Annotated in this window: 51 protein-coding genes and 4 pseudogenes (2 of these 55 only partly in view); 26 read left to right on the plus strand and 29 right to left on the minus strand. The window is 72.5% G+C overall.

Translation table 11 applies throughout. The annotated features are described in order from the left end of the window. Positions 1–507: the 3' portion of an aldo/keto reductase family oxidoreductase gene (locus KBY47_RS15525; RefSeq protein WP_210921684.1), read on the plus strand. The gene continues 366 nt to the left of window position 1, outside the view; only the last 507 of its 873 coding nucleotides appear in the window; the start codon falls outside the window, past its left edge; the stop codon is at positions 505–507. 19 nt (positions 508–526) lie between these two features. Here the strand turns inward: KBY47_RS15525 and KBY47_RS15530 are convergent, their stop codons facing one another. Next, positions 527–1,627 carry a hypothetical protein gene (locus tag KBY47_RS15530; RefSeq protein WP_210921685.1) on the minus strand — a complete coding sequence of 367 codons (1,101 nt, stop codon included), beginning with the start codon at positions 1,625–1,627 and terminating at the stop codon, positions 527–529. 132 nt (positions 1,628–1,759) lie between these two features. After that, positions 1,760–2,314, minus strand: coding sequence for an AAA family ATPase (locus KBY47_RS15535; RefSeq protein ID WP_210921686.1), 555 nt, complete (start codon positions 2,312–2,314; stop codon positions 1,760–1,762). Between the two features lie 340 nt (positions 2,315–2,654). On the opposite strand from KBY47_RS15535, the gene KBY47_RS15540 reads away from it, so the two are divergent. Beyond that, a complete protein-coding gene (locus KBY47_RS15540; RefSeq protein ID WP_210921687.1) occupies positions 2,655–2,984 on the plus strand; it encodes an ANTAR domain-containing protein in 330 nt (109 codons plus the stop codon). Between the two features lie 16 nt (positions 2,985–3,000). On the opposite strand, the gene KBY47_RS37220 is transcribed toward KBY47_RS15540, so the two are convergent. The 5 genes and pseudogenes from KBY47_RS37220 to KBY47_RS15565 all read right to left on the minus strand — a co-directional run. Then, positions 3,001–3,294, minus strand: coding sequence for a helix-turn-helix transcriptional regulator (locus tag KBY47_RS37220; RefSeq protein WP_308405175.1), 294 nt, complete (start codon positions 3,292–3,294; stop codon positions 3,001–3,003). A gap of 760 nt (positions 3,295–4,054) precedes the next feature. Then, positions 4,055–4,993, minus strand: a complete 939-nt coding sequence (locus KBY47_RS15550) for a penicillin-insensitive murein endopeptidase (protein ID WP_210921688.1) — start codon at positions 4,991–4,993, stop codon at positions 4,055–4,057. A gap of 10 nt (positions 4,994–5,003) precedes the next feature. Next, complete coding sequence (locus tag KBY47_RS15555) at positions 5,004–6,767, minus strand: glycoside hydrolase domain-containing protein (protein WP_247694743.1); 1,764 nt, start codon at positions 6,765–6,767, stop codon at positions 5,004–5,006. 408 nt (positions 6,768–7,175) lie between these two features. Next, the gene (locus KBY47_RS15560; RefSeq protein WP_210921689.1) at positions 7,176–7,625 is read right to left on the minus strand and encodes a hypothetical protein; all 450 of its coding nucleotides are present in this window, start codon (positions 7,623–7,625) and stop codon (positions 7,176–7,178) included. Between the two features lie 44 nt (positions 7,626–7,669). Further along, positions 7,670–8,196: pseudogene (locus KBY47_RS15565) on the minus strand (transcriptional regulator); the annotation flags it as partial. A 44-nt stretch (positions 8,197–8,240) separates the two neighbouring features. Between KBY47_RS15565 and KBY47_RS15570 the strand changes: the two are divergent. After that, complete coding sequence (locus KBY47_RS15570) at positions 8,241–10,163, plus strand: SMI1/KNR4 family protein (RefSeq protein ID WP_210921690.1); 1,923 nt, start codon at positions 8,241–8,243, stop codon at positions 10,161–10,163. Between the two features lie 12 nt (positions 10,164–10,175). On the opposite strand, the gene KBY47_RS15575 is transcribed toward KBY47_RS15570, so the two are convergent. From KBY47_RS15575 to KBY47_RS15605, 7 genes and pseudogenes are all read right to left on the minus strand, one after another. Then, positions 10,176–10,442: a metal-sensitive transcriptional regulator gene (locus KBY47_RS15575; protein ID WP_210921691.1), complete on the minus strand. Its 267-nt coding sequence runs from the start codon at positions 10,440–10,442 to the stop codon at positions 10,176–10,178. Between the two features lie 40 nt (positions 10,443–10,482). Further along, on the minus strand, positions 10,483–10,851 hold the full coding sequence (gene trxA, locus KBY47_RS15580) for a thioredoxin (RefSeq protein ID WP_210921692.1): 369 nt from the start codon (positions 10,849–10,851) through the stop codon (positions 10,483–10,485). A 142-nt stretch (positions 10,852–10,993) separates the two neighbouring features. Further along, a complete protein-coding gene (locus KBY47_RS15585) occupies positions 10,994–11,854 on the minus strand; it encodes a sulfite exporter TauE/SafE family protein (protein WP_247694744.1) in 861 nt (286 codons plus the stop codon). 5 nt (positions 11,855–11,859) lie between these two features. After that, positions 11,860–12,441 (minus strand): rhodanese-like domain-containing protein, encoded by a 582-nt coding sequence (locus KBY47_RS15590; RefSeq protein ID WP_210921694.1) that lies wholly within the window; start codon positions 12,439–12,441, stop codon positions 11,860–11,862. Beyond that, complete coding sequence (locus KBY47_RS15595) at positions 12,438–14,174, minus strand: rhodanese-like domain-containing protein (RefSeq protein ID WP_210921695.1); 1,737 nt, start codon at positions 14,172–14,174, stop codon at positions 12,438–12,440. The genes KBY47_RS15590 and KBY47_RS15595 overlap by 4 nt, the downstream gene beginning before the upstream one ends. A 336-nt stretch (positions 14,175–14,510) precedes the next feature. Then, entirely contained in the window at positions 14,511–14,849 is a 339-nt protein-coding gene (locus KBY47_RS15600) for a helix-turn-helix domain-containing protein (RefSeq protein ID WP_210921696.1), read from the minus strand. Positions 14,850–15,017: 168 nt separating this feature from the next. Then, positions 15,018–16,013 (minus strand): annotated as a pseudogene (locus KBY47_RS15605) (RNA-guided endonuclease InsQ/TnpB family protein); the annotation flags it as partial. 26 nt (positions 16,014–16,039) lie between these two features. Here KBY47_RS15605 and KBY47_RS15610 point away from each other — a divergent pair. Continuing rightward, a complete protein-coding gene (locus tag KBY47_RS15610) occupies positions 16,040–17,089 on the plus strand; it encodes a TerC family protein (RefSeq protein WP_247694745.1) in 1,050 nt (349 codons plus the stop codon). Positions 17,090–17,119: 30 nt separating this feature from the next. Here the strand turns inward: KBY47_RS15610 and KBY47_RS15615 are convergent, their stop codons facing one another. The 4 genes from KBY47_RS15615 to KBY47_RS15630 all read right to left on the minus strand — a co-directional run bounded on the left by KBY47_RS15615 (position 17,120) and on the right by KBY47_RS15630 (position 19,895). After that, a complete protein-coding gene (locus tag KBY47_RS15615) occupies positions 17,120–17,743 on the minus strand; it encodes a TetR/AcrR family transcriptional regulator (protein WP_210921697.1) in 624 nt (207 codons plus the stop codon). Between the two features lie 77 nt (positions 17,744–17,820). Further along, positions 17,821–18,150, minus strand: a complete 330-nt coding sequence (locus tag KBY47_RS15620) for a nuclear transport factor 2 family protein (RefSeq protein WP_210921698.1) — start codon at positions 18,148–18,150, stop codon at positions 17,821–17,823. A gap of 53 nt (positions 18,151–18,203) precedes the next feature. Further along, positions 18,204–19,103 carry an SDR family NAD(P)-dependent oxidoreductase gene (locus KBY47_RS15625; RefSeq protein ID WP_210921699.1) on the minus strand — a complete coding sequence of 300 codons (900 nt, stop codon included), beginning with the start codon at positions 19,101–19,103 and terminating at the stop codon, positions 18,204–18,206. A 42-nt stretch (positions 19,104–19,145) separates the two neighbouring features. Continuing rightward, on the minus strand, positions 19,146–19,895 hold the full coding sequence (locus tag KBY47_RS15630) for an SDR family oxidoreductase (protein WP_210921700.1): 750 nt from the start codon (positions 19,893–19,895) through the stop codon (positions 19,146–19,148). A 110-nt stretch (positions 19,896–20,005) separates the two neighbouring features. Here KBY47_RS15630 and KBY47_RS15635 point away from each other — a divergent pair. Continuing rightward, a pseudogene (locus tag KBY47_RS15635) lies at positions 20,006–20,374 on the plus strand (phosphotransferase); the annotation flags it as partial. A gap of 152 nt (positions 20,375–20,526) precedes the next feature. Then, positions 20,527–21,000, plus strand: a complete 474-nt coding sequence (locus KBY47_RS37060) for an alpha/beta fold hydrolase (RefSeq protein ID WP_308405171.1) — start codon at positions 20,527–20,529, stop codon at positions 20,998–21,000. Here the strand turns inward: KBY47_RS37060 and KBY47_RS15645 are convergent. Beyond that, positions 20,997–22,204: pseudogene (locus tag KBY47_RS15645) on the minus strand (RNA-guided endonuclease InsQ/TnpB family protein). The gene KBY47_RS37060 and the pseudogene KBY47_RS15645 overlap by 4 nt on opposite strands. Before the next feature lie 161 nt (positions 22,205–22,365). Between KBY47_RS15645 and KBY47_RS15650 the strand changes: the two are divergent. The 3 genes from KBY47_RS15650 (at position 22,366) to KBY47_RS15660 (ending at position 24,297) form a co-directional block, all read left to right on the plus strand. Then, entirely contained in the window at positions 22,366–22,605 is a 240-nt protein-coding gene (locus KBY47_RS15650; protein ID WP_210921701.1) for an alpha/beta fold hydrolase, read from the plus strand. A 231-nt stretch (positions 22,606–22,836) separates the two neighbouring features. Beyond that, the gene (locus tag KBY47_RS15655) at positions 22,837–23,847 is read left to right on the plus strand and encodes an aldo/keto reductase (RefSeq protein WP_210921702.1); all 1,011 of its coding nucleotides are present in this window, start codon (positions 22,837–22,839) and stop codon (positions 23,845–23,847) included. A gap of 30 nt (positions 23,848–23,877) precedes the next feature. Then, on the plus strand, positions 23,878–24,297 hold the full coding sequence (locus KBY47_RS15660) for an SRPBCC family protein (RefSeq protein WP_210921703.1): 420 nt from the start codon (positions 23,878–23,880) through the stop codon (positions 24,295–24,297). 215 nt (positions 24,298–24,512) lie between these two features. Here the strand turns inward: KBY47_RS15660 and KBY47_RS15665 are convergent, their stop codons facing one another. After that, positions 24,513–25,847, minus strand: a complete 1,335-nt coding sequence (locus KBY47_RS15665) for an ATP-binding protein (protein WP_210921704.1) — start codon at positions 25,845–25,847, stop codon at positions 24,513–24,515. 78 nt (positions 25,848–25,925) lie between these two features. On the opposite strand from KBY47_RS15665, the gene KBY47_RS15670 reads away from it, so the two are divergent. The 5 genes from KBY47_RS15670 (at position 25,926) to KBY47_RS15690 (ending at position 31,781) form a co-directional block, all read left to right on the plus strand. Continuing rightward, positions 25,926–27,137 (plus strand): NAD(P)/FAD-dependent oxidoreductase, encoded by a 1,212-nt coding sequence (locus KBY47_RS15670; protein ID WP_210921705.1) that lies wholly within the window; start codon positions 25,926–25,928, stop codon positions 27,135–27,137. Between the two features lie 19 nt (positions 27,138–27,156). Continuing rightward, on the plus strand, positions 27,157–28,110 hold the full coding sequence (locus tag KBY47_RS15675; RefSeq protein WP_210921706.1) for a sigma-70 family RNA polymerase sigma factor: 954 nt from the start codon (positions 27,157–27,159) through the stop codon (positions 28,108–28,110). A gap of 427 nt (positions 28,111–28,537) precedes the next feature. Then, positions 28,538–29,419 (plus strand): aromatic prenyltransferase, encoded by an 882-nt coding sequence (locus KBY47_RS15680; protein WP_210921707.1) that lies wholly within the window; start codon positions 28,538–28,540, stop codon positions 29,417–29,419. A 77-nt stretch (positions 29,420–29,496) separates the two neighbouring features. Beyond that, positions 29,497–30,285, plus strand: coding sequence for a nuclear transport factor 2 family protein (locus KBY47_RS15685; RefSeq protein WP_210921708.1), 789 nt, complete (start codon positions 29,497–29,499; stop codon positions 30,283–30,285). Next, positions 30,282–31,781, plus strand: a complete 1,500-nt coding sequence (locus tag KBY47_RS15690; RefSeq protein ID WP_210921709.1) for an MFS transporter — start codon at positions 30,282–30,284, stop codon at positions 31,779–31,781. Before KBY47_RS15685 ends, KBY47_RS15690 begins: the two co-directional genes overlap by 4 nt. A gap of 100 nt (positions 31,782–31,881) precedes the next feature. On the opposite strand, the gene KBY47_RS15695 is transcribed toward KBY47_RS15690, so the two are convergent. Together KBY47_RS15695 and KBY47_RS15700 are read right to left on the minus strand one after the other, a co-directional pair. Next, a complete protein-coding gene (locus tag KBY47_RS15695) occupies positions 31,882–32,727 on the minus strand; it encodes an XRE family transcriptional regulator (protein ID WP_210921710.1) in 846 nt (281 codons plus the stop codon). Next, the gene (locus KBY47_RS15700) at positions 32,724–33,512 is read right to left on the minus strand and encodes a peptidoglycan-binding protein (protein ID WP_210921711.1); all 789 of its coding nucleotides are present in this window, start codon (positions 33,510–33,512) and stop codon (positions 32,724–32,726) included. The genes KBY47_RS15695 and KBY47_RS15700 overlap by 4 nt, the downstream gene beginning before the upstream one ends. 355 nt (positions 33,513–33,867) lie before the next feature. Here KBY47_RS15700 and KBY47_RS15705 point away from each other — a divergent pair, with 355 nt between their 5' ends. Together KBY47_RS15705 and KBY47_RS15710 are read left to right on the plus strand one after the other, a co-directional pair. Next, positions 33,868–36,012 carry a peptidoglycan-binding protein gene (locus KBY47_RS15705; RefSeq protein WP_210921712.1) on the plus strand — a complete coding sequence of 715 codons (2,145 nt, stop codon included), beginning with the start codon at positions 33,868–33,870 and terminating at the stop codon, positions 36,010–36,012. 25 nt (positions 36,013–36,037) lie between these two features. Next, positions 36,038–37,936, plus strand: coding sequence for a PhoX family phosphatase (locus KBY47_RS15710; RefSeq protein WP_210921713.1), 1,899 nt, complete (start codon positions 36,038–36,040; stop codon positions 37,934–37,936). A 159-nt stretch (positions 37,937–38,095) separates the two neighbouring features. Here the strand turns inward: KBY47_RS15710 and KBY47_RS15715 are convergent, their stop codons facing one another. Then, on the minus strand, positions 38,096–38,485 hold the full coding sequence (locus KBY47_RS15715; RefSeq protein WP_210921714.1) for a hypothetical protein: 390 nt from the start codon (positions 38,483–38,485) through the stop codon (positions 38,096–38,098). 266 nt (positions 38,486–38,751) lie between these two features. Here KBY47_RS15715 and KBY47_RS15720 point away from each other — a divergent pair, with 266 nt between their 5' ends. Both KBY47_RS15720 and KBY47_RS15725 read left to right on the plus strand, forming a co-directional pair. Beyond that, a complete protein-coding gene (locus tag KBY47_RS15720) occupies positions 38,752–39,627 on the plus strand; it encodes a helix-turn-helix domain-containing protein (RefSeq protein ID WP_210921715.1) in 876 nt (291 codons plus the stop codon). A gap of 140 nt (positions 39,628–39,767) precedes the next feature. Further along, on the plus strand, positions 39,768–40,412 hold the full coding sequence (locus KBY47_RS15725; RefSeq protein WP_210921716.1) for a dihydrofolate reductase family protein: 645 nt from the start codon (positions 39,768–39,770) through the stop codon (positions 40,410–40,412). A 26-nt stretch (positions 40,413–40,438) separates the two neighbouring features. On the opposite strand, the gene KBY47_RS15730 is transcribed toward KBY47_RS15725, so the two are convergent. From KBY47_RS15730 to KBY47_RS15745, 4 genes are read right to left on the minus strand one after another with little or no spacing between them, the layout of a single operon-like run. Beyond that, complete coding sequence (locus tag KBY47_RS15730) at positions 40,439–41,839, minus strand: NAD(P)/FAD-dependent oxidoreductase (RefSeq protein WP_210921717.1); 1,401 nt, start codon at positions 41,837–41,839, stop codon at positions 40,439–40,441. Beyond that, positions 41,832–43,079, minus strand: coding sequence for an MAB_1171c family putative transporter (locus KBY47_RS15735; protein ID WP_210921718.1), 1,248 nt, complete (start codon positions 43,077–43,079; stop codon positions 41,832–41,834). The genes KBY47_RS15730 and KBY47_RS15735 overlap by 8 nt, the downstream gene beginning before the upstream one ends. After that, complete coding sequence (locus KBY47_RS15740; RefSeq protein WP_210921719.1) at positions 43,076–43,684, minus strand: toxin; 609 nt, start codon at positions 43,682–43,684, stop codon at positions 43,076–43,078. The genes KBY47_RS15735 and KBY47_RS15740 overlap by 4 nt, the downstream gene beginning before the upstream one ends. Then, entirely contained in the window at positions 43,681–44,292 is a 612-nt protein-coding gene (locus tag KBY47_RS15745) for a hypothetical protein (protein ID WP_210921720.1), read from the minus strand. Before KBY47_RS15745 ends, KBY47_RS15740 begins: the two co-directional genes overlap by 4 nt. A gap of 123 nt (positions 44,293–44,415) precedes the next feature. Here KBY47_RS15745 and KBY47_RS15750 point away from each other — a divergent pair, with 123 nt between their 5' ends. Next, positions 44,416–45,210 carry a hypothetical protein gene (locus tag KBY47_RS15750; protein WP_247694747.1) on the plus strand — a complete coding sequence of 265 codons (795 nt, stop codon included), beginning with the start codon at positions 44,416–44,418 and terminating at the stop codon, positions 45,208–45,210. A gap of 31 nt (positions 45,211–45,241) precedes the next feature. On the opposite strand, the gene KBY47_RS15755 is transcribed toward KBY47_RS15750, so the two are convergent. After that, complete coding sequence (locus KBY47_RS15755) at positions 45,242–45,997, minus strand: helix-turn-helix domain-containing protein (RefSeq protein ID WP_210921721.1); 756 nt, start codon at positions 45,995–45,997, stop codon at positions 45,242–45,244. A gap of 245 nt (positions 45,998–46,242) precedes the next feature. Here KBY47_RS15755 and KBY47_RS15760 point away from each other — a divergent pair, with 245 nt between their 5' ends. The 4 genes from KBY47_RS15760 to KBY47_RS15775 all read left to right on the plus strand — a co-directional run bounded on the left by KBY47_RS15760 (position 46,243) and on the right by KBY47_RS15775 (position 52,084). Further along, a complete protein-coding gene (locus KBY47_RS15760) occupies positions 46,243–46,908 on the plus strand; it encodes a DUF4097 family beta strand repeat-containing protein (protein WP_210921722.1) in 666 nt (221 codons plus the stop codon). Positions 46,909–46,938: 30 nt separating this feature from the next. Beyond that, positions 46,939–47,901 (plus strand): ATP-binding cassette domain-containing protein, encoded by a 963-nt coding sequence (locus KBY47_RS15765; RefSeq protein WP_210921723.1) that lies wholly within the window; start codon positions 46,939–46,941, stop codon positions 47,899–47,901. Next, a complete protein-coding gene (locus tag KBY47_RS15770) occupies positions 47,898–48,683 on the plus strand; it encodes an ABC transporter permease (protein ID WP_210921724.1) in 786 nt (261 codons plus the stop codon). The genes KBY47_RS15765 and KBY47_RS15770 overlap by 4 nt, the downstream gene beginning before the upstream one ends. A gap of 359 nt (positions 48,684–49,042) precedes the next feature. After that, positions 49,043–52,084, plus strand: coding sequence for a family 16 glycoside hydrolase (locus tag KBY47_RS15775; RefSeq protein WP_210921725.1), 3,042 nt, complete (start codon positions 49,043–49,045; stop codon positions 52,082–52,084). A 19-nt stretch (positions 52,085–52,103) separates the two neighbouring features. Here KBY47_RS15775 and KBY47_RS15780 read toward each other — a convergent pair whose 3' ends face one another. Continuing rightward, positions 52,104–53,147: a LacI family DNA-binding transcriptional regulator gene (locus KBY47_RS15780; RefSeq protein ID WP_247694748.1), complete on the minus strand. Its 1,044-nt coding sequence runs from the start codon at positions 53,145–53,147 to the stop codon at positions 52,104–52,106. Between the two features lie 228 nt (positions 53,148–53,375). Here KBY47_RS15780 and KBY47_RS15785 point away from each other — a divergent pair, with 228 nt between their 5' ends. The 3 genes in view from KBY47_RS15785 to KBY47_RS15795 are tightly spaced (at most 6 nt apart) and all read left to right on the plus strand, a layout consistent with a single transcriptional unit that may run on beyond the window. Further along, positions 53,376–54,668, plus strand: coding sequence for a sugar ABC transporter substrate-binding protein (locus KBY47_RS15785; protein ID WP_210921726.1), 1,293 nt, complete (start codon positions 53,376–53,378; stop codon positions 54,666–54,668). A gap of 6 nt (positions 54,669–54,674) precedes the next feature. Next, on the plus strand, positions 54,675–55,577 hold the full coding sequence (locus KBY47_RS15790) for a carbohydrate ABC transporter permease (protein ID WP_210921727.1): 903 nt from the start codon (positions 54,675–54,677) through the stop codon (positions 55,575–55,577). Further along, positions 55,574–55,815, plus strand: partial view of a carbohydrate ABC transporter permease gene (locus KBY47_RS15795; protein ID WP_210921728.1) — the 5' end (the start) only. The gene runs 694 nt beyond the window's last position; only the first 242 of its 936 coding nucleotides appear in the window; it begins with the start codon at positions 55,574–55,576; the stop codon falls past the right edge of the window. The genes KBY47_RS15790 and KBY47_RS15795 overlap by 4 nt, the downstream gene beginning before the upstream one ends.

Raw genomic sequence — 55,815 nt, forward strand, 5'->3', positions numbered from 1 at the left:
CGGCTCGACGTACTCGACCTGGTCAACCTCCGCCTCGGCGACGCCGAAGGCCCCCGGCCCGGCTCACTCGCCGAGGCGTTCGGGACGCTCGCCGAACTCCGGCGGCAGGGCCTGATCCGCCACCTCGGCCTCAGCAACGCCACCGAGGAGCAGGTCACCGAGGCACGCGGCATCGCCCCGGTCGTGTGCGTGCAGAACATGTACAACCTCGCCCACCGCCACGACGACAAGCTCATCGACCGGCTCGCCGCCGACGGCATCGCGTACGTGCCCTTCTTCCCGCTCGGCGGCTTCACCCCGCTGCAGTCCTCGGTGCTGTCGGCGGTCGCCGCCCGGCGGGAGACGACCCCGATGTCCGTCGCGCTGGCCTGGCTGCTGCAACGCTCCCCCAACATCCTGCTCATCCCCGGCACGTCGTCGACGGCGCACCTGCGCGAGAACATCGCCGGGGCCCAACTCGACCTGTCGACCGAGGACTTGGCCGAGCTGGACGGCATCGGCCGCTGAAACGACGGGCGCCGGGACGTCAGCGGACCAGGAGCAGCGCGAGCACCACGAGGGCCAGCACCGCCACGGCGACGGCCGCGGCCCTCCCCTTCGCCGCCCGCGTCAGCCGTCCGACGACCCGGAGGCGTCCGCCAGGGCCGGGGAAGACGTAGAACTCCCGGCGGTGGGGGCCGGTGAGTTCGCCCCTGGCGACGGTGATCCGCCGCAGGTCGACCCAGTACGCCCGCTCCCTCTCGTGTGCCCGCAGTTTCGCCGGGCGGCGCAGCACGGGTTCCACGGCCGCCCGCATCTGCGGGGACAGGTCGTCCGGCAGCGGCTCCCCGCCGGCCAGGAGGGTCACCTGCCAGTCGCCGGTGTCCAGTTCGGAGCGCACCGCCCGGGGGCGCTGCTGCGGCGCGGGAAGCGGATCGGAGTCGAGTCTCCAGGTGATCAGGCCGCCGGTCCACGTCGTCAGCGACCCCTGGCCCGCGCAGGTGCCGCACGCCGTGGTGCCGCGTTCCCCGCAGTCCTTGCAGGGGGCGCGCCCCGTCGCCTTGCAGGAGGAGCACCTGGTCCTGCCCCAGCCCCGGCAGCGGGGGCAGGCACTCTCGGCCGTCCCGCACCCCTCGCAGGTGACGCGGGGCGCCTGCGGTGTGGCCGGGCCGGGTTTCGGGGGCCGCGGTGGCGGGCCGGGCGGCTTGCCCCCGTGTCTGAGGTACTGCGTGCAGGCACGGACGCCCTCGCACGCGGAGCAGACCTCGGCGGGTTCGCAGGCCCGGTGTCCCTTGCCCTCGCAGCGGGCGCACTGCCGTCTGCCGTTGTCGCAGCCGCACGCTGCGCGGTGCACGGTCCCACGCCTGACCAGCTCGACCGACTTGGTGACCGGCACTTTGGGGGCGGCGAGGGGATAGCCGTTGATGTCGTCGTAGACGGGCCGGTCCGCGAGGTCCACGTCTCCGGGGGCGTGCCGGATGCCCTCGGTCCGGGACTCGATGCAGCGGATGACCTCCCCTTCGAGCAGGTGCCAGCGGCTGAGGGTGACGTCCTCGGGACGCAGCCCCTGTTTTCCGGTCCGGCCGTGACGCCCGAGATACGCGCTGATCTCCCCGCGTATCCGCTCGTCCGAGAATTCGCCTGCCACAGCGGCACCGCTCCCCCCGGGTCGTGTTCCCGCTCCACACGGCGGGGAGCGGGCGGTGCGGAACGGCCTCAGTGTGGCCGCACCGGGGGCTGCGCGAAAGGGCGCACGCCCCGGGGCGCGGGGGGGTGCCGGTCAGGGCCGGTGGGCACGGTGGGGCCCGGCCCAGCCGGTGAGGGCGACGACCTGCCGTGCGATGTCGACGACGAGCCGTCCGTCCGTCGCCACGCGTACGGCCTGCGCGGGGGCACGCTCGTCCAGGAGCCGCGCCTTGCGGATACTTCCCGCGAGTTCCCGCTCCAGTTCCGAGCCGCGTTCTCGTCCCGTCAGACGCTCGCGGGCGGTGGCGTCGGAGGCGGTGAGCAGGACCCGTACGATCCTCACCCCGGGCCCCATCGCCCGCTCGAACATGCCCGTCGCCTCGGGCAGCACGCTCAGGGTGTTCGTGTAGACCAGGCGCCGGTAGCCGCGCCGGGCGAAGTTCGCCCACACGGCGGTCAGGTTGCACTCGGTGATCTGCACGCGGTCGGGGTCGTTCTCGGGGGCCGGGTGGACGTGCCCCATGAAGTCACCGTCGATGACCGCGTGCGCGACCGCCTCGGAGCGCAGGATCGCGGAGACCTCCCAGCCCACCGTCGTCTTGCCGACGCCGGCGCGTCCTGCGATGAGCAGTACCTGCGGGTGCTCCATACCGTGCAGCGTGCCAGCGGGCGGGCGTCCGGCGCGAGCCGGTTTCGTTGGGGCCGGGGCCGTCCGGTCGCAGTTCGTGGCGTGCCGGGGCCGTGGGTTTCCCGGTGCGGGTCGGATGTGCTGGTGGTACGCCGCTGGTGGCCGGCTGCCCGGCGGGCCGGCGAGGCCCCGGTGAAGACACCGAGGAGACCGGACACCGTGGTGCCGGGTGGGGGGAGGGCGGTTTCGTTTTCTGGACGGGGGCGGGGAGGAGGTCTTCGTTTCCGGAGCCACTGCGGGTTGCGGGCGGGGGCATTGTGAGGTGATGGGATACGGCCTCTCAACTGCGAAGACCACGTGTATGCCAGAGCAGAGCAACCGGATCGGCGAGGTCGCCGCCCTCGAGGAGGAGATCGCGCAGCTGCGGCGCGCCGTCGTTTCGCCCGCTGTCATCGACCAGGCGATCGGTGTCGTGGTCGCCTACGGCGGTGTGCGTCCCGACACCGGCTGGGACGTTCTCAGGGAGATCTCCCAGCACACGAACACCAAGCTGCGCGAAGTGGCTGAGCATCTCGTGCAGTGGCCGCACTGCCAGTGGCTGCCGCCCGGGATACGCCGGTGCCTGGATGCCGCGCTGGAGCGCCGCACGCCCTCTCCCGGCCGGGAAGGAGAGGGCGTGGAGGGGAGATAGGCGGCCGGTGGGGGCCTCAGCTGTGCAGGGTGTGGGAGGGGCTGGTGCCGTAGGCGTCGCGGTAGAGCGCGGCGAAGCGGCCGGGGTGGGCGAAGCCCCAGCGGGCGGCGATGTCGGCGACGGTGGCGCCGCCGAGCGGGTCGGCGGCCTGGAGGTCGCGGTGGGCGTGGGCGAGGCGGGTGCGGCGCAGGTAGGCCAGCGGGGTGGTCCCCAGGTGGCGGCGGAAGGCGTACTGCAGGGCGCGGACGGTGACATGGGCCGCGGCGGCGATCTCGGCGACGGTCAGGGGCTGGTCGGCGTGGTCGTCGATGTGGGCGACTGGCGCGGCGCACGGTGGCGGGGCGGGCGTCGGTGCGGTCCTGGGCGCGGGGGTCGGTGGCGGCGGTGTGCGGGAAGGCGGCCAGCACGCTGGCGGCCAGGAGCTGGCTGCTGGCCGAGGCGACCAGGGGCTGCTGGTAGACGGCCGGGTCGCTGAGCACGTGGTCGCGCAGGTGGATGATGGTGTGCTTCAGGTGGCGGGCGGCGGCCGGGGAGTGCGGGCGGTGCCCGGTCAGCCGTACCGGTTCGGCCTGCGGTCCGGCGTCGGTGGCGGCCACCTGGTCCAGCAGGCCGGGGTCCAGCATGGTGATGTTGTAGCGGGCCGCGTGGACGCGGCCGGCGTAGGAGAGTTCGGGCGGGGCGAACATCACCATGTCGCCGGGGCCGAAGGCGTCCCGGACGCCGTGGAAGACGTGGTCCTGGATGGTTCCCTCGTGGACCATGCACAGGCAGATCTTCCCCAGCGGTGTCACCGCGTAGCTCATGTCGAAGTCGAGGTCGATCTCGTCGACGCTGACGGACGCCATGTCGTCGCGGCGGATGCGGGCCCTGCTGGCCTCGGGGGTGCTGCTGCCGATCCGCATCCGCGCGTAGGCGCGGCTGAGGAAGTCCTCCGTGACGTTGAGGTCGTCGCTGTCGAACAGCAGCGTGCCCATTACCGCATCACCTCTGGCAGAACGGACGACGGCACCCCTTGTGGGGTGCCGTTCCTCGTCTGCCCTGGGTGCGGGGAGACATGCGTGCGGCCGGGACTACCGGTAGCGGATGTGCAGGTGGTTGTCGTGGTTGGGGTAGCTGGTGGTGAGGCCTTCGGCGATCAGCTGGGGGTCGTTGAAGAAGATCAGGTCGATGTGGCCGGGGGCCTTGGCGCGGATCTCCTGGACGAGGCGGCGGGTGGCGGCGCGGTCGTAGGCGGTGGACTGCCAGGTGATGCGGGCGGCGGTGCACTGGGCGGAGTCGGTGCGGATGGGCCATACGTCGATGTCCATGCCGGTCTCGTGGCTGGCGTGGCCGGGGATGTCGCCGCCGTGTTCGAAGCCGGCGTCGCCGACGGGGAGGCGGCCGTTGCCGGTGGTGGCGAAGGCGGTGGCGGCGGCTTCGAGCTGGCCGACGGCGCCCGCTGTCGCCCAGTGGGCGTTCGCGTTGCCGTCGGGGCTCTGCGCGCACATGGTGCCCGCGCCGAAGTTGATGTTCTCGTAGTGCCAGAGCAGGTTCTTCCAGGTGGTCGGTCCGGCGACGCCGTCGACGCCGATCCCGGCGTGGGACTGGAAGGTGCGCACCGCGGTGTGGGTGGCGGGGCCGAAGGCGCCGTCCACCGTGAGGCCGGCTGAGCGTTTGGCGTTGAGGAGGGCTTGGAGGGCCTTCACGGCGGGGCCGTTGTCGCCCTGGCGGACGGTGACGGCGAGCGCGCTCCAGGTGGCGGGGCCGACGATGCCGTCCGCGGTCAGGCCCTTGGACTGCTGGAAGCTGACGGTGGCGCTGCGGGTGCCGGTGCCGAAGACGCCGTCCACGGTCACCGTCCGGCCGTGCGCGGCCAGCAGGTGTTGCAGGGCGACGACGTCGGTGCCCCGGTTGCCGCTGCTGGTGAGGGGGAAGGCGGCCTGCGGGAAGGCGTGCGCGGGCAGGCCCGCGGCAAGGAGCAGGCCGGTCAGGGCGGTGAACAGGGTGATGAGGCGGGCGAGTTGTCTCATGGCGGTCGGGTTACCTTCCTGACTGGAGGGCGCTCCAGGTGGCGGGGCCGACGATGCCGTCGGCGGTCAGGGCGCGGGTGGACTGGTAGTCGCGGACGGCCTGGGTGGTGCCGGAGCCGAAGACGCCGTCGATGGCGACGGTCCGGCCGAGGGCGGCGGTCAGGGCGCGCTGGAGGCGGGTGACGGCTTCGCCGGTGGAGCCGTTCTGGAGGGTGGGGGTGGTGCCGCGGGCCAGCAGCGCGGTCCAGGTGCGGGGGCCGATCACGCCGTCCGCGGTCAGGCCCTTGCCGGTCTGGAAGGCGCGGGTGGCGGTGGTGGTGGCGGGGCCGAAGACGCCGTCCGGGGTGCCGGGGTCGTACCCGGCGGCCTTGAGCAGGCACTGGGCGGCGGTGACGCGGGAGCCGGTCGCGCCGCTCTGGAGGGTGGTGTACGCGGTGAAGTCGAGGTTGGCGGTGGTGCAGGTGGGCGGGGGCGGGGTGCTGCCGGTGGCGACGTCGAGGTAGTCGCGGTCGATGTTGATGGAGTAGCCGCCGTAGGACTCGGTGACCTCTCCGGCGTACTGGTGGATGCGCTGGTGGCCGAACCAGTGGGTGGCGGGGACGTAGGAGCCGGTGTTGGTGTCGGCGGCGCCGTTCCACCAGGCGTAGAAGATGTGGTCGACGCGGGTGTAGGCGCTGTTGTCGTACTCGCTGGCGGCGTCGCGGATGCCGGAGGCGGCGCTGGAGTAGAAGCCGGAGAGGTAGCCGTCGGCGTGCAGGCGTTCGCTCCAGCCGGAGAGGTAGGACAGGACGGCGGTCTTGCAGGCGGTGGTGGAGTTGTAGGCCTCGATGTCGCTGTAGAGGGCGCTGCCCGCGGGGATGCCCAGGTTGGCGGCGGCGGTGACGGCGGCGGCGGCCGCGCTGGCGCCCTGGGACTTGGCGGTGGCCGGGTCGGTGGACATCTTCAGGGAGTAGCTGGTGCAGGGGGCCTGGCGGCCGACGTCGATGGGGATCAGGTGCCAGCCGTTGTTGGTCTGGGTGGTCACCCAGCTGGCGGTCAGGTTGGGCTGGGCGCAGCCGCGGAAGGAGCCGCTGATGTAGACGCCGACGGCGCTGTAGGGGGAGCTGGTCTGCCAGGCGTTCATGGCGGCCGTGGAGGGGGCGGTGCAGGCGTCGAAGCCCTTGCCGAGGTAGGTGCCCGGCTGGGGTGCGGCGGCGGCCAGGGTGGTGGGGGGCTGGGCGGTGCGGGGCAGTTCGGTGCGGCGGGCGGCGGGGGTGAGTTCGGCGGAGGTCAGGACGGTGCGTACGAGGCTTTCGGTGTGGGGGGTGTGGGCGGCGGTGACGAGGACGCCGGCGTCCTCGACCGCGACCTGGATGGTGCCGTTGCTGGAGGGGGCGGCGGGGGCGGTGGCCCTGCCCCGTGGGGTGCGGGCGGTCGCGGGGGTGGTGCGGGCGGCGGAGCGGGTGGTGATCGGTTCGATGACGAGGCCCGCGGTGCGGCCGATGACTTTGGCGGGGCAGTCGTTGTCGTCGGCGGGCTCGCCGAGGTAGATGGTGGGGGTGTCCAGGCGTGGGCAGGCGCGGGGGGTGTCGGCCAGGTCGACGACCCGCCAGTGGGCGGGTGCCTCGATGCGGTAGCCGTGGTAGGTGACGGTCTGCCGGGCCTCGGGGTCCTCGGGGGCGGAGTCCGCCCGGGCGGGCCCGGGGGCGGCCAGCGCGCCGGTTGCCGCGAGCAGCGCCAGCAGGGCCGTGGTGGCGCGGGCACGCCGGCGGGTGGGGGTCGGCATCAGGGCCATCGGGGCGCTCCTACTCGGTGGGGGGCGGGCTGGGTCGCCGGGCCCGGTTCCGTGTATGCCATGTTCACGACAACCGAGAGGGGTGGTCGGGCCGTATGCCGCAGCATCACGTCTCCGCCCCTGGGTCCCGGCTGTCCCGCGCTCCCCCGGCCCGGGGGTCCGAGCCGAGTGTGGCGTCCCGGCCGTGACGCTGTCCACACCGTCACCAGGTGCCACAGGACCAGACCTCCGGCACAACGCCGGTGCTGCGAGGGGGTGTTGGGCGTTCGGGCTGGACGAGCACCCCACTTCCCCGCCCGGGCCACTCCCCCGCCCGGGCCCTTCCCCCCGTCCGAGCCGCTGATCCGCCCGAGCCGCTCACCCTCCCGAGCCGCTCACCCTCCCGAGCCGCTGATACGCCCGAGCCGCTCATCCGCCCGCTTCCCGCGCTCCGGTCGCCCGGCTCAGCGCCGCGGCGAGGCGGACGGCGGTCTTCTCCCCGGCCCGCTGCCTGATCAGGCCCTCCTTGGCCGCCGCGCGCAGCCAGATCTCCGTGCTGTCCTCGTCGACCTTCAGCACCCGCGCGGTCACCACCACCGGGTTCATCCCGGCCGCACCACCGCCCGCGACGACGCGGATCACCTCCTCGTCCTCGAGGGCGGCGACGGGCACGGTCCCGGTCGCCCGGCCTGCCCGCCCCAGCACCCGGGAGACGCGCGCGACCGTGTCGTCGAACGGCAACGGGGCCAGCAGGTCGATCTCGTGGACGTTCTTGGTCATCAGCCGGGCCACCATCCCCACCAGGCGGCCGCTGCCCCCGCTCACCGCGCCGAGAGCGGCAAGCTCGTCGGCCAGGATCCGGTCCTCGCTCTGTTCCACGTCCCCACGCTCCCCACCCGATCGCCTCCGCGGGTCGCAGCAGGCTATCCGCCGGGGGTGCTCACGGTCTCAGCGCGGCGCCAGGCCCGTCGCCCGGCCCGTCGCCCCCCCGTGGGGAACTCCTGGATGCCGATGGCCCGCAGCAGTTCCAGGCGCTCGCGGGTCTCGGCGTCCGCCGGGGTGAGCACCAGCAGCTGTCGGCCCTGGCCGGTCGGGGCCAGGAGGGTCTCGCAGTCCATCACCAGGCGGTGTCGCCGCTGCGGTGCCCGGCCGCCGCGCACAGGTCCGCCACGAGCTGGCGGGCGTGGCGCTCGCGCTCCTCGGGCGGGCTGACGGCCCGGGCGGCGGGGTCGGTGAACCAGCGGTACGCGACACAGCGGCGGTCACCGGTCAGGCCGGTGTGGTCGCCCATGCGCAGGAGGGCGGCCCGGTTCTGGGCGAGGGCCTCGCCCAGGTCGGACAGCACCAGGGCCGGGGGGGCGCCGAGCAGGTCGAGCATGCGGATCAGGCCGGCGCGGGCCAGGCGGGCCACCGCGTCGGCCGTCGGGGGCCGGTGGCCGGCCAGGTGGAACCGAGCCGGTCCTCGATGTCAGTGCCGGATGACACCATCCGGCCATGAGCGGCGAGTCTTTCACCTGGCAGGAGTTCCTGGGACGGTGGCAGCGGGAGTGGGTTCCCCGCGCGGACGACGAGGAAGACGGGGGCAGTTGGGAGAGCGGGGCGGGCGGGGAGGTGGGCGCCGGGCCGGGCAGGCCCGGGGCGGGCGAGGCGGTGATCGTGGCGGCCGAGGAGCGGCTGGGGCGGCGGTTGCCGCCCTCGTACCGGGAGTTCCTCGCCGTGAGCGACGGCTGGCACGTGGACCAGACGGCCGGGGTCTACCGGCTCGGCGGTGCCGCCGACATCGACTGGTTCCGGGACCCGTTCGGCATGACGCCGTTGTACGAGGAGAACCTGGGCGACGACCCGCGCGCGGAGGACGTCCTGCTGGCCGGGATGTGGCGGCGGGCGCTGCGGCTGGAGACGGACTCCGACATGTCCCACGCCCTGCTCGACCCGGGCGACGTCGGCGCGGACGGCGAGTGGGCGCTGTACGTGTACAAGGGCTGGGGCGGTGAACTGCCGGACCGCTACCCGTCGTTCCGCGCCTACATGGAGGCGATGTACCGCGGTTTCCACTGCGACCGGGCGGAGCGGGACGACTTCGTGAACGCGACCACGCGCGCCCAGGACGCCCGGGTGGACCGGGCCCGTCTGCTGGCCCTGCGCGGACGGTACGAGGAGGCGCTGGCGCTGCTGGAGGAGGCGCGGTCCTTCGGACGGCCCCGCAGCGCCGTCCTGCTGAACCAGCTGCGCCAGCTGCTGTCCCCGCACGGCCCGCAGGACTACGGCGACCTGGTGGCCGACCCGCGCTACCTGCCGGAGGTCCTGCCCGTGCAGGCGATGGCACCGGCACGGGGCGAGTGGCGGCTGGGCGGGGACGGCCACTGGCTCGGGATGATGGCCGCACGCGGGGCCGACCGGGACGCCGCCGAGGCCGTCCTGAGCGCGCTGCGGGAGGGCACCCACCGGTACGCGCCTGACGGCCGGTGGGGGCGGGCCGTCGCCGAGGCCCGGGAGTCGGCACGCTGGGGGTCCAGTGACGCCGCGTGGCGGGTGCTGCTCGAGGCGCTGCCGCGGTGGGAGGCGCCCGGGCCCTTGCTGATCGCCCCGGTCGGGCTGCTCGCCGATCCGGTCCTGGGCCCGCTGGTCACCCCGGAGCGCGGCCGGGCCCTCCTCGCCGTCGCGCGGGCCGGGCAGCGGGGGCCCGCTCGTGTGCCGGGGCCCGCTCTCGACCCGCCGGGCCTGGTCTGGCTGACGGAGCCCGCGGCAGACCGGCGGCCCGGGGACGGCTACCGCGGCATCTGGGTGGAGGGGATCGACCCGGCCCGTCTGCCCGCCCTGATCGGTGAGGAGGGCGCCGCACTGAGCGCGCCCACGGAGCCGCGCAGGGCGTCCTGGCAGGCGCCCCGGCCGCACGAGCGGGAGGGCGTGGAGCTGTGGGAGGACCGGGCCGTGGTCGCCGTCGGCCGCACCGCCGAGGGGTGGGCCTTCGCCTTCGACGGCCACGGTCACCGCCGTCTGGGCACGCTGTTCCGCTCCCCCGCCGCTGCCGCCTCCGCGGCCGGGCGTGCGGTGGTGGTGTGGCGCGAGCCGAGCCGCTCGTCGACGGAGGAGCACCGGGCCGCGTTCCACCTGTCGGTGGCCGAACGGGGCCAGGAGCTGTACGCGTTCACCGTGCGCGGGGGTGAGATCGAGCGCTCCGGCGTCATACCGGAGGTGCTGGACCCCGTACGGCTGTTCCGCCCCGAGGACGGTGAGCTGGAGTGCGAGCGGCGGGTGCTGGAGGCGCTGCAGGGCGAACTCGGGCTCTCGCTGCCGCGGTTCGCGCTGACCGTGGGCAGGCTGCACACCTTCACCACCCGGTCGTGGACGCGGGCGCCGGGCGCGGGTGAGGGATTCGCCTACGCCTGCCTCGGGTCCGGGCGGAGCCTGTCGTGACGCCGGGGCGGTTCAGGACAGGGAGAGGAAGAGTTTCTCCATCTTCTGGGTGTCGAGGCTGTCGGCGCCGCCTTCCTGGGTGAGGCACTGCTTGAGGCCGCTGGCGACGATGGCGAAGCCGGCGCGGTCCAGTGCGCGGTTGACGGCGGCGAGCTGGGTGACGACGTCCTCGCAGTCGCGTCCTTCCTCCAGCATGCGCACGACGCCGGCGAGCTGGCCCTGGGCGCGCTTGAGCCGGTTGGCGGCCGACCGCACCTGGTCGGCGGGGAGCTGGACCATGGGGGTTCCTCTCGGCGGGCCGGTCGGGGACCGGCCGCGGTCACTGGCTGGGGCTCTGGGCGGTGAGGGAGGCGCGGACCTCGTCCATGTCGAGTTCACGGACGGCGGTGATCACCTGGTCCAGGGCCTGCGGCGGCAGGGCGCCGGGCTGGGAGAAGACCAGGATGCCCTCGCGGAAGGCCATCAGGGTGGGGATGGAGGTGATGTCGGCGGCGGTGGCCAGGGCCTGTTCGGCCTCGGTGTCGACCTTGCCGAAGACGATGTCGGGGTGGGCCTGGGAGGCCTTGTCGTAGACGGGGGCGAACATCCGGCACGGTCCGCACCAGGCGGCCCAGAAGTCGACGAGGACGATGTCGTTGCCGGTGACGGTCTCCTCGAAATTGGCGGCGGTGAGGGTGACGGTGCTCATGCGGCGGTTCCTTCCGGTCCGGGGAAACGATGACGACAAATACCCCCTGGGGTAGTCAACGCGGGGAGGGGGCGGCGCATTCCGCCGGGCTCTCACGCCGCCCTTCGGGCCGGTGCGGCTCTTGCCGGGCAGTGCGGCGCCCTCAGGTCCCGCGCACGGCGCGGCGCAGGGGGCAGCGGGTGACGAAGCCGTAGCAGATGCCCGCTCCGGCGCCCAGGGAGGCCAGGGCCGCGAGGACCGGGACGGCGAGGTGGGCGGGGGCCTGCTGGAGGAGGACGAAGGTGCCCATGGCCAGGACGAACCAGGCGAAGAGGCGGGACAGGACGTGCGCGGGGACGCGTCCGGCCAGCCGGGCCCCGGCGAGGCTGCCGAGGACCGCGGAGCCGGTGACGGCCAGGGTCAGGGACCAGTTGATGTGGACGGCGGAGAGGTAGCCCGCGAAACCGGCGGCGGACTTCATCGCGATGACCAGCAGGGAGGTGCCCACGGCCACCGGCATGGGCAGGCCGCCCAGCAGGGCGAGCGCCGGGACGACGAGGAAGCCGCCGCCCGCGCCGACCAGACCGGTGGCCAGGCCCACGGCCGCGCCGTCCAGCAGGACGCGCCCCACCGGGAGCTGGGTGTGGGCCCGGCCCGGGCCGGTGCCCCGGCGGCCCCGGAGCATGGCCGCTGCGGTGACGATCATCATCACGGCGAAGGCGACCAGCAGGACGGCGTCGGGGATGTGGCCGCCGATCAGTCCGCCGGTGTAGGCGCCGGCCATGCCCGCGGCCCCGAACAGGACGCCGGTGCGCCAGCGGACCCGGCCGCCACGGGCATGGTTGACCATGCCGACGGCGGAGGTGACACCGACGACGAACAGGGAGGTGGCGATGGCCTCCTTGGCGTCCATGCCCGCGACGTAGACCAGCAGCGGCACGGTCAGGATCGACCCGCCTCCGCCGAGCAGGCCGAGGGAGACGCCGACCAGCAGCGCGAGGACCAGGACGAGCGTCAGCGTCATGGTCCTCACCTGCCGTCGGCGAGCTGGGCGACGGCCTTGCGCGGGTCGAAGGACCGGGTGCGGTTCCACGGCATGCGCGACAGCAGCACGCCCATGGCACAGGTGTTGCTCAGGGCCGCGAAGGCCAGTCCGCCGCCGACGAACGCGGACAGCGCCTGCAGGCCGGGAAGGACGAAGCTGCCGAGGGCGCCCACCAGGACCAGGGTTCCGGCGACCAGGCGGACCTGGCGCTCCATGTCCCAGCGTTCCTGGCCGTAGTTGGTGGGGGCGCCGGACTTCTCCCAGGCGGACATGCCGCCCGCCAGGACCGCCAGGCCCGGCAGACCGGCCTCGGCGAGGGCGCGTTCGGCCTGTCCGGCGCGCTGGCCGGAGCGGCACACCAGCACCACGTCGGTGTCCAGGTGCCGGGTCAGTTCCTCGCGGTGCTCGCGCAGGGTGTCCAGCGGGACGTTGTAGGAGCCGGGGATGTGCGCGCCCTCGAACTCGGCGGGGGAACGGACGTCGAGCAGCCGCGGCGGGCTGTCCGAGTCGAGGCGGGCGCGCAGTTCGTCGATGCTCAGGCCGCGGGGGGTGGTGGGGGTGCTCACGCGTGGGTCTCCTGTCGGGGGGTGGCGGGGGGTGCGGGCAGGGAGGGGAGGGCGCACAGGCCCGCCTCGTGGGCGTTGTCGAAGCTGTCGTCGACGGCGACGACGTCACGGCCGCGGGCGCTCAGCAGTGCGGCGGCGATCCCGGCGCGGTAGCCGCCGGCGCAGTGCACCCAGACGCGGCCCGCGGGAATCTCGTCGAGGCGGCCCGGCAGCTGGTGGAGGGGGATGTGCAGTGAGCCGGGTAGGTGCGCCTCGGCGCGCTCCTGGTCGCGGCGCACGTCGAGGACGACGAGGCCGTCGCCGCCGGGGGCGGCCTTCAGGTCGGCGAACGTGGCGCGTGGGTAGGAGGCCAGCGGCTCGCCTCCGGCCCAGTCCCCGGGTGTGCCGGTGGCCATGGCGGCCGGGCGGTCGATGCCGATGCGGACCAGTTCGCGCTGGGCCTCGGCCACGTCCGCGGCGCTCTCGCCGAGCAGGGTGAGCGGCGTGCCCCACGGGATCAGCCAGCCCAGGTAGGTGACGAACTGGCCGTCCAGGCCGAAGTTGAGGCTGCCCGCCAGGTGCCCGGCGGCGAAGGCGGTGCGCTCGCGCAGGTCGACCACCCACTCACCGGCCTCGATCCGCCGCCGCAGCTCAGCCGGGTCCGCCACGGACGGCGCGGACAGGTCCGCCTTGCCGGGCCCGGCCGCGTTGGCGGGGCCCATGTGGGCGTAGTAGGCCGGGAAGGCGTCCAGGCCCGCGAGGAGCTGCTCGACGTAGGCCTCCTCGCCGGCGGTGAGCGCGGTGTTGGTCCGCTTCTCCTCGCCGATGGTGCTGGACAGGCCGGTGGCCTGGGTGGCGGAGCAGAACGAGCCGAAGCCGTGGGTGGGGTAGACGGCGGTGTCGTCGGGCAGTTCCCGGGCCAGCCGGTGCGCCGAGTGCCACTGGGCCCGTACCAGGGTGTCGGTGTGGTCCGGGCCCAGCAGGTCGGGGCGTCCGGTGGTGCCGTACAGCAGGGAGCCGCCGGTGAACACGGCGATCTGTTCTCCGTCGGCCTCGAGGGCGTAGGACAGGTGGGTGTGGGTGTGGCCGGGGGTGTGGATCACCCGCACCCGCAGGGTGTCGCCGACCTCGACGACCTGGCCGTCGCGGATGGGGGTGCGCTCGTAGGAGACCTCGTCGTCGGCGTTGACCAGGTACTGGGCGCCCGTCTCGCGGGCGAGGGCGAGGCCGCCGGTGACGTAGTCGTTGTGGATGTGCGTCTCGAACACGTGGGTGATGCGCACTCCGGCGGCCTCGGCCAGGGCGGTGACGCGGTCGTGGTCGCGCTGGGGGTCGACCACCAGGGCGACCGAGCCGTCGTGGGCGAGGTAGGTGCGGTCCCCCAGGCCGGGGGTCTCCACGGGCAGGACGGTGATCACCGCGTGTCCTCCGGGGGCGGTGGGGGTGTCGCCGGTGACGGCGGGGCGGCCCGCCTCGATCCAGGCGGCGGTGCCGCCGCTGACGCTGTGGGCGTCGTAGCCCAGGCCGCGCAGCAGCGAGGTGGCCTGGGCGCTGCGGCCGCCGCTCTGGCAGATCACGTAGAGCGGGCGGTCCTTGGGCAGTTCGGCGAGGGCCAGGGGGAGGTTGGGCAGCGGGGCGCAGCGGGCGCCGGGGACGTGGCCGGTGCGGTACTCGCCGCTGCCCCGGACGTCGATGACGGGGGCGCCTGCGGCGTGTGCCTCGGCGAACCGCTGCTGGTCGATCTCGGGAACCATGCGGGGGGACTCCTGAATTCGCTTACCTTCACGAATACCCGGGGGGGTATATCGGAGCCCAACGGTAGCAGGATCGGGTTTATGCCCCGGGGGGTATTCGGATGAGACGCGGGTCACACCTGCGGGGCGCTGCCGCCGGGACGGCCCGCGCCGTGCGGGGCGGGCGCGTTCGCGCTTCGGCGGGGGGGAGGTGGCGGTGCGGGGCCCGGCGGGCGCGGGCCAGCACGCACGGCCCGGCGCAGTACGGGGTCCAGGGCCGCCGGTGAGTTCAGGGCGCCGCGTGCCGCGCGCGCCAGGCGGCCGTCCGCGTCCCGACGGGCCCGCCCGGGCGGGGAGTCAGAAGGAGGCGCGCCCGGCGTCGGCGGCGGGGCCGTCCTCGCGGTGCAGGAAGGTGGCCAGGAGGTCGCCGACGGGGTGGCCGGCCTCGGCCGGGTGCCGCAGGGCGACGGTGGGGTCGACGGTGTAGCGGTTGCGGCGGCCGACGCGGGTGCGGGTGAGGTATCCGGCCGCTTCGAGGTCGGCGACGATCAGCTGCACGGCGCGTTCGGTGATGCCGATCAGGTCGGCGACGTCCCGTCCGCGCGCGTCCGGGTCGCGGGCGAGGGCGATCAGGACGCGGGCGTGGTTGGTCAGGAACGTCCACCGGTCGCCGCGCGCGGCAGAGGGCTGGCTCATGCCTCTCATCGTACGAACAGGACTTCCTGCGACCAAGAAATTTTCGCGAAAAGTTATTGACGAAAAAGTTTTCGCGTAATTTCTGGCGGGCATCAGGGTGGCGGGGAACGCCATCGCCCGGGAAAGCCGATCAGCCTTGACTTCCTCCCCTCCTCAGAAGGGGGATTCCTACAGCTCGCGCCGTAGGGGTTTCTGCTTCGTCGCCGACTGCCCGCCCGGAGTACTCCGTTGAGGTCTTGCACCAGCCCCACAGACAGAAGCCGTCAGCCCGACGGCCAGAATGTTCTTCGCCGCGTTCACGTCCCGGTCATGGACCGTCCCGCAGGCGCACGTCCAGGTGCGGACGTCGAGCGGCATCCTGTCCCGCAGAGTGCCGCGGACGGAGCACAGCTTGGAGGAGGGGAACCAGCGGTCGATCGCGATCACTTCACGGCCGTACCACTTCGCCTTGTACTCCAGCAGACTCCGGGACTCCGACCACGCGGCATCACAGATGGCGCGGGCCAGACGGCCGTTCCTCACCATGCCCCGGACGGCGGGGTCCTCGATCACGATCGTTTGGTTCTCACGAACGAGCCGAGTGGTGAGCTTGTGCAGGTGGTCACGCCTGCGGTCGGCGATGCGGGCGTAGATCCTGGCGACCTTCCGGCGTGCCCTGGCCCGGTTCGCCCCGTCCCCCTTGGCCTTGCGGGCAAGCTGTCGCTGCGCCTTCGCAAGGCGGGTACGGTCGCGGCGCTCGTGCCGGGGGTTGGAGACCTTCTCGCCAGTCGAAAGGGTCAGCAGGTGGTCGAGCCCGACGTCGATACCGACGGCCGCGTCGGTGGCGGGGAGCGGCTTGACGGACGGGTCTTCGCACAGCAGGGAAACAAACCAGCGTCCGGCCGCGTCCTGCGACACCGTCACCGTGGACGGCGACACCCCTTCCGGGAGCGGACGGGACCACACGATGTCGAGCGGCTCCGCCATCTTCGCCAACGTCAGCCTGCCGTCCCGGAACCGGAAGTTGGCGAACGCCCTCTGGAGACGGCGCAGGGCCTGTTGGAGCGGGACGCAGGAGACGTCGTTGAGATACGCGAGTTCCTCGGTCTTCTTCCAGGCCGTCAGCATCGCCGACGTCTGGTTGGGGTTCACCCGCTCCTGCCGCGTCCACGCTTGCGTACGCGCCGGGGTATCCACGAAGGAGGGAATCGATGAATGAAATGTCGTTCGCCGTCCCGCTGTGGATGTGGGCCGCGGTCACCGTCGGCATCGGTGTGATGCTCGCCGTCGACCTGGTCGCCCACCGCGACAACCACGTGATCGGCTTCCGCGAGGCCGCGCTGTGGAGCACGCTGTGGATCGCCGTCGGCCTGGGCTTCGGGCTGGTGCTGTGGGCGTGGCAGGGCGGGGAGGTGTCCTCGACCTACTACGCGGGCTATCTGATCGAAAAGGCCCTGTCGATCGACAACGTCTTCGTGTTCGCGCTGGTCTTCTCGTTCTTCGCCGTGCCCGACGCCTACCAGCACAAGGTGCTGTTCTGGGGTGTCATCGGGGCGCTGGCGGCCCGGCTGGTGTTCATCTTCATCGGTGCCGAACTGCTGCGGGTGTTCTTCTGGACCGCCTATCTGTTCGGCGCGTTCCTGATCTGGACCGGCTGGAAGATGGCCGTCTCCAAGGACGAGGAAGTCCACCCCGACCGCAACCCCGTGGTCCGCCTGGTCAGGAAGCTCGTCCCGACCGATGCGAGGTTCCACGGCGACAGGTTCTTCATCCGCGTCAGCGGCAGGCGCGCCGCGACCCTGCTGTTCGTGGTCCTGGTCGCGATCGAGGCCACCGACCTGGTCTTCGCGGTCGACTCCGTCGCCGCCGTCCTGGCGATCACCACCAACACGTTCCTGGTGTGGACCGCCAACGCCTTCGCCGTCCTGGGCCTCAGGAGCCTGTACTTCTGCCTGGCCGGGCTGCTGCGCCGCTTCCGGTACCTGCACTACGGGCTGGCGGTCCTGCTCGCCTTCGCCGGGGTCAAGCTCATCCTGTCCGAGACCCCGGTCGGCAAGCTGCCCATCCCCCTCACCCTGGGGGTCATCGCCGTCACCATCACCGTTTCCATCGTCTGGTCCCTGATCGCCACCCGCGGCCACAACGGCGGCCCCCCGCACCCGGCGGGCGCTCCGGACGGCACCGCCGGACCCGCCAGCGCGCGGCCTGGCGTTCCCGCGGCCTCCCGCCACCCGGAGGAGCCACCGTCAGGGGCGCCCTGAGCCGTCCGTTCAGGCGGGCGAGGCGGCGGGCTACGGCCCGGGGCGCGGGGTGACGCCGTCGAGGAGGTTGGAGACCAGGGCGGTCACGAAGTCGTCGGTGACCGGCTCGTCCGGGATCAGCATCCGGTGGTAGACGGCGCCCCACAGCTGGTCGACGAGGACCTGCACGTCGACGTCGTCGCGGATCTGGCCCTGCTCCCTGGCCCGCAGCAGCCGCTCACCGGCCAGGCGGCGGCGTTCGGAGGAGTACAGGGCGCGGAAGGCGGTGGCCAGGTCCTCGTCGGTCTGGGACTGGCCGACCAGTTCGGTCACCACGCGCCCGGCCGGGGTGCGGGTCATGACGTGGACGAAGGCGCGCAGCTGGTCCAGGAGGTCGGCGCGGAGGTCGCCGGTGTCGGCGAAGGCGAGGGTCTCCTCGACGGCGTGGAAGTAGCCGTCGAGGGCGAGGGCGCCCTTGGAGGGCCACCACTTGTACAGCGTCGTCTTGCTGACCCCGGACAGTCTGGCCACCCGTTCGAAGGTCAGGTCGGCGATGCCCTCCGTCATCAGCACCTGGCCGACCACGCGGAAGACGTCCGCGCGGACCTCGTCGGCCGGGCGGCGCCCGCGCCCGCGGGCCGGACGCTCACCGGTGCCCTCGGCCTGCTCGGTCACATCGTCTCCTTCGCGTTCGCCCCTGGACCGGGTCAGTCTAGGAAGCCGGGCGGGCTCGCCTGGGGCCGGGCGCGCGGTCACCCGATGCGCAGGTCGGCGATGAGACCGTCGCGCAGCCGGAAGGTCAGCCGGCCGGTGCCGTTGTAGCCGTTGCCGGTCACCCGGAGCCTGACGTCCCAGGTGTCCGGGGCGCTGCCGGGGCGCAGGCCGAGCGGTTCGAAGCGGGCTTGGACGCCGATGTTGTCGGTGCGGTCCCAGTCGGCGACGCCGTCGCGGCCGCGGTAGTCGCGGCCCCAGTCGTTCAGGTGGGCGTCGGGGGTGAAGGCGGTGACGAAGGCGGCGGAGTCGGCGCGGTTGGTGGCGTCGATGAACGTGCGGATCGCGGGGGGCAGGTCGGGGGTGGGCATGGTCACTCGCTCCTTGGCTCCTTGGGTCCTTGGGTGTGGGGGTGCGCTGGGGGTCAGGCCTGTGCCGTCTTGGCGTGGAGGAGGCCGCCGAAGCCGAGACGGGTGACGAAGTCCTCCTGGGCGCGGCGCATGACCTCGTTGACCTCTTCCACACCGGCCTGGCTGAAGTCGACGACGGTGCGCAACGGGCGGCTGCCCGCCGGGAGGCCCAGCACCCGGACGATCTCCTCGGCCACGGCACGGGGGTGGGCGTCCGCTCCGGGCGGGAACAGCCCTTCCGTGGCCTGCTCGTTGCGCGCCACCATCGCGTCCAGTGCGGCGTAGGCGCGGCTGCGTTCGGCGTCACCGGCTCGGCTGGCGCCTGGGAAGTGCTCGGTGCCCTGGGTGAAGGGGCCCGGCATCACGATGGTGGTCTCGATGCCGAACTGCCCCACCTCGTACGCCGTGGCCTGGGCCAGTGCGTCGGCGGCGGACTTCGAGGCGACGTAGGGGCCCAGGAAGGGCGGCACGACCACCGAGGTGGTGCTGCCGACGTAGAGCAGGGTGCCGGAGCGGCGGGCGCGCATGTGCGGCAGGACGGCCCGGTTGACGCGCTGGATGCCGACCGTGTTGACGTCCAGGAGGCGCTGGACGTCCTCGGGGGTGAAGGCCTCGGCGTAACCGACGTAGAGGTGTCCGGCGTTGTGGACGACCGTGTCGAGGCGGCCCGCCTCGTCGAGGACGGTCGCGACGGCCGCCTCGGCCGAGGCCTCGGAGCGCACGTCGAGTTCCACGACGCGGATGTCCTGGCCTTCGCGGCGGGCGAGGTCGAGGAGTTCCCCGGCGTGGGCGGCGTTGCGGCCCCGCAGGTCGCGCATGCTGGCGTAGACGGTGTGGCCCGCGGCGGCGAGGGAGCGGGCGGTGAGGTTGCCGATGCCGGTGGCGGCGCCGGTGACGAGGACGACGGAGGACATGGGGCTTCCCTTCAGAGGGCGTGTGGTGGGCTGCTGGTGGGGTCAGGCGAGGCCGCCGTTGGTGTAGAGGACCTGGCCGTTGACCCAGCGGGCGGGGCCGGCGAGGAAGGCGACCGACTCGGCGACGTCCTGCGGGCTGCCCAGCCGCTCCAGGGGGGTGGCCTTGGCGAAGCCCGCGACCGTGGCCTCGTCCTTGCCCTGGAGGAAGAGCGGGGTGGCGACCGGGCCGGGGGCGACGGTGTTGACGGTGATGTCCTTGCCGCGCAGTTCGCGGGCGAGGATGAGGGTGATGCCCTCCACGGCGGCCTTGCTGGCGACGTAGGCGCCGTAGGCGGGCAGTTGGGTGCGCACGACGGACGTGGAGACGTTGACGATCGCGCCACCGGGGCGGACGCGGCGGGCGGCCTGCTGGGAGACGACGAAGGTGCCGCGGATGTTGGTGCGGTGCATCCGGTCCAGGTCGTCCAGGTCCAGGGTGGCGATCGGCGCGAGCAGCATGATCCCGGCGGTGTTGACCACGACGTCGATACCGCCGAACGCCGTCTCGACGGCGTCGAAGGCGGCGGCCATCGCCTGCTCGTCGGCCACGTCGCCGCCGACCGCGACGGCCTGTCCGCCCCCTGCGGTGATCTCCTCGACGAGGACCTCGGCCTTGGCCCTGTTGCCGGAGTAGTGCACGGCGAGGGCGAAGCCGTCCGCGGCGAGCCGCTCGACGACGGCCCTGCCGATGCCGCCGGAACCGCCGGTGACCAGCGCGACGCGGGGGGCGGGGGTGGGCGTGGTGGTGGTCATGGGTTTCTCTCCTCCGCAAGATGTGGACGCTGAGTCCATATAAGCAGAATATGAACGCGGCGTCCACATCTTGGGGTTCATTCCCCGGAGGTCCGCTACCGTGGCTCCGCATGACCGTCACCGGCACGGACATCACCGAGGACCTGATCCGGGACCTGCTGCGCGAGCAGCACCCCGATCTGGCGGACCGGCCGCTGAAGCTCGCAGCGCTCGGCTGGGACAACCAGGTGTGGCGGCTCGGCGACGACCTCGCCGTACGACTGCCCTGGGCGACCGAGTCCGCGGACGCGCTGCTGCGCAAGGAGCACGCCTGGCTGCCCCTCCTCGCCCCGCGCCTCCCGCTCCAGGTCCCCGTGCCGCAACGCCTCGGTGAGCCCTCCGCGCGGTTTCCGCGGCCCTGGCTCGTCACCACCTGGGTGCCGGGCGAGCCCGCCGACCGCGCCCCCGCCACGCGCGCCGCGGAGGCGGCCGTCACCCTTCGATCTACCGCAGTGCGACGGGCGAGGCGCTCGTCCGCCGCTGGTGCTGCGACCAGCTCGACGCGTGGGCCGTCGCGCACGAGCGGCGTACGGTGACCGCGCACGGTGCCCGGACCCATGTGGTCCTCGCCGGAGAGGGTGCGAGGACAGTCGTGTTCGTCCCGGGCACCAACTTCAACGCCGCAACGTCCCTGCCGCTGGCCACGGCCCTGGTCGCCGCCGGGTACCGGGTCCTGCTGGTGGACGTGCCGGGCCAGCCCGGCCTCAGCTCCGGCGAACGCGCGCCCTCCGGCGGCCGGTTGTCCTGGTACGGGGCGTGGCTGGGCGAGGTGGTCGAGGAGGTCTCGTCCGAGCCGGTGGCGGTGATGGGGCACTCCTTCGGCGCGGCCGTCGCACTGTCCGCCAACTCGCCCCTGATCAGCCGGCTCGTCCTCGTCTCGCCCGGCGGGGTGACCAGGCTGAGGCTGACCCCCACGGTGCTCGCCGCCTCGGCGGCCTGGTTCCTGCGACCCTCGCCCACGCACAGCGCCCGGCTCCTGCGCGCCATGCTCGCCCCCGACCATCAGCCTCGTACGTACGGCGTACGTACGGAGCTGGTGCACTGGTTGACTTCCTCCCCCGCCTAAAGGCGGGGGATTCCAGTGGTCGCCCGCTGGGGTTCCTGCTTCACCGACGACCGCCCCGTCCGGGAGGGCTCCCGTTGAGGTCTTACACCGTCTCCACAGGCAGACACCGCCAGCCCGGCGGCCAGAATGTTCTTCGCGGCGTTCACGTCGCGGTCATGCACCGTGCCGCAGTCACACGTCCACTCGCGGACGTTCAGCGGCATTCTCGCCGCGACCGTGCCGCAGGCCCCGCACAGCTTGCTGGACGGGAACCAGCGGTCGATCACGACGAGTTCGCGCCCGTACCAGGCGCACTTGTACTCCAGCATCATGCGCAGGTCTGTCCAGGCCGCGTCCGAGATGGCGCGCGCGAGCTTGCCGTTCTTCAGCAGGTTGCGGACGGTGAGGTCCTCGATCACGACCGTTTGGTTCTCACGGACGAGACGAGTCGACAGCTTGTGCAGGAAGTCACGGCGCCGGTCCGCGATCCGCGCGTGGACCCTGGCGACGCGACGGCGGGCCTTCTCCTGGTTCGCCGAACCCTTCGCTTTCCGCGACAGCTCCCGCTGCGCGCAGGCCAGGCGGGCACGGTCACGCCGCTCATGCCCCGGGTTGGTGATCTTCTCCCCGTGGACAGGGCCACCAGGGAGGTGATCCCGGCGTCCAGGCCAACCGTCGCTGTGGTGGCGGGAGCCGGGGTAATCGTGTCCTCGCACAGCAGGGACACGAACCAGCGTCCCGCCGCGTCGCGGGACACGGTCACCGTCGTGGGCTGCGCACCCTCCGGGAGCGGACGCGACCAGCGGATGTCCAACGGCACGGGCATCTTCGCCAGAGTCAACTGCCTGTCGCGCCACGTGAAGGCGCTGCGGGTGTACTCGGCCGACGCCCGCGACTTCTTCCGGCTCTTGTAGCGGGGGTACTTCGCACGCTTGACGAAGAAGCTGACGAGCGCCGTCTGGAGATGGCGCAGCGCCTGCTGGAGCGGGACGGAGGACACCTCCGTCAGGAAGGCCAACTCCTCGGTCTTCTTCCACTGCGTGAGCGCGGCGGAGGACTGCACGTAGGAGACGCGGCGCTGCTCGCCGTACCAGGCTCGTGTGCGCTCCTCCAGCGCCTTGTTGTAGACCAGGCGGACGCAGCCGAACGTGCGGGACAGCTCAGCCGCCTGCTCGTCCGTGGGGTAGAAGCGGTACTTGAACGCCCGCTTCACCTGCTGCGGCACGCCTCACACCGTATCGGATTCCGTGTGAGCGGCGGCTGTCGGCCAGTGTCCGGTGGACGCTGCATCGCCCTGACGGCGACTCGCCTCTCCCTGCCCTGCTCCGCAGGAACTTCGTTTCCTCCCCGGCCTGAAGGCCGGGGTATCCACGAAGGAGAGTCCCGATGACACTGGTCGCCCGGCACGCACGCTCCAGCGGGGCGCCCGGCGCCGCGGTCCTGCCCACGCGGCCGGTCCCCCGCCTGGTCGTCACCGGCGAGCACGACGTCTTCCTGCCGGCCGGGCGACTCGTCACAGCCGTACGCGGCAGGCTCGGCACCGGCGTGGACGTCGTTCCCGGCACCGGGCACCTCGTGGTCGAAGAACGCCCGGACTACCTGTCCGCCTTGCTGGAGCGCCCGTAGCAGCCTGCACCCGACACGGATGGGCGGCAGTCGGCTTCAGTTCTCAGGTGCACTCAGGTCGCTCCTCGGGGAACAGGGGGAACGATCACAGGGGGACGCGTAATGCCAGCCTTGCATTAGCCCGCGCATGCAACTATTGTCTTCGCATGTAAAGGGCGTACGCATATCCGCGTGCCGCTCGGACGACGGGGCCACCCGCCCCCTCCCCCACACCCCGCAAAGGCACTTTTCATGTCCCTCCAGCACATCCTCCCCGGCCGCCTCGGTTTCGGTACCGCTCCCCTCGGCAACATGTTCCGCGCGATCCCCGAGGAGGAGGCCCGCGCCACCGTCGAGGCCGCCTGGGACCACGGCATCCGCTTCTACGACACCGCCCCCTTCTACGGCGCCGGTCTCGCCGAGGAGCGGCTCGGGGAGGTCCTGTCGGCCAAGCCGCGCGACTCCTATGTCCTGTCCACCAAGGTCGGCCGGGTCATCCTCGACGAGCACGAGACGGACGTGCCCGACTTCGGCGAGAAGGGCGGCCTGTTCGAGCACGGCAACCCGAACAAGATCCTCCACGAGTGGACCGCCGACGCGACCGAGCGTTCCATCGAGGGCAGCCTCAAGCGCCTGGGCACCGACCGCCTGGACGTCGTCTGGGTCCACGACATCGCCCAGGACTTTCACGGCGATGTGTGGCTGAGCAAGTTCGAAGAGGCCCGCACCGGGGCCTTCCGCGTACTGTCCCGGCTGCGTGACGAGGGCGTCATCAAGGCGTGGGGCCTGGGCGTCAACAGGACCGAGCCGATCGAGCTGACCCTCGCCCTCGACGAGCCGCAGCCCGACGGCTTCCTGCTCGCCGGCCGCTACACCCTCCTCGACCACGGCCACGCCCTTCAGCGTCTGCTCCCCACAGCCCAGAGGCGGCACGTGGACATGATCGTCGGCGGACCGTACAGCTCCGGCATCCTCGCCGGCGGCACCCACTTCGAGTACCAGCAGGCACCGGCCGAGATCATCGAGAAGGTCGCCGGACTGAAGGCCCTGGCCCAGAAGCACGGCATCTCCATCAAGGCCGCCGCCCTGCAGTTCTCCCTCGCCCACCCGGCCGCCGCCGCCGTCATCCCAGGCGCCACCCGCCCCAGCCGCATCGCCGAGGACGTCGCCGCCCTGAACGAGACCGTCCCGGCCGCGTTCTGGACCGACCTGCGCGCCGCCGGCCTGGTCAGCCCGGCCGCCCCTCTCCCCCACAGCATCTGATCCCCCCCACAGCAGCAGGAAGAAACGATCATGGCTTCCACGTCCGTCTCCCGTATCGTCCCCGCCTCGCCCGACCAGGTGTGGAGCCTCATCGGCGGCTTCGACGCCCTCCCGGACTGGCTCCCCTACATCCCCGAGAGCACCGCGCTCGAAGGCGGCCGCGTGCGCCGGCTGAAGAACCCCGAGGGCGAGGTCATCACCGAGCGCCTGGTGGACTTCAACGAGGCCGAGCGTCGCTACAGCTACGCCATCCTCGAGGCGCCGTTCCCGGTCAACGGCTACGTCTCCACCCTCCGGGTCCACCCGGTCCCCGGCCGCGACGACGTCGCCGAAGTCCAGTGGTCCGGACGCTTCAACCCCGACGGCGCCACCGAGACCGAGGTCGTCGACCTCTTCACCGGCATCTACGCCGACGGGCTCGAGGCCCTGGACAAGACCCTCACGGCCTGACACAGGGGCCATCCACAGGTGCCCCCGGCGCCCGGCTGCACAACCCGCTTACTACCGGCAGGAACTGCGTGGGAACACATGCGCGGCCTCGGCGAGCGCCTCCGGCCGTGATACGGCCCGGCCCGCCCATGAACTCGGCGCGGACAGCACCCGCCTCCCGGAGGGCTCACCCCCCCCTCCTGTCGTCTAGAGATGGCAGGCCAGCCCAGGGCCGGCTATCTGGTTGCGTAGAGCGCCTCCAGGTCGATCAGGAGCAGGTCGTCGCGGCTGGCCGCGGACTCGGTCAGGTCCGGGTAGAAGCCGTGCAGGGAGAACAGGGCCAGGGTGGTGCCCGTGGTGTCGTAGCCCTGTGCGGTGAGCAGGGCGCGGATGTGTTCCAGGCGGCGCAGGTCGCCGGTGCCGCGGCGGGCCGCGGTGGCCTTGGCCTCGCCGAGGAGGGCGATCCGGGCGCGGGGGGCCTGCGGGCGTTCGCCCAGGGCCAGGGCGATGACGTCGACCTCGTGCTTGGTGCGGGCCGCGGGGTCCGCCACCTCGGTGGTGCCGACCGGGCCGGGCGGTCCGCCCGGGAGCAGGGTGTGGGCGTACCGGCGGGTGAAAGTGCGGATGACGGGGTCGGCCAGGGTGATGACGGGGTGGCGGGGGCGCAGGATGTCCTGCTCGCGTTGGATGTAGCCGGTGGACTGAAGGACGTCGAGCGGGTGGGTGACGGCGTTGCGCTGCCGTTCCAGTGCCGCGCCGATCCTGGTGGGGGTGGTGGCGCCCTGGGCGATCGCGGTGAGGATGTCGTAGTAGAGGGTGTGCTGGGTGATCCGCGGGTCCTCGCGCAGCAGGTACTCCGTCTCCGTGCGCGAGTACACCGCCCTGCCCGGGTCCAGGAGGGTGCGCGTCAGCCAGGAGTCGAAGCCGTCGTTGGGGTGCGGGCGGGCGGCCACCGGCCGGTAACCGGGAGCGCCGCCGAGGACGGCGTCCACCCGCAGGGCGGTCAGCGGGTCGTCGATCTGCCAGAACGCACGGCTGGCCCGGTAGTCGAAGGCCTTCAGCCTCAGGTCGATCACCGCGCGGCCGCGCAGCGGTTTGGTCCCCGACAGCAGTTCGTGCATGACGCTCGTCGCGGACCCGCACAGGATCACCCGCGCTCCGGGTCCGGCCCCGGTGCCCCGCTGGCGCTCGTCGTAGAGCTGCTGGAGCAGGCCGGGGATCTCGGGAGAGTGCTGGAGGAGATACGGCAGCTCGTCGATCACCAGCAGCGGAGTCCGTGAACGGGCGGTGACCTCCAGGGCATTGGAGAGGACCTCACGCCAGTCGGCCAGCCGCAGGGTGCCGGGCCGCAGTCCCGCGTGGACGGCGAGGGCGTCGCTGAACCGCTGGAGCGCGGGCAGCCGCCCTTCCTCCCGCACCGCGGTGACGTACAACCCCCCGACCCGCTCCGAGAGCGCTTGGAGCAGATACGGCTTCCCGTGCCGCCTGCGTCCGGACACGATCCCCAGACGCATCGCCGGGTCCGGATCGGTGACGAACTCGGTGAGCAGTTTGCCGCCGTTACGGTCCATATCAGAGGTTTCTGTCATGAATCGGGGCGCTGTGCCGTTCAGCTCACGGGGGAAGCACGCGAACCACAGGAGCACCACATGAAGCACCGCATCGTCGTCCTGGGCGCCGGGTACGCCGGGACCTATGTGGCCGGGACCCTGGCCCGTCGGCTGTCTCCGGCCGATGTCGAGATCACCGTGGTCAACGCCGAGCCGGACTTCGTCCAGCGGCTGCGGCTGCACCAGCTCGCGGCCGGGCAGGAGATCGAGGCGCGCAAGCTCGCCGATGTCTTCGCCGGGACGCAGGTCCGGGTGCGGCTGGCCCGGGCCACCGCCGTCGATCCCGAACGCCGGGTCGTCGCCGTGACCGACACCGACGGTGGTGGCGGCGGCGGCGAGATCGGTTACGACACGCTGTGTTACGCGCTGGGCAGCCATGTCGCCGACCACGGCGTGCCCGGCGTGGCCGAGCACGCCTTCGACGTCACCAGCCTGCCCTCGGCGCTGCGGCTGCGGGAGCGCCTGGACCGCCTGGAGGGTGCGGGCGGGGGCGGGAGGGGGGTGGTCGTCGGGGACGGGCTGACCGGGATCGAGACCGCCACCGAGATCGCCGAGTCCCGGCCCGCTCTGGCGGTGGCGCTGGTCGCCCGCGGTGAGCTGGGTGCCGCCCTCTCCCTGGGGGCGCGGGGCCACCTGCGCCGGGCGTGTGAGCGGCTGGGCATCACCGTCGTCGAGCACACCTGCGTCGAAGCCGTCGAAGCGAGGCGGGTGCGGTGTGCCGGGGGCGCCGTGCTGGAGGCGGAGGCGACCGTGTGGGCGGCCGGGTTCACGGTGAGCCCCATCGCCGCCGACAGCGGGCTGAAGGTCACCGACAGCGGTCAGATCGTCGTCGACCGCACCATGCGCTCGCTCTCCCACCCCAGCATCTACGCCGCCGGTGACAGCGCCCACGCCATCGGCGACAACGGACGGCCGCTGCCGATGTCGTGCGCCTCGGCCGGATACACCGGACGGCAGGTGGTCGACGCGGTCGTGGCCCGCCTGACCGGCCGCAGGGTCACCCACACCAGGCTGTCCTACCTGGGCAACCACATCAGCCTCGGGCGGCGCGACGGCATCATCCAGCTGGTCGACGGCCAGGCGCGGGCGAAACCGTCGTACGTGGGCGGGCGCAAGGCCGCACGGGTGAAGTCGGGCATCCTCAAGGGCTCGCTGTGGGCCGCCTCGCATCCGACCTTCGGCCTGCCCGTGCGCAGGCGCCGGCTGGCCGCCACGCCGCCGGTCGCGGCCACCGAGAAGGCGGTCGTGTAGCCGCCTAGGGTGGTTTTCCGTGGACAGCACCGCCACCGACCGTTTCGACGCCAGCCGGTTCGAGGCCAGCCGCGACCGGCTGGCCTCGCTGGCGTACCGGCTGCTGGGCTCCGCCGCCGACGCCGAGGACGCCGTGCAGGACGCCTTCCTGCACTGGCAGGCCGCCGACCGGCGGCGCATCCGGGTGCCGGAGGCGTGGCTGACCAAGGTCGTCACCAACCTGTGCCTGGACCGGCTGCGCTCGGCGCGCGCCCGCCGCGAGCGCACCGTCGGCGCCTGGCTGCCCGAGCCGCTCCTCGACGGCGACCCGATGCTGGGCCCGGCCGACACCTTCGAGCAGCGCGAGTCGGTCTCGCTGGCCGTGCTGACGCTCATGGAGCGCCTGACGCCCCTGGAGCGGGCCGTCTACCTGCTGCGGGAGGCGTTCTCCCACAGCCACGCCGAGATCGCCGAGATCCTCGACATCACCGAGGCCGCGAGCCAGCAGCACCTGCACCGGGCCCGGCGCCGTATCAGCGCCGAGCGCCGCCGCGGCGAGGAGGTGGACCCGGCATCCGCCCGCAGGATCGTCGAGGAGTTCCTGGCCGCCGCCTCCTCGGGCCGTACCGACCAGCTGGTGGCGCTGCTCACCGACGACGCGGCCGCCCTGTCCGACGGCGCCGGGCTGGCCGAGACGCTGCTGCGGTACGACACCCCGCGGCGCGTCGCCGCCGTCGTACGGGCCGGTTTCAAACCCACCCCCGCCAAGCGGCGCTTCGCCGGGGGCGCGCCCGCCATCCACTACGCGCGCGTCAACGGCGCCCCCGCCTTCCTCTTCGTCCTCGACGGGCAGGTCATCGGCGCCGTCACCTTCGACATGGCGGGCGAGCGGATCGCGATGGTGCGCGGCATCGCCGCCCCCGCCCGCCTCGTACGCCTGGCCGAGGCCTGGCGGCGCCACGGACCGGACACGCCGCTCATCGACCGGTGGTGATCCGGTACGGGGCCGTATCCGGCGCTTGACGGCCGCTCGCAGTGACGTCGCGGGTGTCTCGAACGCCGCTGGAACGGGTGCGGCGGGCAGCAGTGCCGCGGGGTGTGGGCGGGGGGTCGGCCGGGGTCCGGGGCGGGGGCTTTCACCTGGTGTTTCGTGCCGGGAGTCCGGCGGCGGCGGGACGGCTTCGGGGCCTGTCGGGGGCGGGGGCGCGGGGTGGGGGCGCGGGGGAAGGCATTGTCGCCGGTGGCCGTCCACGCTCCATGATGCTGTGACGACACAGCGGGGGTCAGTCGGGGGTCGAGCCCGGGGACACGTACGGCCGGGTCCTCAAGGGCGGGCGCCGCCCGCCCGCCGGTCGCCTCCCGGCGGGCGGCACACGGGCATGCCCCGGGGCGTCACGCCACCGCACCGACGAGGAGGACGAATGCCCGTTGCCGAAACGGAAGACGTGTACGCGGCCATCGAGGAGACCGCCGCCCTGCTGAACGTGGAGTGCGCGCCGGAGAAGGTCCGGCCGGTCCTGGAGGCGTTCGAGCCGTTCGAAGGCGGGGTCATCTTCAGTGCGACGGCCGGTGAACGCGGCGGCGACCTCGACCTGACCATCCAGGTGCCCCAGGCGATCCCCGACCCCTACGCCCACGCCCTGGAGCACGGCCTGCTGCCGCGCACCGGTCATCCCGTCGGCTCGCTGCTGTCGGACCTCGACGGCCGGGGCATCGTCGAGGAGTACCTGATCGACTTCGGGGTCGTCGGCGGCCTCAACAAGGTCTACGTGCACTTCCCCCGCACCATGCAGGGCGTCTCCGCGCTCTCCTTGGTCCCGTCGATGCCGCCCGCGCTGGCCGCCAACGCCGGCTTCTTCGCCCGGCACGACCTCGACGGCGTCGCGATGATCGCGATCGACTACCGGCACGAGACGGTCAACCTGTACTTCCCCACCCCGGGCGGGATCGAGCCGAAGACCGTCCTGTCGATGCTTCAGGACATGGGGCTGCCGGAGCCGGAGGAGGAGCTGCTGGAATCCGTCCGCAAGTCGTTCCGGGTCTACTTCACGCTGGGCTGGGACACCTCGCGGATCGAGCGGATCAGCTTCGCCCGCCCGCTGGACATGCCGCTGATCAAGGCCCGGGTGGAGCCGGAGTTCGTGCGTTTCCTGACGGGCAGCCCGTACACGTACGACGGTGAGCGGTTCAGCATCTCGATCGTGAAGTGGGCCCCCGACGGCCAGTGGTTCAACGCCGGCTCCTACTACCAGTTCGGGCCGCTCCAGCGCGAGGTGTTCAAGAAGCTCCGCGGCGGGTCGTGACCGGCGTCCACCGGCCGCTCCCCCGCTCCCCTTCTCCCTCTCCTTGATACTTCTACTTCTAGGAATTCAGCGATCCCATGACTGAGCCACGTGCTGAGGCAAGTGTCCGTGTCGTCGACGACTTCTACCGTGCCCTCCAGGCCAAGGACCTCGACGCGTTCGCGCGGCTGTGGGCGGCGGACGCCGTCTACCGGGTGCCGGTGACCCCGGACGGTGTACCCGGTCAGTTCGCCGGGCGTGAGGCGATCGTGGCCGGACTCGGCGGGTTCTTCTCGCTGTTCGGCGAGGTGCGCTTCACCTGGGACGCGGAGGCGATGGCCGACCCGCGGCGGGTGCTGGCGACCTGGGAGATGGAGATAGAGCTGCTGGCCGGGGGCACCTACCGCAACCGGGGCGCCTCCATATTCCAGCTGGAACAGGGCCGGATCGCACGGTTCACCGAACATGTCGACACCGCCGCGTTCCTGGCGCTGTTCTCCGCCCGCGCCGCCACCGCCCACCGCTTCTTCGGCCTGCTGGGCGAGGGCGACCTGGACGCGTGGGGCGAACTGTGGCATCCGCAGGCCACGTTGAGCGCGCCCTACGGCCCGCCGGGAACCGTCTCACCCCTCGAGGGCAGGGACGAGATCGTCACGGCGTACCGCAAACTCCTCGCGGGATACGAGGCGTTCGGCATCGAGGTGACGGGGGTGCACGCGGCCGTGAACTCCGACGCGGTGTGCGTGCAGTACCGCCCGCACACCCGCGGCGCCGGGCAGGCGGGCAGCGGTGAGCGGGCCGCGGTGCTGCGGTTCGAGGACGGGCTGGTCAGCTCCTGGCACGACTACGCCGCCGGTGCGGCGGGGTCGGCCGGTGGTGTGGGATGACCACGGTGGACAAGGACTTAACCGCTGGTAGCACCGGTGCCGATCCGCGGCGCTGGCTGGCGCTGGCCGTGCTGGCGGCCATGCAGTTCATGCTCATCATGGACATCACCGTGGTGAACGTCGCCCTGCCCGACATCCAGACCAGCCTGGACTTCTCCCCCGGCGGTCTGGCCTGGGTGGTCAACGCCTATGTGCTGGTGGCCGGTGGCTTCCTGCTGCTGGGCGGGCGGCTGGCGGACCTGTTCGGCCGCCGCCGGATCTTCATGGCCGGGGTGCTGGTCTTCGGGCTGGCGTCGGCCGCGTGCGGTGCCGCGACCGTCTCCGGGATGCTGGTCGCCAGCCGTTTCGTGCAGGGGCTGGGCGAGGCGCTGGCCGGACCGGCGGCGCTCGGGCTGATCCCGGTGCTGTTCCCCGACCGCAAGGAGCGCATGAAGGCCCTGGGCATCTGGGGCGGCCTGTCGGCGGTGGCGGGGGCGATCGGCGCGGTCGTCAGCGGCATGGTGACCGACCTGGTGAACTGGCGGTGGATCTTCTTCATCAACATCCCCATCGCGGTCCTGGCGCTGGTGATGGTGCCGCGGGTGATGCCGGAGAGCCGGATGGCCCGCGACAGCCGCCGCCTGGACACCGTCGGCGCCGTCACCGCCACCGGCGGTCTGGTCGCGGTGGTCTACGGCCTGCTCCAGGCCGCCGAGCACTCCTGGGGCTCCGGGCGGGTGCTCGGGCCGCTGCTGGGCGGCATCGCCCTGCTGGGGCTGATGGTGGCGTGGGAGGCCCGCACCCCCGACCCGATGATCCCGCTGCGGTTCTTCACCAACCGCACCCGGGTGGCGACCAACGCGGTGAGCGTGGCCATCTTCGCGGCCTTCTTCACGTACATGTTCCTGTTCACCCTCTACGTGCAGCAGGTGCACGACTACTCGCCGATGAAAACCGGGCTGGCCTACATCCCGCTGACCCTCACCGCGCTCATCGGCGCCGGCGCCTCCACCGTGCTGATGCCGCGGATCGGGGTGAAGGCGGTCATGACCGTCGCCTTCTTCGGCGCGGCGGCGGCCCTGTTCATCGCCGCCGCGGGCTTCGCGCCCGACGCGTCCTTCACCAGCGGGTTCCTGCCCGGCCTGGCCCTGTTCGGCTTCTTCAACGGCCTGGCCTACCCGGCCCTGGTCAACGGGGCGCTGCACGAGGTCACCGGCCAGGACTCCGGGCTGGCCTCCGGTGTGCAGACGGCGATGCAGCAGACCGGCGCGGCCCTGGGCCTCGCCACGCTGGTGCCGTTCGCCTTCCGCTACGTCGACGAGCATGTCGCCGACGGCACGCTGCCGCGGGTGGCGCAGAGCGACGGGTACGCGCTGGCGTTCCGGATCGGGGCGGTGGTGCTCGCGGTCGCGGCGGTGGCCGTCGTACTGGTGCTGGAGAAGGTGGACGGCCAGATGCGCGACCCGATCGCCGAGGCCGCGGAGGCGGCCAGCGGCGCGACGGTGGGTGAGCGCTAGGGCGGTAGGTGGGCGGTGCGGCCTGCGGGTCCTGCCGGTATGGCGTGCGTGTCCTGCCGCTGCGGCGCGTGTGTCCTGCCGGTGGGGCGCGTGCGTGTCCTTACCGTCTCGATGCGGCCGGAGCCGCGCCCACGCGGATGTGGAAGCACTCGCGTGGGGCACCGGCCGCCGCGGGCCGGAAGCAGGAGCGGACGACGCTTCCGGGGCCGGCCGTGGTCATCTGGGTGTAGACGTAGGTCTGCGCGTCGACCTCGTCGACGGTGCGTGCCTCGCGGGCCGGGCCGCCGACCGTGATGTGGGTCCGGTCACCGATCCGGGTCCCCCACATACGGGCCCAGCTCGCGCCGCAGCCCGCGCTGTAGCGCAGTTCGACGTGGGCGCCGGTGGTGGTGCGGTACGTGGTGAGGGTGTCGGCGTCGACGGCGCAGACCATGCGCATCGGGTCCCGGCCCTCGCAGGCGGCCCCGTGGCAGCGGGGCGCGAGGACGTACCCGGAGGAGGCCGGGCGCGGCTGGTCCGCGGCGGCGGTCCGCTCCAGAGCCGGCAGTGTCAGCGCCACTCCCCCGGCGATCACGGCGTACACCGAGGCCAGTGCCACCAGGAGGGCACGCCCGCGCAAGCGGGAGCGTTCGGCGCCGGTTCGCGGCCTCGGCGGTGGCTGCCCGGGCTCCGGGCCGGGGGGCGGGGCGGGGCGGGGGTCCGCCGCGCGGCCGCTCCACTGCGACTCGGCGATGTCCCACAGCGCGAGCAGCCGTCCTTCCGGCTCGCGGGCGATGCGGCACAGGGCCTGGACCGCCTGGCGCGGGGGCATGGCCTTGCCGTTGAGGTAGCGCTCCCAGGACGACTTGCTGTAGGCCGTGCGCCCGGCCAGCGCGGCCAGGCTCAGTCCGGTACGGTCCTTCAGCTCCCGCAGGGCCGCGGTCAGCCGGGGGTGGGCGGCGCTCACTGGGGGGCCGCCTGCCGCAGCGCCCGCCAGGTGAGCGGGCCGATGACGCCGTCCGCGGTGAGGTCGTACCGCAGCTGGAAGCGTTTGACGGCGCGTTGGGTCAACGGGCCGAAGATGCCGTCGACGTCGCCTGGTGAGACGTCCGCCCGGCGCAGCAGGCACTGCGCCTCGATCACCGTCGGCCCGATGTCGCCGTACGCCACGATGGCGTCCTGCGTGCGGCTGTGGCCCGCGTACCAGCGGCCGTCGCTCCGCTCGGGCCGGCAGGTGTAGAGGGCCGGGAGCACGGAGGCGGGGTCGGGTGAGGTGCCGACCACCATGTCGACGGAGTCGCCTTCGGCCGCGGACCGCGCCTTGGCCAGTTGTACGGCCAGGACGAGCGCCACCGAGACGGACACCACCAGGGCCAGCGTCTGGGCCACGACGGCGATCCGCAGCCAGCGCCCGTACGGCTTGGGCGGCGTGGGCTGGTCTCCGGGAGGCGGTGGTGCGGCCCGGGGGGTGGCGGGGGTGCGGCCCCGCGCCCACTGTGCGGCGGCGATCTCGTGGAGGACGAGCAGCCGGGCCGGGTCCTGGCCGCCGAGGCGGGCCAGGGCCTGGACGGCCTCCCGGGGCGGCAGCGACCTGCCGTTGAGGTAGCGCACCCATGACCGGGCGCTGTAGCCGGTCTTGGTGGCCAGTTGCCGCGTGCTGAGTTCGCCGCGGTCCTTGAGCTTGCGCAGTTCCACGATCAACTGGGTGACCTGTGGGTGCAGTCCGCCAGGCAGCTCTTTCCAACGCGACAAGCTCTACCCCATCCCCCGTTCGGGGTCGCCGCACCCCTGGCCCTGTGGCCGGATGCCCCCGTGTGCCGGGCCCATTCTGCATCACGGCGATTCACAGGTCCCCGGTTCCCCCGCCCTGCCACGGAAGCGAGCGGCGCCCGCCGTGCCCGTCCCGCCGAAGTGACTCGGCTGGCCGCGTTGGGGCAGGTCAGCGGGTGGGGCGTCCCGGGACGATGCCACTTTCGTCTCCGCTGTGGCCGGGCGTCGGGCCGCACGCGCAGTCTCGGTGCGGGGCTGGCCTGTGCGGCGCGGGCCCACAGCGCCGGAGGGTTCAGGCCACCGGCACGTCAGCACGCTAAGAGAGGAAGCCCTCCTTTTGGTCACCATCCGGCCCAGACGCGACTGGCTCGAGAAGGCGCAGAGCTTCGAGGTCCTGTCGTCCATGGCCTACAACTACTCCGTTGACCACGGCGTCAGTTACGCCGCCGCGGTGGAGGCGGTCATCGCCCGGCTGAGCGTCCCCCGGAACCTGACCGGGGGCGAGTGGACGCCCTGGAAGGGCGGGGTCTTCATCCACTACGTCGGCGCCGGGCGGATCAATTCGGCCAGCTGTGCGGACTGCCAGTACGAGATCGCCGAGATCTGGACGGACCACTACCTCGGGCAGTTCGGCGACCTGGCCTACAACTTCGTGGTCTGCCAGCACGGCAACATCTACCAGGGGCAGGGCTTTGTGCGGGGCGAGGCCAACGGCGGCTACGCCGCGGGCCAGGACCCGGCCGACCCGACGCTGAAGGCGCAGCACATCAGGGTGCCCACCTACGGGCAGGTCGGCCGTAACGCCGCGTTCTACTCGATCCTCGGCCTGGTCCGCGGCAGCGACGCCCCCAGTGCGGCGCTGCGCGGCTCGGTCAAGGAACTCGTACGCTTCCTGCGTACTCACGACAACCCCAACCTGCGGGCGGGCAACCTCCTGTACCCGCACCAGCACGGGGATGCCACCGAGTGTCCGGGGCCGCTGCTGCCGTACACCAGGGACGGTTCGCTGGATCCCGGTTTCGTGGTGCAGCCGCCGATCGCGGACGTGTCGATCATCCCGCGCAGCGGGTGGGGGGCGCGTCCGCCGGACTGGGACGTGGCGGTGCCGCGCTCGGAGCGGGTCGGGTTCACGGTCCACTACTCCGCCGGGCCGACCACCCAGACGGTGCGGCAGATCCAGAACTTCCACATGGACGGCCGGGGCTGGCCCGACATCGGCTACAACTTCCTGGTCGACAAGTACGGGCGGATCTACGAGGGCGTCGGCTGGGACCACCGCGGCTCGCACGCGACCGGCTACAACACCACGCACATCGGCTGCTGTTTCATCGGCAGCGACGGGGATGCGACCGAGGCGGCGAAGGCGTCCATCCGGGCCCTGTACTACCACGCGGCGAGCGTGTACGGCCGGACCCTGAACGCCACCTACCACAGCGGCCTGCCCGGCGCGTCGACCGCCTGTCCGGGCAACGACCTGCGCAACTGGGTGCTGGGCGGCATGGGGGCCACGGACATCGGCATCATCGTCGTCACCCCGGCGCCGAGCACGTCGACGGGGCGTAGCGACATCCGTTCGGTGCTGTCCCAGCAGTGGGCCGTGAACCTGCTCGGCTACGCGCCGAGGCTGGTCGAGGACGGGGTGTTCGGTCCGCTCACCCTGGCCGGGGTGAAGTGGCTCCAGGGCGTCGTCGGGGTCGGCCAGGACGGTCTGTGGGGTCCCAACACCGAGGCCGCGTACAAGACCTATGTCGGCGGTGGCGGCAGTGGCGGCCGGACCGACATCCGCTCGGCCCGCTCGCAGCAGAGTGCCGTCAACGGGCAGGGCTACACCCCGGCGCTCGTGGTCGACGGGGTCTTCGGCCCGGCCACCCTGGCCGGGGTGCAGTGGCTCCAGGCCCGGCTGGGCGTGGACGCGGACGGGAAGTGGGGGCCCCTGACGGAGGACGCCTACATCAAGAAGGCCGGCGGCGGCTGGTCCAACGGGGCCAACACCACGATCCGTTCCGTGGCCCAGCAGCAGACGGCCGTGAACGCGCTGGGCCACACCCCGGCGCTCGTGGTCGACGGCGTCTTCGGCCAGTACACCTACAACGGTGTGTGCTGGCTTCAGGACAAGGTCGGCACCCTGGCCGACGGGCTGTGGGGCCCGGCCACCGAGTCGGCGTACGGCGCCTATCTCGGCGGCGAACGCCTGGTGGTGGACGGTGTCTTCGGCTTCGCCACCACCTGCGCCCTCCAGCGTGCCGTCGGGGTGGAGCCGGACGGTGTGTGGGGGGTGGCGTCCAAGCGGGCCACCCAGCGGCATCTCAACCTGTGGGCGGACGCGGGGCTGGTGGTGGACGGCGTCTTCGGCACCGCCAGCGTCCAGGCCATGCAGCGCCACCTGAACACGATGATCCGCGCCGGACTGAGTGCCGACGGGGTGTGGGGCGCGGGTACCACGCGGGCTGTGCAGACCGCGCTCAACCAGGGGAAGTTCTGAGATGCGCCACTGTGAGGAGGAGCCCGTGACCTCGACGGGCAGCGAGAACACCAAGGGGCAGGGGAGCATCGCGCAGGGCGCGTCGTCCCCGGGCACGGCCCGCCGTACGCTGCTGACCGCGGCCGCGGCCACGGCGTGGGCGGTGGCGGGCGCCCAGGCCGCGTCCGCCGCGCCCCGCCAGGGAGTGGGCGGGCCCGGGGCGGGGGGTGCGGCGAGGGCGGTGGCCGCGTCGCCGTTTGGGGCGGTGGCCGCGACGACGGCCGACGAGGTGAGGGTGCCGCGGGGGTTCCGGGCCGAGGTGCTGGCCCGTTGGGGTGATGCCCTGACCCGTACGGCGGAAGGGGGCACGGGGCAGGCGGCGCGCGTCGGCAGCCACCACCACGGCGCCGAGTTCTTCCCGCTCGCCCCGGGCAAGGGCCTGCTGGCCCTCACGCACGAGGCGGCGCCCGGAACGCTGCCCGGGGCGGACGGGGCGCGGCTGGCCATGGCGGCGCAGGGGGTCACCGTCGCCGCCGTGCGGCAGGACGCGGGCGGTGCCTGGAGCCTGGCCGGTTCGCGGTTCAACCGGCGTCTGACGGCCGACACCCCGGTGCGGCTGTCCGGCCCGGCCGGTGGCCGCCACGGGCGGGGTGTGCTCGCGCCCGCGGCCACCGGCGTCACGCCCTGGGGCACCCTGCTGATCGCCGAGGAGAACGCCAACGCCGCCTACGGCACGTCGGATGCCGGCTGGCGGCGCGAGGAGACCGCGGCGCGCTACGGCTTCGCCGCCCACGGTTTCGGGGCGGCCTGGCACACCGCCGACGCCCGGTTCGACCTCGCCGACGAGCAGGCGCGGCCGATGGACCACGGCTGGATCACCGAGCTTGACCCCCGCGCTCCCGCCGCCGCGCCGGTGAAACGCACGGCGCTGGGCCGCTTCTGGCACGGCTGTGCCACCGTGACGCAGACCGGCGACGGCCGGGTGGTGGTGTACAGCACGGACGCGGAGGACGGCGAGTACCTGTACCGGTTCGTCGGCGCCGCGCCGTGGCGCGCGCTGCGCCGCCAGGGCCGGGACCCGCTGGACGAGGGCACGCTGTACGTCGCCCGGTTCGGGTCCTCCGGGGAAGGGCGCTGGCTGCCGCTGGCCTTCGGCACCGGACCGCTGACCACCGGGAACGGCTGGCGTGACCAGGCCGACGTCCTGCTGCGGACCCGGCTCGCCGCCGACGCGGTCGGCGCCACGCCGCTGGCCCGGCCCGAACGGGTCGCCGTGCACCCGCGTACCGGGGAGGTGTACCTCGCCCTGGTCGGCGGGACGGCGTGCGGGGGCTGTGCGGGGGACGCGGACAGGGCCGGGGACGGTTCCGGGGACCGGGGTGCGGGCCCGGGTACGGGTCCCGGTGCGGGGGCAGGCTCGGGCGCGGGTGCCGCTGCGGGCCCGGGTGGGGGCCGGTACGGGCGGATCCTGCGCTGGAGGGAGGACGGGGCCGTTGCGGGCGCGGCCGGCGGCTTCGCCTGGGAGGTGTTCCTGTCCGGCGGTGATGCCGCCCTCACCCCGGCCGGGGTGTTCGCGGCACCGAAGAACCTGTGGTTCGACGCGGACGGCCACCGGCTCTGGATCTCCACCGGCATCCCGGGCCACCACCTCGCCGACGGCGACGACCCGGTCTACGCCCAGGCGGGCAACAACGCCCTGCTGGCCGCCGACCCCCGCAGCGGCGAGGTCACCCGCTTCCTGACCGCTCCCCGCGGCGCCGAGGTCACGGGCGTGTCCGCCGCGGAAGACGGCGACACCCTGTTCGTCAACATCCAGCACCCCGGCCAGCGCACCCGGGCCTGGGGCCACCCCACGGCCGCCGACCCGTGCGCGGTCAGCAACTGGCCCGACGGCCCGTCCGCGTCCCGGCCGCGGTCGGCGACGGTGACGGTCCGGCGGGCCTAGCCCCGCCGGGCCGGGCGCGAGCAGACTCCGTCCCCGTGCCCATGGGGCCCGCCGCACCGGTCAAGTGCGGCGGGCCACGGTGATGCAGCCGACCAGGGGGTGAGCGGTTGCGCTGGGATGCGTGCCCGGAACGTCCCCGGTGGCGTGCCGGCCGCGGTCCTAGGTGATGATCGGGTTGCAGTGCTTCTCCAGGAAGAGGCCCCCCTCGAACAGTTCGGCGCAGGCGCTGCCGATGTTCTCGGCGAAGCTCTGGTTGACGGAGACCTGGTGCCACCCGCTGTACTGCGGGCCGATCCAGTGGCGGTTCTCCACCCAGATCATCCGGCCCGTCTGAGTGAGCAGGTAGACCTTCAGCGACGGGTTCTCCACCGGGCGGGCACCGCCGAACTCGCCCTTGAACCACTCGATGCTGCGCACACTCGTGGCCTTGTAGGTCGCCTTCACGGCGACGAGGGGGTCCGCGTGGGCGGGGGCGGGGGCCGTCAGCGGGGCCGTGGCGGCCAGGGCGCACAGGGCGGCGGCCGGGGCGAGGTTCCGCAAGGGACGCATCTTTCCTTCTCCTGTCGGGTCGGTGGGCGGGGCGGCCGGGGCGGCGGCGTCAACATGGCCGTGGACACCGGTGTGTTCACGGCCCGGGCCGGTCCGCGGCGCCGTTGCGGCAAGTCTGCGACGGAAGTCCCCCCTTCTCGCCCTGATCCCGCTTGCTTCCCTGATGTCGGGATAAATACAGTCCTGACCTGCTGGGACGTTCCTGTCCCGGGACTGGAGCGGGGCAACGGGACACCGTTGCCGGACCATGCGGGGAGACGCCGTCGATGACCGAACCCGGGCGAGGGGACCATGTGAGCGCGGCACGGCGGCTGGGCGGGGCCTTGCGTGGCCTGCAACAGCGCTCCGGCCGCACGCTGCGGGCCCTGGAGGAGCAGGTGAACATCAGCGACTCGTCGCTGTCCCGCTACTTCCGCGGCGACACCGTTCCGCCCTGGCCCGTCGTGCGTGACCTGTGCCGGGCGCTGGGCGCCGACCCCAGTGAGTACCGGGCCCTGTGGGAGGCGGCCGGCCGTGGGCGGTCCGAGCCGTCACCGGACGCCGCCGCCTGGGAGGCGCCGCGGTCCCGCGCCCGCCACCGCCGCCTGCGCGCCGCTCTCACCGGCCGCTGGGGCGTCGCGGTCGCCGGAACCCTCACCGGGCTGCTGGCCGGTCTCCTCCTCGCCTCACTCGTCCGGCACTCCCCCTCCCCCGCCCCCGCCGACCGTCCGGTGCAGGGCGTGGCTCCCAAGGCGCGCGGCGGGCAGCCCGGGGACGTCTCGGCCAGCCTGCCGAAGCCGTCCGACGAGCAGCGGATCTTCGTCAGCCGGGCCACGGGGAACTGCCTGGACGACAGCCTCGACCAGGATCTGCGCGCCTACCGGTGCAATGGGATGTCCTACCAGCGGTGGACCGTGCGCTCCTCCGCCGACGGCACCCGCCAGCTCCGCAACCACGCCACCGGCAGGTGCCTGGCCGACGGCGGAACCGGCCCGCACGCCCTGCCCTGCGACCGTTCCGCGGCGCAGAAGTGGACGCTGCTCGCCCACGAGGACGAAGCGGTCGGCCTCAGGAACCAGACCACCGGCAGATGCCTGGACGACAGCACCATGGGCCTGCGCGCTCGGCCCTGCGCCGCGACGCACCACCAGAAGTGGGCCTGAGGCAAGGGACGAGCACCGAGCGGACCACCGGGGCAAGGGGTCCGTGGGCCGCTGTCGATCCGGGCGGGTCCCGTTCGACGTCAGGGTGTGCGGCACCGCGCCGCACGACCGACGTCCACGGGACCTGACGAGGAAAAGACATGAACCAGCTACTGAGGGTGATGAACTTCAACGTCTCCAGTGACGGATTCGGTGCCGGTGAGCACCAGAGTCTGGAGCGGCCGTTCGGCTGCGAGCATCCCGAGCGGCTGTTCTCCTGGGCCGGGGCCACGGCGAGCTGGCCCATGCGCACCGACCCCGGGGGCAGCCGGGGTCTGGACGACTACTTCACGCGGGACTTCGCGCGCAACATCGGTGCCGAGATCATGGGCCGCAACAAGTTCGGGCCCCAGCGCGGGCCCTGGCAGGATCACCAGTGGCGGGGCTGGTGGGGGGAGGAACCCCCGTTCCGTACGCCGGTGTTCGTGATGACGCACCATGAGCGTCCGTCGTTCACGCTCGGTGAGACCACGTTCCACTTCGTCGGCGGTGACCCGGCCGCGGTCCTTCAGCGGGCACGGGAGGCGGCGCGGGGCAGGGACGTCCGGCTCGGCGGCGGGGTCACCACGATCCGGCAGTTCCTCGACGCCGGCCTCGTCGACACCCTGCACGTGGCGGTCTCGCCGGTGAAGCTCGGGGAGGGGCTGCGGCTGTGGGAGTCCCCCGATGAGCTGCGCGACCGGTTCCATCTGGAGGTCGTGCCGAGTCCGAGTGGTGTGACGCATCATCTGTTCTGGCGGCGGTGACCGGCGGTGTTTGGGCCCCGCGGGCGTCAGGTTGTGGCGCGGGTGCGTTCCTCCTGCGTCAGCGGGGCGGCCTCCAGGGGTGGTTTCCTGGGGCCGAACAGCATGGGGAGGAGCATGTCCGGGGAGAACAGGCGGGTTGCCGGTCTCTCCATGCTCATCACGTCCAGCAGGGCGCCCAGGGCCCGCGGGTTGGCGGCTCCGGTCTCCACCGCGCGGTCCACGAAGCGGGCGAGGAGGGTTTCCAGGAGCCGGGGCGGGGTGTCGGTCGCGCCGGGGTAGAAGACGTCCTGGCCGACGGCGAGGTCCCAGGCGGCGGCCACGGGCCGGGTGGCCGCGCGCTGGAGGCGCCGGGCGGTGCCCGGGGCGGTGAGGTCGGTGGTACGCAGGACGTCGCGCAGGGCGAGGGCGCCTTGGGCGGCGACGGTGAGGCCGTGCCCGTAGACGGGGTTGTAGGAGGCGACGGCGTCGCCGAGGACGGTGAATCCGCTGGGCCAGCGCTGCATCTTCTCGTAGTAGCGGCGGTGGTTGGCGGTGGCGTGGGTGGTGGTGACCTCGCCGAGGGGTTCGGCGGCCTTGATCAGCTCTCCGATGACGGGGTCGCCCAGGCCCAGGGCGAAGTCGGTGAAGGCGTCCGGGTCGCTGGTGGGTTCGCCGCCGCGGGTGCCGGAGAGGGTGACGATCCACCGGTCGCCCTCGACGGGCAGGATGATGCCGCCCCGGCCGGGCGTCTTGGCGGGGTTGGCCTGGACGTTGACGAGGGGGAAGTCCGTGCCGGCGGTTCCCGGTGGGGCGCGGAAGACGCGGGTGGCGTAGACGAGACCCGCGTTGACCTCGCGTTCGGTGACCGGGGGCAGGCCGAGTTCGCCCAGCCATCTCGGGGCGCGTGAGCCGCGGCCGGAGGCGTCGATGACCAGGTCGGCGGGCAGGGGCAGTTCCTCGTCGCCGGTGTGGGCGCGCACGCCGGTGACGCGGGTGGAGTCGCCGGTGAGTCCGAGGACCGTGGTCCGCTGGCGCAGGGTGATGCGGGCGTCGGCGAGGACGTGGTCGCGCATCACGGAGTCGAGGAGGTCGCGGGAGCAGACGAGGTTGTGGTGGTGGGTGGCGGTGAAGCGGCGGAACCAGACCTCGTTGGGGGCGCGGGAGACCATGTCGCGCATGATGTGCACGAGGCGTCCGCCCCGCTCCACGGTGCCGGCGACCAGGCCGGGCAGCAGGGCGTCGAAGGCCCGCACCCCGCCGCTCCAGACCAGGTGGGCGTGGCGGGCCTGGGGAACCCCGCGGCGGGATCTGGGGCCGTCGGGCAGGGTGTCGCGTTCGAGGAGGGTGACGTCGGCGAAGTCGGCCAGCGCGGCGGCGGCGAGCAGGCCCGCGGCGCTGGCGCCTATGACGAGGGTGGTGGGGCGGCGGGTGGGGGTCGGGTCAGGCATGGGAGTCGAGGCTTTCTGTGTTCATCACCCGCTGGCGGATGTCGTCGAGGACGTGCGGTCGTTTCAGTACGGCGGAGATGGCGTCGATGTGGTCGCTGACCTCGGCGCCGATCTGGGCTCCGGTCTCGGCACTGGTCCGGGCACCAGTCTCGGTGCCGGTCTGGGCGCCGGTCTGGGCGCCGGTGGAGCGCGGAGCGTTGTTCCGGGAGGCGTCGACGGCGTGCTGGACGGCGAGGGCACCGGCGATGGCGCGGGCCCGCTCCGCACCGTGTCCCGCGGCGACCGCGGTGTCGTACGCGCGCTGGTGGAGGGCCGGGGCGTAGTGAGGGGCGAGCAGGCGCAGCGCGTCGTGGATGTGCTGCTGGCGCTGGATGAGGCGGAGGTCGAGGGGGGCCAGACGGCCGAAGCGGGCCGGGGCCGCGCCGGGTTCGAGGATGCGGACGACGCGCCACAGGTGACCCAGGCGCCGGTAGTCGCGTTGGTCGCGTGCCCAGCGGGTGAGGAACGGCCCGGCCTGCGGGACGATGAAGCCGAGTGCGACCAGGATCGCTTCGAGCAGGGCGAACGGCGGTGCCGCGTAGGTGCTCAGGCCGTCCAGGTCCCGGCCCGCCCAGCGGGCGCCGACGGCGATCAGTTTGGTGATGTCGAAGGCGAGCCCTGACAGGAAGCCCAGTTGCAGCAGGACGACCCCGCTCTTGAGCCAGAGGTTGGCGATCTGGGGGAACCACGTCCACAGCAGGTAGGCGGCGACGAGCGAGGACACCATGTGGGCGACCAGGTAGAGGAGGATGTGCTCGCGTATCCACGGCGTGCTGGCGTAGTAGGTGTCGAAGTCGTAGATCCGGGGCGTGGGCGCGTCGGCCAGCAGGAAGGTCACCCAGAGGGCGACGACGACACCGGCGTAGAGGGCGTAGATGCGGCGCATGCTGCGCCGGCGGCGCGGTGAGGGTTCCTCCCGCCACCGCATGATCATGGTGAGGCCGGTGGCGCAGAACGCGGTCAGGAACGAGTACGCCCAGGGTGCGGCGATGTTCGCGACGCCGGTCAGCCGGTTCAGGCGGTCGATGTTGACCGGGGTGATCACGACGAGGACGGCCGTGGCCCAGGTCAGCAGCAGCGTGGTGGCCCGCACGTCGGGGTCGCGCCAGGCGCGCACGAAGGTCGGGAACTTGAAGGCGAGCGCGACGGCCAGCAGGACGGTCGGCACGGCGTAGGGGATGTGGAAGTGAGGGCTCGTCACAGGATGCGGCCGCCCCGGTTGAGCAGCGACAGGTTGATGCGCCCTTCGACCGTCGTCGGGCTGACCGGGCCCTGCGCGTAACGGCCGGTCATCCAGGTGCGCACTTCGCGGCCGAAGAGCAGCCCGAAGGTCTCGGCCTGTATCTCGTGGTCGTCGGCGAAGTCCGCTCGGGCCGCGACGGCCAGGACGGCTTCCCGGGGTACTTCTGCCGTCTGAAGGACCTGCTGGGCCGCGCGGCGCAGCGCCTGGGGGGTCTGGTCGGTGTGCGGTGCCCGGGCGGCGGCCGGCAGGCCCGCGACGTGGTGGCCGCAGTCGCCCTGTTCCTCGTGCCATAACTCGTGGCCGAGGATGACGACCTGGGACTCCGGCACCGTCGCCTCCTCGACGACGATGATGGAGCGGTCCCCGCAGTCCAGGCGCATCCCCGACACCGGGACGTCCGGGGGGAAGGAGCGGAACACCAGCTGGATCGGGCGGCCGGTGCGCACGCTCATCGCGCGGCAGAACGCGTGCATGACGGCTCTGGGCTCGGCCGGTCTGTGGACGAACGCCGACGCCTCCCCGCCTAACGCGGCCAGTAAGCCCCGCATCGCTCTGGTGCTCACCGGCGATCGTCCCCCTCCTGCGGGAGGACCGACCGCATGACGCCTTCGAGCACCCGCTCCAGCTGATGGCGCGTCAGGGAGCCGTGGGCCCGCAGGTCGGCACTCTTGACGCCGTAGCGGTCCAGGAGCGCCTGTACGGGGTCGGAGGCGGGGTCCTCCAGGGTGTGCAGGGCGGGCAGGAGGGCGCGGTTGAGCGCGTCCTGCGCCGAGGCGGTGAAGAAGGCCTCGCCGTCCTCGACGCCGAAGAACTCGACCAGGCCGTGCAGGAACTCGACGCTGGGCACCTTCTTGCCGTCGCACACCTGACGCGCCCAGTACTCGGACACCTCCAGTTCCCGGGAGATCTCGGCGACCAGGTCGGACATCCTTCTGCCGGTGCGCTCCAGATGCGCGGCGGCAAGTCTCCTCAGGCGGGCGCGGACCCGGTCGTTGACCGGCTCCGGTGGTGCGCCGCCGCCGCGCAGCAGGGTGCGTACGGTGTCCTCGGTCAGCGCCGTGCGGGCCGCCAGGGCCGCCGGGTCGAGGTACTGCGAGCGGTCGGTGCCCTGTTGGGCGAGCAGGGCGTCGAGGCGCTGAAGGGTGTCGGCGAGTCCAGAGGGTGCCTGCACCGATGTGCTCCCGGAGCTGATGGGCCAGTGGTCAGTGACTGTTGCGCGGCAGCCTACGCCGCACCCCCCGAACACTCAACGATCGTTCACTGGTTGACATCTATCGTTGACAGCGGTCGTTCCTTGACGTGGATCTTGTCCTGGCTGAAAGTACTGGGGCCCGCGGCGGTGCTGTACCGGTGGCTCGGGCAGGGGCATGCCGCGGAGGACGAGGACGATCACGATGCCGCGGCCGAGCGTGCCTACCGGCAGGGGCTGGCGCTGGCGCCGGACGATCTGGGGCTGCTGGTGTGCTACCTGGAGCTGTGCCTGCGCGCGGACGCCTTCGACCATCCGGGCCGGGCGGGGCGGGTGGCCCCGTTGCGGGCGCGTATCGACGAGCTGGCGCCCGCCGGGTCCGCGGAGCGCCAGCGCGCCGATGACGCCCTGGGCTGGGCCAACCGCGGGTACTGGGACGACCTGGCCGCGGCGGCGGGCAGCGGTGAGCTGTGGCAGGCGGAGGCGGCCGAGCTGAGTGAGCGGGTGACCGGGGCGCTGCGCGGCGGCTCCACCGGTACGGGGCCCGCCACGGCCACGGCCACGGTCTCGGGTGAGGATGTGCGGCAGGCCGAACTGGCCGCGGCGTTGGAGCTGCTGACGGGCCGGGCGAACGCGCCGCTGCGTTTTCTGCTGGCCCACCGCACCGCCGCGTACGTCCTCACCTGCCTCGCGGCGCTCGGGGTGAACCAGCTGCTGGTGAGCACCGGTGTGGTCACCTTCAGCCCGTGGGGCTGGCTGCTGTGGCTGCCGCTGCTGGCGGCCGAGGGCAAGCTGCGTGCCGCCCGCCGGCTGGCCCGTGAGCGGGTCGTCGCGCGGATCGAGGAGCGGCACGCGCGGGAGGCGAAGACGCAAGCGGAGGCGGAGAGCCTGAAGGGCTGACAGACAGGGGGCGGTGCGGGCGGCCGGGCCGTCAGACGGCGGTCCGGTCCTCCCGCGCGGCGGGCCCGGTGGTGTCGTCGGGCTTGGTGTGGAGGATGTCGCGGGCCTGTTCCGCGGCGCGGACGGTGCTCTCGGAGACGAACGTCAGGAAACGGGCGATGCTTTCGAAGCGGACGCCCGCGGGAGTGCGGGGGCCGAGGACGCCGACGCCCCGGCGGGCGATCTCGCCGACCTGGGCGATGGCCCGGGCGCTGGCGATCATCGACTGGTACATGACGTCGTCGTCGACGACATAGCGTTCCCGGCGGCGTTCGTCGCGTTCCCGGCGGACCATGCCCTGGCCCTCGAGGAACGCGATCGCCTTGGAGACCGACGCCGGGCTGACGTCGAGGCGCTGGACGAGTTCGGAGGCGGTCAGGCTGCCGGAGTCGGTGATGCTGAGGGCGGCCATGACGCGGGCCATCATCTTGGGCATGCCCGAGGCCATCATCGTGGTCGTGAACATCTCCTCGTACGCGCGGACCGCCTCGGCGTCGCGTCCGTGGGGCTGCGGGCGGGCCTGCGGGGCACGGGGGGCGGCCTGCTTGCGGCGGTGGGCGCGGTGTTCGGTGGCGCGGTGGGCGAGGTCGGCGCGGTAGGCGGTGGGGCCGCCGTTGCGCATGACCTCGCGGGTCACGGTCGAGGTCGGGCGCTGAAGGCGCCGGGCGATCTCCGCGTAGGCGAGGCCGTCGGCCAGTCCCAGCGCGATCTGCTGCCGTTCCTGCTGGGTGAGCCTGCCTCCCGGCATCGCCTTCTCCTCCGTGCTCGCCCGGTGGCCTTCTGACAGGCCGTGACCTGACCCAGGCTAGCGTTCACCTCCAACTCATTGCAATGCCTGGAGTGCGAGCGTTGCGTTAGGTGACAGCTCCATTGCAATGAATTCACTCAAGTGACCTGTAGTTATGAGCTTTTGCTGCAACAAGCTTGTTTCCATAATTGAGAACGCAACGTAGTGTTTCCGGTGTCAGAAACGACGAGCTCGAGGAGAGCACCATGCAGAAGTTCAACACCCCGGCCCCGATCTCCGCCGTCCTGAACGTCCCCGCCGGGCAGCTGCGCCTGATCGCCGCCGACCGGGCCGACACCACCGTCGAGGTCCTGCCCGCCGACGCCTTGGCCAGCCGGGACGTCAAGGCGGCCGCGCAGGTCCAGGTCGCCTACCACGACGGCGTCCTGCGCGTCGACGTCCCCGAGCCCAGGAAGCGGCTGACGGGGCCCTCCGGCTCCGTCGAGGTGACCGTGCAGCTGCCCGCCGGGTCCCGCGTCGAGGCCACGTCCTCCCGCGGTGTACTGCGGGGCGTGGGACGGCTCGGCGACCTCGACTTCGAGAGCGCGCAGGCCACCGTCAAGGTCGACGAGGCCGCCGGCGTCCGCCTCGCCCTGAAGGACGGCGCCGTCACGGTCGGCCGCCTCACCGGCCCCGCCGAGATCAGCACCCTGCGCGGCGACCTCACCGTCACCGAGGCCGCGGGCGGCACCCTCACGCTGCGCACCGAGCAGGGCGACATCACCGTCGGCGCCGCCCGCGGAACCTCCGCCGCCCTCGACGCCCACACCTCCTACGGCCGCATCCACAACTCCCTGAAGAACGACGGGACGCCCGGCCTGGCCATCCACGCCACCACCACCCAGGGCGACATCACCGCCCGCAGCCTCTGACCCTCCACCCCTTGCAAGGGAGCACCCTCCATGACCAGTTGGGCCATCGCCGCCAGCGGGCTGCGCAAGTCCTACGGCGACAAGAGCGTCCTCGACGGCATCGATCTGCACATCGCGGCCGGGTCGGTGTTCGCGCTGCTCGGTCCGAACGGCGCGGGCAAGACCACCGTCGTGAAGATCCTGTCCACCCTCATCACCGCCGACGGCGGGCAGGCCCAGGTCGCGGGCCATGACCTCGCCGCCGACCCGCAGGCGGCGCGGGCCGCGATCGGGGTCACCGGGCAGTTCTCCGCCGTGGACGGGCTGATCACCGGGGAGGAGAACATGCTCCTCATGGCCGACCTGCACCACCTGCCCCGCGCCGAGGGGCGGCGCGTCGCCGCCGGCCTGCTGGAGCGCTTCGATCTCACCGACGCCGCCCGCAAGCCCGCCGCCAGCTACTCCGGCGGCATGAAACGCCGCCTCGACATCGCCATGACCCTCGTCGGCAGCCCCCGCGTCATCTTCCTGGACGAGCCCACCACCGGTCTCGATCCCCGCTCCCGCCACACCATGTGGCAGATCATCCGCGAACTCGTCACCGACGGCGCCACCGTCTTCCTCACCACCCAGTACCTGGAGGAAGCCGACGAACTCGCCGACACCATCGCCGTCCTGCACCAGGGCCGCATCGCCGCCGAGGGCAGTGCCGAACAGCTCAAGCGCATCGTCCCGGGCGGGCACGTCCGCCTGCGCTTCACCGACCCCGCCGCCTACCAGCACGCCGCCGCCACCCTGCACCAGGCCGCCACCCGCGACGACGACGCCCTCACCCTGAACCTGCCCAGCGACGGCAGCCAGCGCGAACTGCGCTCCCTGCTGGACTGGCTGGACACCACCGGCATCGACGCCGATCAGCTCACCGTCCACACCCCCGACCTCGACGACGTCTTCTTCGCCCTCACCAGCCCCGACCAGCCCACCGACGACTCCCCCGCGAAGGCAGCCCGATGAGCACCCTCCCCCTGGCCGTGCGCGACTCCGCCACCATGCTGCGCCGCAACCTCCTGCACGCCCGCCGCTACCCCTCCATGACCCTCAACCTGCTCCTCACCCCGGTCATGCTGCTGTTGCTCTTCGTCTACATCTTCGGCACCACCATGAGCGCGGGCATCGGCGGCGGCGACCGCTCCGCCTACATCGCCTACCTCGTCCCCGGGCTGCTGCTGATGACCATCGGCTCCACGACGATCGGCACCGCGGTGTCCGTCTCCAACGACATGAACGAGGGCATCATCGCCCGCTTCCGCACCATGGCGATCCACCGCGGGTCGGTGCTCTTCGGGCACGTCGTCGGCAGCGTGCTCCAGGCGATCGTCAGCGTGGTCCTCGTCGGCGCGATCGGCGTGGCCATAGGCTTCCGCTCCACCGACGCCACCGCCCTGGAGTGGCTCGCCGCCCTCGGGCTGCTCACGCTGGTCGCGCTGGCGTTCACCTGGATCGCGGTCGGGATGGGCCTGGCCAGCCCCAACGCCGAGGCCGCCAGCAACAACGCGATGCCGCTGATCCTGCTGCCGCTCATCTCCAGCGCGTTCGTCCCCGTCGACGCGATGCCGGGCTGGTTCCAGCCGATCGCCGAGTACCAGCCCTTCACCCCCGCCATCGAGACCCTGCGCGGCCTGCTGCTGGGCACCGGGATCGGCAACAACGGCTGGATCACCCTCGCCTGGTGCCTCGGCCTCACCGTCCTCGGCCACCGCTGGTCGAAGTCCCTGTTCGACCGCGACCCCAAGTGAGGCAGCCCCCAGTCAACCCAGCCCCAGCCCCAGCCCCAGCCCCAGCCCCAGGGCGGCGTTCCCCGGCAGCACGCCGGAGCACGCCGCCCTGCCGGTGTTCCGGCTCACGCGCCCCCGACGCCCCGGCCCCCAACCCCCCACCGCTTTCGACTTTCTGAGGACAAAGCATGGACGGCGGCGGCGAAAGTCCTTACCGTCTTGCTCGCAGCCGCTCCCCCACGCACCGCACCGCCCCGCACTCCCCCGCACTCCCCCGCACATCCAAGGCACCCGTGCACCTCCCGCACCCCAGGCACAGCGCGACCCCGCCGTCCCCGGGCCGTGGGCATCCGTCCGCGCCCCAGCGCCAGGAGGAAGAGTTGAGTCAACGGCCGCACCACCGGCCCCGCAGACACGCCGCGGGCCTCGCCCTCACCGCGCTCGCCGCCGTCATCGCCGCGGGCGTCACCCCCGCCGCGGCCCAGAGCGCCCAGAGTGCCCAAGGCGCCCGGGCCGCCGCCGCGGACGTCCCGCCGCAGGAACCCGGAGTGACCTTGCGCGTCTTCGACGTGCAGGTGCCCCTGAAGCAGCTCTGTGAGCTGAAAGCCGGCCAGACGCCCAACGTCGACAAGCTGATGCCCACCATCGACTGGACGTCGGACGCGGACTTCGGCATGAGCAGCAACTTCATGACCGAGGTCCTCGCCAACCTCACCGTCCCGCAGGACGGCGCCTACGCCTTCCGTCTGATCAGCGACGACGGCTCACTCCTGACGATCGGTGAGCGGGAGGTCATCGACCACGACGGTCTGCACGGCGCCGAGCCCAAGGACGGCACCGTCGAACTGAGCGCGGGTCTGCACCCCTTGCGCATCGAGCACTTCGAGGCGGGCGGCGGCCAGCAGATCACCCTCCAGTGGAAGCCGCCCGGCGCCGCGGACTTCACCCTGGTGCCCGCCTCGGCGCTGAGCACCGACGCCGACGTCGTGCGGGTCACCGCGCCCGGCCGCAAGGAGTGCGTCGGCGGCCAGGACAGCCCCGGCGACGGGCTGCCGCTGGCGGACGTCCACCCCAACTACACCCTCACCGACCTGCGCCCGGCCGGTTTCGAGCCCAAGGTCTCCGCCATGGACTGGCTGCCGGACGGCCGCCTCGCCCTGACCACCTGGGGCGAGAGCCAGACCAGCGACGGGGAGCTCTACCTCCTCGACAACGTTATCGGCGACACCGGCCCGCAGCAGGTCACGGTCAAGAAGGCCGCCTCCGGGCTGAAGGAGCCCATGGGCGTCAAGTACGTCGACGGCAAGCTGTACGTGTCGGAGAAGCACCAGCTGACCGAGCTGACCGACCGCGACGGCGACGACGTCACCGACGAGAAGCGGGCGGTCGCCTCGTGGCCGTACGGCGGCAACTTCCACGAGTTCGCCTTCGGGCTGCTCTACGACAAGGGCAGCTTCTACCTGAACCTGTCGGTGGCCATCAACTACGGCGGCGCCACCACCGATCCGCAGCCCGCCGGCGGCGGCCGCGGCACCACCATCAAGGTCGACAGGGCCACCGGCAAGGTGTCCTACCTCGCCGGCGGGCTGCGCACCCCCAACGGCATCGGCTGGGGCCCGGACAAGGGCCTGTTCGTCACCGACAACCAGGGCGGCTGGCTGCCCTCCTCCAAGCTGCTGCACATCAAGCAGGACCGCTTCTTCAACCACTACACCCGCTACGCGGACGGCAGCGTGGGCCCCTTCGACGACCAGCCGGTGACCCGGCCGGTGCTGTGGCTGCCGCAGAACGAGATCGCCAACTCGCCCAGCACCCCGCTGATGCTGACCAAGGGCCCCTTCGCCGGGCAGATGCTCTTCGGTGACGTCACCTACGGCGGTCTCCAGCGCGCCTTCCTGGAGAAGGTCGGCGGCGAGTACCAGGGCGCGGTCTTCCGCCACAGCCAGGGCCTGGAGGCGGGCGTCAACCGCATCAGTGTCGGCCCCGACGGCGCGCTCTACGCCGGCGGCCTGGGCGCCGACGGCAACTGGGGCCAGGAGGGCAAGCTCCGCTTCGGCCTGCAAAAGCTCACCCCCAACGGCACCAACGCCTTCGACATCCACTCCGTGCGCGCCACCGCCAAGGGCTTCGTGCTGAAGTACACCCAGCCGCTGTCCGAGGAGACCGCCGACAAGCTCGCCCAGAGCTACGAGGTCCGCCAGTGGCGCTACTCCCCCACCCCCGAGTACGGCGGCCCGAAGATCGACGAGGAGCCGCTGACGGTGTCGCGGGCGGTGCTGTCCGACGATGGCAGGCAGGTCCGCCTGGAGATCCCGGGCCTGAAGAGCGACCGGGTGGTGCACATCCGCTCCCCGCGCCCCTTCGCCGCCGCCTCCGGTGAGACGCTGTGGAGCACCGAGGCCTGGTACACCCTCAACGCGATCCCCGGCAAGAAGACGCCGGTCACCGTCTACGAGGCGGAGGAGGCGGCGCTCAGCGGCGGCGCGGGCGTCAACAAGGACCACACCGGCTACTCCGGCGGCGGCTTCGTCGACCGCTACGGCACCCCGGGCGCCACCACCACCTTCCGCGTCGACGTCCCCAAGAAGGGCGCCTACGACGTCGGGCTGCGCTACTCCAACGGCCCCGACCCCTTCCGCGGCGACAAGAGGATCAGCCTCTACGTCAACGGGTCCAAGGTCCGCCAGACGGTGCTGCCCCCGACCGAGAACTGGGACACCTGGGCGACGCGCACCGAGCGGCTGACGCTGCGCGCGGGCGCCAACACCATCGCCTACCGGCACGACGACGGCGACGACGGCCACGTCAACCTCGACATGCTCCACCTCGACCGGCCGGGCGAGCGGATCGCCCTGTTCGACGGCGGCAGCCTCTCGCAGTGGCAGCACACCGACGGCCGCGCGGTGCAGTGGCCGCGCACCGGCGAGGGCTCCATCGAGGTGTGCTGCGGGGACATCCGCACCAAGCAGAGCTTCGGCGACCACCGCCTGCACGTGGAGTTCCGCGTGCCGAAGCTCCCCGACGACGTCACCGGCCAGGACCGCGGCAACAGCGGCGTCTACCTCCAGAACCGCTACGAGGTCCAGATCCTGGACTCCTACGGCGTAGAGGCCCTCGCCGACAACGAGGCCGCCGCCATCTACCAGCAGAAGGCGGCCGACACCAACGCCTCGACGGCGCCGGAGACCTGGCAGAGCTACGACATCGTCTTCCGCGCCGCGCGCTACGACAGCGCCGGACAGCTCACCGAGAAGGCGCGGGTGACGGTGGTGTGGAACGGTGTCACCGTCCACGACGACGTCGCCCTGAACGGGCCGACCGGCGGTGGCATCGCCGAAGGCACGGCCACCGGACCGGTCAGGCTCCAGGACCACGGCAACAAGGTCCGCTACCGCAACGTCTGGATCGAACCGCTGAACTGACCCCCCGCCACGTCCGGGGTCAGGCGCGGGCCGTGCCGGTGGACTCGCGCACGATCAGCTGGGGCAGGGGCACCCGCACCGTACGGGCGGGTGCCCCGTCCAGCAGGCTGACCAGTTCCTTGGCGGCCGTGCGGCCGAAGGCGACACTGTCGCGGGAGAGCGCGGACAGCCGGGGCCTGACCATGCGGCACAGCGCCGAGTCCTCCCAGGCCACCACCGACACGTCGCCGGGGACGGTGTAGCCGAGTCCGGCCGCGGCGGCGATCCCCGCCACCGCCATCACGTCGTTGTCGTAGATCAGCGCGGTGGGGGCGGCCGGGCGGCTGAGGACCTCGCGGGTGACGGCCGCGCCCTGGGCGTCGGAGTAGTCGGTGGTCACCGAGCGGACCTCGTCAAGGCCGCACCGTTCGGCCTCGGCGCGCAGGCTGCGCACCCGGCGCTGGGTGTGGGCGAGGCCGGGCAGGCCCGCGATGTGCAGGATGCGGCGGTGGCCAAGCGCGTGGAGTTCGTCGACGACGGCGGCCATGGCGCCGGCGTCGTCCGCCCAGAGGGTGGACAGGCGGGTGTGGGAGGCCTCGGGGGCGCCGCCGATGACGACGGCGGGCAGGCCGAGTTCCTCCAGCAGGGCGGGGCGGGGGTCGTCGGTGCGCGGGTCGACCATGAGGACGCCGTCGACGCGGTGTTCGGCCCACCATCTGCGGTAGACCGCGCATTCGTCGTCGATGTCGTCGACGACCTGGAACAGCAGCCCCAGATGCCGTTCGGCGAGCACCTCCTGGATGCCGGAGACCAGCTGGAGGAAGAAGGAGTCGACGCCGAGGGTGTGCGCGGGCCGGGCCAGGACGAAGCCGACGGTGGCCGTGCCCTCCCCGGACAGCTGGCGGGCCGCCGTGCTGGGGCGCCAGCCGAGCTGTTCGGCGACCCGGCGCACCCGGGCGCGGGTGACCTCAGAGACGCCGGGGCGGTCGTTGAGCGCGAAGGAGACCGCGCTCTCGGAGACCCCGGCGCGCTGCGCGATGTCCTTCATCGTCGGCCGGCGCGCGGGCGAACGCTTCCCTGACAACGCCTCCCCCTCTTCTCACTAAAGCGCTTGAGTGATCACATCCTAAAGCGCTTTAGTCGTTGCTGGCAAGGAACTTCTCACATGGGCTCTGACCTGCGTGTTTACTGAATGGTAGGGGGATCGTTGGGCTAATCCATTGACTTTTTCCGCGAGCAGGATGCAAGGTCTGCCCCTGTACCCGTGGCCGGCATCGTCGCCGTGACCCGCCGTGTAAAGGAGTCTCCTGCCGTGCGCCTCTTGCGAAGAATCCTCGCCACCGCCGCGACCGCCGCGGTCCTGCTCCCCCTCAGCGCCTGCGGCAGCGGCGACGACGGCTCGTCGGGGGACGCCTCGGGCAAGATCCAGGGCGAGATCTCCTTCCAGACCTGGAACCTGAAGGCGAACTTCAAGTCGTACTTCGAGGGCGTGATCGCCGACTTCGAGAAGCAGTACCCGGGCACCGAGGTGAAGTGGATCGACCAGCCCGCCGAGGGCTACGCCACCAAGCTCAGCGCGGACGCGGCCGGCGGCACGCTGCCCGACGTCGTCAACGTCTCCCCCGACCTGGCCGCCCCGCTGGCCCGCGCCGGGCTCGCCCTGGACCTGGACAAGGACCCGGCGGCGGCGAAGTTCAGGGACGAGTACCTGCCCGGCGCCTGGGCCAGCAGCCAGATGCCGGGGATGGAGGGCACGTACGCCTTCCCCTGGTACCTCAACACCGGCCCGCTGTTCTACAACAAGGCCCTGTTCAAGAAGGCGGGCCTCGACGCGGAGCAGCCGCCGAGGACGTACGCCGAACTCTTCGACGCCGCGCTGGAGATAGCGAAGCGCACCGACGGCAAGGTCGCCACCCTCGCCAACGTGCCCACCATCGAGGACTTCGGCCGCTACGGCGTACCGCTGATGAACGAGGAGGGCACCGGCTTCGCCTTCAACGACGCCAAGGGCGTCGAACTGCTCACCCAGTACAAGAAGCTGTACGACGCCAAGGCGCTGGATAGGCAGGCCCTGACCGCCACCCCGGAGTCCTCCGGGCAGAAGTTCCTCACCGGCGCGGTGGCCATGAACCCCGGCAGCGCGCTGGACCTGGAGAACTTCAAGACCCAGGCGCCCAGCCTGTACGAGAACATCGGCATCACCGACCAGATCACCACCACCGGGCACGTCAACATGTACGTGCAGAACGTGATGGTGAACGCCCAGTCGAAGCAGAAGCCGGCCGCGGTCGCCTTCGCGCACTTCGTCACCAACGCCGAGAACCAGATGGCGTTCGCCAAGCAGGTCGCCATCTTCCCCAGCACCAAGGGCTCCCTGGACGATCCGTACTTCACCCAGGAGGACGGCACCGACGAGACCCGGGTGCGGGTGGCCGCCGCCAAGTCGCTGAAGACGGCCGTGAACTACACGCCGGTGCTGTTCAGCGACCAGATGAAGACCGAGCTGCGCAACGAGGTGGCCAAGGCGCTCCAGGGCAGGCAGAGCCCCCAGGAAGCTCTTGACAACGCTGTCAAGGCTGCTGACCGGCTGCTCCAGCAGGGCTGAGCGGCGATGGCCCCCTCCACCGTCTCCTCCGGCTCCCGGGTGCGGCGCCAGCTGCCCTTCAGTCCGTGGCTGTTCGCCGCGCCCGGGCTGCTGGTGACCGCCGCGTTCGTGCTGTACCCGTTCGTCTCCACGGTGGTCAACGCCTTCACCGACCGCCGCACCCTGGTGGCGGGCGAGTTCGTGGGCCTGGCCAACTTCCGTGAGCTGCTGGACGACGACATGTTCTGGATCGCCCTGCGCAACAGCACGCTGTACGTGCTGGGCGTGGTGCCCGCGCTGGTGGTCCTGCCGCTGCTGCTCGCGCTGCTGGTGCAGCGCAACATCCCCGGCATCGCCTTCTTCCGGTCCGCGTTCTACACCCCGGTCGTCGCCTCGATCGTGGTGGTGGGCCTGATCTGGGTGTGGCTGCTGGACGACCGGGGCCTGGTCAACTCGATGCTTGAGCTGCTGGGCGCCGGCCCGGTGGGCTTCCTCAGCGACCAGTGGCTGCTGCTGGTGAGCGCCATGGCGGTCACCGTGTGGAAGGGCCTGGGCTACTACATGATCATCTATCTGGCGGCGCTGGCCAATGTGCCGCGTGAGCTGCACGAGGCCGCCGCCGTCGACGGGGCGGGAGCGGTGCGCCGGTTCTGGACCGTCACCGTGCCCGCGGTGCGCTCCACGATGGTGCTGGTGGCGGCGCTGTCCTCGGTCGCCGCGTTCAAGGTGTTCTCCGAGGTGTACCTGATGGCCGGGCCCACCGGCGGGCCGGCCGGTGAGGACACCACCCTGATCATGCTGATCCAGCGCACCGGCACCGGGCTGAGCGGCCGGGTCGGCTACGCCTCGGCGATCTCCCTGGTGGTCTTCGTGATCACGGTGGTGCTGATGCTGCTGGTGCTGCGCGCGGACCGGAAGGACGAGTCATGAGCCTGACGACGCGCAAGACGCGTGCCCAGCCCGCCGCGGCGCCCGCCGCACCCGCCCCGGCGGTGCCCGACGGGCGGCGTGCGCGGCGCCACGACCGGGACGGGCGGCCGGTGAGCGCCGGTGAGCTGGTGCTGCGCTACCTGCTGCTGGTCGCCGTGCTGGCGCTGACGATCGGCCCGTTCCTGTGGCAGCTGTCGACCTCGCTGAAGGGGCCGGCGGAGGACATCTACAGCTCGCC

Source organism: Streptomyces sp. B93 (assembly GCF_018070565.1).
Taxonomy (GTDB): domain Bacteria; phylum Actinomycetota; class Actinomycetes; order Streptomycetales; family Streptomycetaceae; genus Streptomyces.

Excerpts from the sequence above, each read along its gene's own strand:
- KBY47_RS15535 (WP_210921686.1), bottom strand. The coding sequence starts at position 2,314 with ATGGAGCACCCGCAGGTACTGCTCATCGCAGGACGCGCCGGCGTCGGC.
- KBY47_RS15540 (WP_210921687.1), top strand. The coding sequence starts at position 2,655 with ATGCCAGAGCAGAGCAACCGGATCGGCGAGGTCGCCGCCCTCGAGGAG.
- KBY47_RS15550 (WP_210921688.1), bottom strand. The coding sequence starts at position 4,993 with ATGAGACAACTCGCCCGCCTCATCACCCTGTTCACCGCCCTGACCGGC.
- KBY47_RS15555 (WP_247694743.1), bottom strand. The coding sequence starts at position 6,767 with ATGGCCCTGATGCCGACCCCCACCCGCCGGCGTGCCCGCGCCACCACG.
- KBY47_RS15570 (WP_210921690.1), top strand. The coding sequence starts at position 8,241 with ATGAGCGGCGAGTCTTTCACCTGGCAGGAGTTCCTGGGACGGTGGCAG.
- KBY47_RS15575 (WP_210921691.1), bottom strand. The coding sequence starts at position 10,442 with ATGGTCCAGCTCCCCGCCGACCAGGTGCGGTCGGCCGCCAACCGGCTC.
- trxA (WP_210921692.1), bottom strand. The coding sequence starts at position 10,851 with ATGAGCACCGTCACCCTCACCGCCGCCAATTTCGAGGAGACCGTCACC.
- KBY47_RS15585 (WP_247694744.1), bottom strand. The coding sequence starts at position 11,854 with ATGACGCTGACGCTCGTCCTGGTCCTCGCGCTGCTGGTCGGCGTCTCC.
- KBY47_RS15595 (WP_210921695.1), bottom strand. The coding sequence starts at position 14,174 with ATGGTTCCCGAGATCGACCAGCAGCGGTTCGCCGAGGCACACGCCGCA.
- KBY47_RS15600 (WP_210921696.1), bottom strand. The coding sequence starts at position 14,849 with ATGAGCCAGCCCTCTGCCGCGCGCGGCGACCGGTGGACGTTCCTGACC.
- KBY47_RS15610 (WP_247694745.1), top strand. The coding sequence starts at position 16,040 with ATGAATGAAATGTCGTTCGCCGTCCCGCTGTGGATGTGGGCCGCGGTC.
- KBY47_RS15620 (WP_210921698.1), bottom strand. The coding sequence starts at position 18,150 with ATGCCCACCCCCGACCTGCCCCCCGCGATCCGCACGTTCATCGACGCC.
- KBY47_RS15625 (WP_210921699.1), bottom strand. The coding sequence starts at position 19,103 with ATGTCCTCCGTCGTCCTCGTCACCGGCGCCGCCACCGGCATCGGCAAC.
- KBY47_RS15630 (WP_210921700.1), bottom strand. The coding sequence starts at position 19,895 with ATGACCACCACCACGCCCACCCCCGCCCCCCGCGTCGCGCTGGTCACC.
- KBY47_RS15650 (WP_210921701.1), top strand. The coding sequence starts at position 22,366 with ATGACACTGGTCGCCCGGCACGCACGCTCCAGCGGGGCGCCCGGCGCC.
- KBY47_RS15655 (WP_210921702.1), top strand. The coding sequence starts at position 22,837 with ATGTCCCTCCAGCACATCCTCCCCGGCCGCCTCGGTTTCGGTACCGCT.
- KBY47_RS15660 (WP_210921703.1), top strand. The coding sequence starts at position 23,878 with ATGGCTTCCACGTCCGTCTCCCGTATCGTCCCCGCCTCGCCCGACCAG.
- KBY47_RS15665 (WP_210921704.1), bottom strand. The coding sequence starts at position 25,847 with ATGGACCGTAACGGCGGCAAACTGCTCACCGAGTTCGTCACCGATCCG.
- KBY47_RS15670 (WP_210921705.1), top strand. The coding sequence starts at position 25,926 with ATGAAGCACCGCATCGTCGTCCTGGGCGCCGGGTACGCCGGGACCTAT.
- KBY47_RS15680 (WP_210921707.1), top strand. The coding sequence starts at position 28,538 with ATGCCCGTTGCCGAAACGGAAGACGTGTACGCGGCCATCGAGGAGACC.
- KBY47_RS15685 (WP_210921708.1), top strand. The coding sequence starts at position 29,497 with ATGACTGAGCCACGTGCTGAGGCAAGTGTCCGTGTCGTCGACGACTTC.
- KBY47_RS15690 (WP_210921709.1), top strand. The coding sequence starts at position 30,282 with ATGACCACGGTGGACAAGGACTTAACCGCTGGTAGCACCGGTGCCGAT.
- KBY47_RS15715 (WP_210921714.1), bottom strand. The coding sequence starts at position 38,485 with ATGCGTCCCTTGCGGAACCTCGCCCCGGCCGCCGCCCTGTGCGCCCTG.
- KBY47_RS15720 (WP_210921715.1), top strand. The coding sequence starts at position 38,752 with ATGACCGAACCCGGGCGAGGGGACCATGTGAGCGCGGCACGGCGGCTG.
- KBY47_RS15725 (WP_210921716.1), top strand. The coding sequence starts at position 39,768 with ATGAACCAGCTACTGAGGGTGATGAACTTCAACGTCTCCAGTGACGGA.
- KBY47_RS15730 (WP_210921717.1), bottom strand. The coding sequence starts at position 41,839 with ATGCCTGACCCGACCCCCACCCGCCGCCCCACCACCCTCGTCATAGGC.
- KBY47_RS15755 (WP_210921721.1), bottom strand. The coding sequence starts at position 45,997 with ATGCCGGGAGGCAGGCTCACCCAGCAGGAACGGCAGCAGATCGCGCTG.
- KBY47_RS15760 (WP_210921722.1), top strand. The coding sequence starts at position 46,243 with ATGCAGAAGTTCAACACCCCGGCCCCGATCTCCGCCGTCCTGAACGTC.
- KBY47_RS15765 (WP_210921723.1), top strand. The coding sequence starts at position 46,939 with ATGACCAGTTGGGCCATCGCCGCCAGCGGGCTGCGCAAGTCCTACGGC.
- KBY47_RS15770 (WP_210921724.1), top strand. The coding sequence starts at position 47,898 with ATGAGCACCCTCCCCCTGGCCGTGCGCGACTCCGCCACCATGCTGCGC.
- KBY47_RS15790 (WP_210921727.1), top strand. The coding sequence starts at position 54,675 with ATGGCCCCCTCCACCGTCTCCTCCGGCTCCCGGGTGCGGCGCCAGCTG.